This is a genomic window from Maridesulfovibrio ferrireducens (assembly GCF_016342405.1).
Classification (GTDB): Bacteria; Desulfobacterota; Desulfovibrionia; order Desulfovibrionales; family Desulfovibrionaceae; genus Maridesulfovibrio; species Maridesulfovibrio ferrireducens_A.
Window position 1 is genome coordinate 57,672 of the sequence record NZ_JAEINN010000017.1, and the last position, 42,720, is coordinate 100,391.

General features: G+C 43.5%; 44 protein-coding genes (1 of these 44 cut by a window edge). 33 read left to right on the forward strand and 11 right to left on the reverse strand.

Going from position 1 to position 42,720, the window contains the following annotated elements; all coding sequences use genetic code 11:
• The 6 genes in view from JEY82_RS16510 to JEY82_RS16535 are tightly spaced (at most 53 nt apart) and all read left to right on the forward strand, a layout consistent with a single transcriptional unit that may run on beyond the window.
• Positions 1-183: the 3' end of an S-layer homology domain-containing protein gene (locus tag JEY82_RS16510; RefSeq protein ID WP_304087637.1), read on the forward strand. It extends 1,023 nt beyond the left edge of the window; only the last 183 of its 1,206 coding nucleotides appear in the window; its start codon lies beyond the left edge, outside the window; it ends in the stop codon at positions 181-183.
• Between the two features lie 13 nt (positions 184-196).
• Positions 197-1,117, forward strand: a complete 921-nt coding sequence (locus tag JEY82_RS16515; RefSeq protein ID WP_304087639.1) for a hypothetical protein — start codon at positions 197-199, stop codon at positions 1,115-1,117.
• Between the two features lie 32 nt (positions 1,118-1,149).
• Positions 1,150-3,309 (forward strand): hypothetical protein, encoded by a 2,160-nt coding sequence (locus JEY82_RS16520; protein ID WP_304087641.1) that lies wholly within the window; start codon positions 1,150-1,152, stop codon positions 3,307-3,309.
• A gap of 11 nt (positions 3,310-3,320) precedes the next feature.
• Entirely contained in the window at positions 3,321-5,672 is a 2,352-nt protein-coding gene (locus JEY82_RS16525) for a hypothetical protein (RefSeq protein WP_304087643.1), read from the forward strand.
• Between the two features lie 53 nt (positions 5,673-5,725).
• Positions 5,726-7,330: a SpoIID/LytB domain-containing protein gene (locus JEY82_RS16530; RefSeq protein WP_304087645.1), complete on the forward strand. Its 1,605-nt coding sequence runs from the start codon at positions 5,726-5,728 to the stop codon at positions 7,328-7,330.
• A gap of 43 nt (positions 7,331-7,373) precedes the next feature.
• Positions 7,374-8,117, forward strand: a complete 744-nt coding sequence (locus tag JEY82_RS16535; RefSeq protein WP_304087646.1) for a tetratricopeptide repeat protein — start codon at positions 7,374-7,376, stop codon at positions 8,115-8,117.
• A 29-nt stretch (positions 8,118-8,146) separates the two neighbouring features.
• On the opposite strand, the gene JEY82_RS16540 is transcribed toward JEY82_RS16535, so the two are convergent.
• The 6 genes from JEY82_RS16540 to JEY82_RS16565 all read right to left on the reverse strand — a co-directional run bounded on the left by JEY82_RS16540 (position 8,147) and on the right by JEY82_RS16565 (position 15,897).
• Positions 8,147-10,099 (reverse strand): PEP/pyruvate-binding domain-containing protein, encoded by a 1,953-nt coding sequence (locus JEY82_RS16540; protein WP_304087648.1) that lies wholly within the window; start codon positions 10,097-10,099, stop codon positions 8,147-8,149.
• Positions 10,100-10,118: 19 nt separating this feature from the next.
• Complete coding sequence (locus tag JEY82_RS16545) at positions 10,119-12,053, reverse strand: ATP-binding protein (RefSeq protein ID WP_304087650.1); 1,935 nt, start codon at positions 12,051-12,053, stop codon at positions 10,119-10,121.
• Positions 12,050-13,012, reverse strand: coding sequence for a phosphate/phosphite/phosphonate ABC transporter substrate-binding protein (locus tag JEY82_RS16550; protein WP_304087652.1), 963 nt, complete (start codon positions 13,010-13,012; stop codon positions 12,050-12,052). Before JEY82_RS16550 ends, JEY82_RS16545 begins: the two co-directional genes overlap by 4 nt.
• 57 nt (positions 13,013-13,069) lie before the next feature.
• A complete protein-coding gene (locus tag JEY82_RS16555; protein WP_304087654.1) occupies positions 13,070-13,717 on the reverse strand; it encodes a hypothetical protein in 648 nt (215 codons plus the stop codon).
• Positions 13,718-13,815: 98 nt separating this feature from the next.
• Positions 13,816-14,976: a sulfite exporter TauE/SafE family protein gene (locus JEY82_RS16560; protein ID WP_304087656.1), complete on the reverse strand. Its 1,161-nt coding sequence runs from the start codon at positions 14,974-14,976 to the stop codon at positions 13,816-13,818.
• A 144-nt stretch (positions 14,977-15,120) separates the two neighbouring features.
• On the reverse strand, positions 15,121-15,897 hold the full coding sequence (locus tag JEY82_RS16565; RefSeq protein WP_304087657.1) for a DUF169 domain-containing protein: 777 nt from the start codon (positions 15,895-15,897) through the stop codon (positions 15,121-15,123).
• Positions 15,898-16,323: 426 nt separating this feature from the next.
• Between JEY82_RS16565 and JEY82_RS16570 the strand changes: the two genes are divergently transcribed.
• From JEY82_RS16570 to JEY82_RS16630, 14 genes are all read left to right on the forward strand, one after another.
• The gene (locus JEY82_RS16570; protein WP_304087658.1) at positions 16,324-17,076 is read left to right on the forward strand and encodes an N-acyl homoserine lactonase family protein; all 753 of its coding nucleotides are present in this window, start codon (positions 16,324-16,326) and stop codon (positions 17,074-17,076) included.
• 59 nt (positions 17,077-17,135) lie between these two features.
• On the forward strand, positions 17,136-18,116 hold the full coding sequence (locus JEY82_RS16575) for an alcohol dehydrogenase catalytic domain-containing protein (RefSeq protein WP_304087659.1): 981 nt from the start codon (positions 17,136-17,138) through the stop codon (positions 18,114-18,116).
• A gap of 182 nt (positions 18,117-18,298) precedes the next feature.
• The gene (locus JEY82_RS16580; RefSeq protein ID WP_304087661.1) at positions 18,299-18,508 is read left to right on the forward strand and encodes a hypothetical protein; all 210 of its coding nucleotides are present in this window, start codon (positions 18,299-18,301) and stop codon (positions 18,506-18,508) included.
• A complete protein-coding gene (locus JEY82_RS16585; RefSeq protein WP_304087663.1) occupies positions 18,505-18,894 on the forward strand; it encodes a holin family protein in 390 nt (129 codons plus the stop codon). The genes JEY82_RS16580 and JEY82_RS16585 overlap by 4 nt, the downstream gene beginning before the upstream one ends.
• On the forward strand, positions 18,884-19,096 hold the full coding sequence (locus JEY82_RS16590; protein WP_304087665.1) for a hypothetical protein: 213 nt from the start codon (positions 18,884-18,886) through the stop codon (positions 19,094-19,096). The genes JEY82_RS16585 and JEY82_RS16590 overlap by 11 nt, the downstream gene beginning before the upstream one ends.
• Positions 19,093-19,317: a hypothetical protein gene (locus JEY82_RS16595; protein WP_304087667.1), complete on the forward strand. Its 225-nt coding sequence runs from the start codon at positions 19,093-19,095 to the stop codon at positions 19,315-19,317. Before JEY82_RS16590 ends, JEY82_RS16595 begins: the two co-directional genes overlap by 4 nt.
• Positions 19,318-19,362: 45 nt before the next feature.
• Positions 19,363-19,641: a hypothetical protein gene (locus tag JEY82_RS16600; protein WP_304087669.1), complete on the forward strand. Its 279-nt coding sequence runs from the start codon at positions 19,363-19,365 to the stop codon at positions 19,639-19,641.
• On the forward strand, positions 19,613-21,154 hold the full coding sequence (locus JEY82_RS16605) for a hypothetical protein (RefSeq protein ID WP_304087671.1): 1,542 nt from the start codon (positions 19,613-19,615) through the stop codon (positions 21,152-21,154). The genes JEY82_RS16600 and JEY82_RS16605 overlap by 29 nt, the downstream gene beginning before the upstream one ends.
• Positions 21,154-21,702 (forward strand): GNAT family N-acetyltransferase, encoded by a 549-nt coding sequence (locus JEY82_RS16610; RefSeq protein WP_304087673.1) that lies wholly within the window; start codon positions 21,154-21,156, stop codon positions 21,700-21,702. The genes JEY82_RS16605 and JEY82_RS16610 overlap by 1 nt, the downstream gene beginning before the upstream one ends.
• A gap of 62 nt (positions 21,703-21,764) precedes the next feature.
• On the forward strand, positions 21,765-22,028 hold the full coding sequence (locus tag JEY82_RS16615) for a hypothetical protein (RefSeq protein ID WP_304087675.1): 264 nt from the start codon (positions 21,765-21,767) through the stop codon (positions 22,026-22,028).
• Positions 22,029-22,040: 12 nt separating this feature from the next.
• Entirely contained in the window at positions 22,041-22,520 is a 480-nt protein-coding gene (locus JEY82_RS16620; RefSeq protein ID WP_304087677.1) for an aminobutyrate aminotransferase, read from the forward strand.
• Entirely contained in the window at positions 22,517-22,636 is a 120-nt protein-coding gene (locus tag JEY82_RS19715; protein WP_369681174.1) for a Com family DNA-binding transcriptional regulator, read from the forward strand. Before JEY82_RS16620 ends, JEY82_RS19715 begins: the two co-directional genes overlap by 4 nt.
• Before the next feature lie 113 nt (positions 22,637-22,749).
• The gene (locus tag JEY82_RS16625) at positions 22,750-24,420 is read left to right on the forward strand and encodes a portal protein (protein WP_304087679.1); all 1,671 of its coding nucleotides are present in this window, start codon (positions 22,750-22,752) and stop codon (positions 24,418-24,420) included.
• 206 nt (positions 24,421-24,626) lie between these two features.
• Entirely contained in the window at positions 24,627-25,319 is a 693-nt protein-coding gene (locus tag JEY82_RS16630; RefSeq protein ID WP_304087681.1) for a hypothetical protein, read from the forward strand.
• Positions 25,320-25,324: 5 nt separating this feature from the next.
• On the opposite strand, the gene JEY82_RS16635 is transcribed toward JEY82_RS16630, so the two are convergent.
• From JEY82_RS16635 to JEY82_RS16655, 5 genes are all read right to left on the reverse strand, one after another.
• A complete protein-coding gene (locus JEY82_RS16635; RefSeq protein ID WP_304087683.1) occupies positions 25,325-26,467 on the reverse strand; it encodes an ABC transporter permease in 1,143 nt (380 codons plus the stop codon).
• Positions 26,464-27,378 carry an ABC transporter ATP-binding protein gene (locus JEY82_RS16640; RefSeq protein WP_304087685.1) on the reverse strand — a complete coding sequence of 305 codons (915 nt, stop codon included), beginning with the start codon at positions 27,376-27,378 and terminating at the stop codon, positions 26,464-26,466. Before JEY82_RS16640 ends, JEY82_RS16635 begins: the two co-directional genes overlap by 4 nt.
• Entirely contained in the window at positions 27,371-28,408 is a 1,038-nt protein-coding gene (locus JEY82_RS16645) for an HlyD family secretion protein (protein ID WP_304087687.1), read from the reverse strand. Before JEY82_RS16645 ends, JEY82_RS16640 begins: the two co-directional genes overlap by 8 nt.
• 1 nt (position 28,409) lies before the next feature.
• A complete protein-coding gene (locus JEY82_RS16650) occupies positions 28,410-29,021 on the reverse strand; it encodes a TetR/AcrR family transcriptional regulator (RefSeq protein WP_304087689.1) in 612 nt (203 codons plus the stop codon).
• Positions 29,022-29,169: 148 nt separating this feature from the next.
• Positions 29,170-30,876, reverse strand: a complete 1,707-nt coding sequence (locus tag JEY82_RS16655) for a Na+/H+ antiporter NhaC family protein (RefSeq protein ID WP_304087691.1) — start codon at positions 30,874-30,876, stop codon at positions 29,170-29,172.
• Positions 30,877-31,140: 264 nt separating this feature from the next.
• On the opposite strand from JEY82_RS16655, the gene JEY82_RS16660 reads away from it, so the two are divergent.
• The 13 genes from JEY82_RS16660 to JEY82_RS16720 all read left to right on the forward strand — a co-directional run.
• The gene (locus JEY82_RS16660; RefSeq protein WP_304087693.1) at positions 31,141-31,794 is read left to right on the forward strand and encodes a hemolysin III family protein; all 654 of its coding nucleotides are present in this window, start codon (positions 31,141-31,143) and stop codon (positions 31,792-31,794) included.
• Positions 31,795-32,014: 220 nt separating this feature from the next.
• Positions 32,015-32,353: a hypothetical protein gene (locus JEY82_RS16665; RefSeq protein WP_304087695.1), complete on the forward strand. Its 339-nt coding sequence runs from the start codon at positions 32,015-32,017 to the stop codon at positions 32,351-32,353.
• Positions 32,346-32,978, forward strand: coding sequence for an endoprotease (locus JEY82_RS16670; protein ID WP_304087697.1), 633 nt, complete (start codon positions 32,346-32,348; stop codon positions 32,976-32,978). The genes JEY82_RS16665 and JEY82_RS16670 overlap by 8 nt, the downstream gene beginning before the upstream one ends.
• 105 nt (positions 32,979-33,083) lie before the next feature.
• Positions 33,084-34,052 (forward strand): major capsid protein, encoded by a 969-nt coding sequence (locus JEY82_RS16675; RefSeq protein ID WP_092160667.1) that lies wholly within the window; start codon positions 33,084-33,086, stop codon positions 34,050-34,052.
• A 49-nt stretch (positions 34,053-34,101) separates the two neighbouring features.
• Positions 34,102-34,494: a Bbp16 family capsid cement protein gene (locus tag JEY82_RS16680; protein WP_304087699.1), complete on the forward strand. Its 393-nt coding sequence runs from the start codon at positions 34,102-34,104 to the stop codon at positions 34,492-34,494.
• 15 nt (positions 34,495-34,509) lie between these two features.
• Positions 34,510-34,782, forward strand: coding sequence for a hypothetical protein (locus JEY82_RS16685; RefSeq protein ID WP_304087700.1), 273 nt, complete (start codon positions 34,510-34,512; stop codon positions 34,780-34,782).
• A gap of 237 nt (positions 34,783-35,019) precedes the next feature.
• A complete protein-coding gene (locus JEY82_RS16690; protein ID WP_304087702.1) occupies positions 35,020-37,089 on the forward strand; it encodes an RHS repeat-associated core domain-containing protein in 2,070 nt (689 codons plus the stop codon).
• Between the two features lie 17 nt (positions 37,090-37,106).
• Positions 37,107-37,484, forward strand: coding sequence for a hypothetical protein (locus JEY82_RS16695; RefSeq protein ID WP_304087704.1), 378 nt, complete (start codon positions 37,107-37,109; stop codon positions 37,482-37,484).
• A gap of 157 nt (positions 37,485-37,641) precedes the next feature.
• The gene (locus JEY82_RS16700) at positions 37,642-38,235 is read left to right on the forward strand and encodes a hypothetical protein (RefSeq protein WP_304087706.1); all 594 of its coding nucleotides are present in this window, start codon (positions 37,642-37,644) and stop codon (positions 38,233-38,235) included.
• Between the two features lie 2 nt (positions 38,236-38,237).
• Complete coding sequence (locus JEY82_RS16705) at positions 38,238-40,331, forward strand: hypothetical protein (protein WP_304087708.1); 2,094 nt, start codon at positions 38,238-38,240, stop codon at positions 40,329-40,331.
• The gene (locus JEY82_RS16710) at positions 40,328-40,834 is read left to right on the forward strand and encodes a hypothetical protein (RefSeq protein WP_304087710.1); all 507 of its coding nucleotides are present in this window, start codon (positions 40,328-40,330) and stop codon (positions 40,832-40,834) included. Before JEY82_RS16705 ends, JEY82_RS16710 begins: the two co-directional genes overlap by 4 nt.
• Entirely contained in the window at positions 40,834-41,496 is a 663-nt protein-coding gene (locus JEY82_RS16715) for a hypothetical protein (protein WP_304087711.1), read from the forward strand. The genes JEY82_RS16710 and JEY82_RS16715 overlap by 1 nt, the downstream gene beginning before the upstream one ends.
• A gap of 172 nt (positions 41,497-41,668) precedes the next feature.
• A partial coding sequence (locus JEY82_RS16720) for a hypothetical protein (protein WP_304087713.1) occupies positions 41,669-42,720 on the forward strand: 1,052 nt, incomplete at its 3' end.

The window sequence follows — 42,720 nt, forward strand, 5'->3', positions numbered from 1 at the left end:
AGCAAGTCTCTTTATCCTGATGTTTCTCCCACTGGTGCTTGGTACAATGCGATCGTCACCGTGGTTAACAGAAATTTGATGGAGACTGAGCTTTCCGGTGAATTCCGTCCGGATGCCAATATGGATGGGGCAGATCTCATTCTCTCCCTGATGCGTCTTCGCAACGTTATGAATATTTATTAGAGTGGAGGACATTATGAAAAAAACAGTACTTGCCTTAATAGCGATCTGCATGGTCGCAAGCTCCGCTTTTGCACAAGATAAAATTGTGGAAGTAGTGAATCCTGATCATATTTTTGAGAAAGGTTATATTCAGGTTATCGGTGAGTCCGAAGCCGGACAGAGCCGCTATAGAGCTAAACGCGCCGCTGAAGTTGTAGCCCAGAAAAGGTTGCTTGAAATTTTTCAGGGGCTGACACTCAGCGGTAAAACGACTGTTCGCGACGGAATGCTTTCCAGCGAAACCATCAAAACAAAAGTTCAGGGAACTCTTCGCGGCGCAACTCCTTGCGGCGAAGCTTTTGACCGTACCGAAGGCTATGCCCGTGTTTGTCTTAGATTGAATCTGCACGGAAATGATTCCGTTTACAGTTCTTTCCAAGATATTATTCTTAAAAGTCCGAAAGAGTTGAACCTTCGCGAAATGCCGACGTTTGCTCCGACTAAGATTCCTGCGGTTCTTCCGGTTCCGACTCCTGCTCCGGCTGAAAAGGTTGACGTTCCTGCTATGCAGACCACTCCTCCTGTTGCCGCAGAGATTCAGACTGCTATTGTCGTACCTGTTGACGGAATAATTGTGGATGTCCGCAACTTCGATTTCAAACCAGCTTTGGTTAACCGCATTCTTACTGAAAAAAATGAAGTGCTTTTCGATCCTTCCAAGGTTTTGAATCAGGTGCTTATCGAAAGAGGATGCGGCGGATACACTACTGATTTGCAGAAAGCCAAGGCTTTGCTTGAATCATGGGGAAGTAAGTCTCCGCTGATTCTTAATGGCAAAACTGTTCAAAACGTTACTGACGCAGTTGTCAGTTCTGATGATGCCACAGCTGTTTTCGCTTATGATCAGAAGTACAATATACTAGCACAGGCTCGCGTGGTTTTTGTTCTTAAATAGAATCTGCGAACCTTATTGAAGGCGGTGATGCCGTGTTACGGAAAAAAGGATTACTTATTGCCGGATTGGTTGCGGCTATTATCTTAGCTGGCTCCATCGTGCTTGTTAGAGTCTATTTCGTTGACGCTGCGCAGAATTTGCTTTCAGAAATGACCGAAATGGGGGTTGTAATGGAGGATATCGAAATCCATTACAGCCCTTTGCCTTATCTTCTGGTTCATAATCTGGAAATTAACAGCGGTACTGATTCAGTCCGTATTCCCATGCTTGAGATTTATCCGGATATTCCGAGTTTGTTAGTTGGTAATATCAAGCTTCGTCATGTTATTTTGCAGGACCCAGACATTCAGACGGCGGCTCATCGCAGTGGTTCTGATTCTACCGGATTTGAAATGCCGGAAATTTTTCCAGCCCGGTTGGATGTTGTTTCCGGTAAGTTGCTTTTGACTAATGGATATCAAGGTACCCCTCTTACTGTTTCTGCCAGCATGGAGAAGGAAACCGGCGGTTTCTCTTTTAATGTAAGAAGCGCTTCTATCTCTGAACTTGGGTTTAAGTTTTCCGGCAAGATGGATATGCAGTCCGCATCGCCTTTGAAGCTTGGTTTACAGGCAACAGAATGTTCAATTGATCCTGCGGCTTTTTTAGGATTCCTCACAGGATTCGGATATCTTGGTAACAGTACCATTCCTGAGCTTGCCGATGCTGGAAAGTTTGAAACACGTAATCTTGATTTCAACGTGGACAGTGCAATGGGCACCATGTCGTTTCAGGCTGGCGAACTGGTGCTTGATCAGAGCAACGGGAAAAATCTTTCAGTAAATATCGGACAGGGTGGTTCATATCAAATTTCAATTGAAGAAATTCATATTGATGCCGGAGAATTATATTCTATGGCTCAAAAAAGTGAACGGGGACGTAATGCAACTCAGGCTCTGTGTGATTCTGCAAAGCTCAAATCAATAAAGCCTAAAGGGCAATTGATTTTAAAATCCGTTTCACTTTCGTCTCCGGCTTCATCTGTAAATACTTCCCGTTCAGCAGGTCTTTCCGGTAAAATGACTGTTTCTGCTAAAGATTTGGCGTTAATTCTGGAATCCAGTGAAGGAAAGAAGCAGGAACTTAATATTTCCGACATTGATGCTGATATCGAGATAAAGGACGGAAAGCCTGTTGTTTCTGTGCGGACATTTAATGTGGCCTCAGTTGCTGGTGGTGATTGTAATCTGCAAGCTTCATTTTCTTTTCCGTTCGAAATGAGGCAAGTCCGGTTTAAAGCCGAGGCCCGTGATTTCTCTCTTTTTGACTACATGATTACAGGCGATGCTGAAAAAAAAAGTCCTTTAAAAACGCTGTTTGACACTCAGCTGGTAAATAAAGGAACAAAAATTTCAGCTTCCGGATATTTCAATTCTCCTTACGATAAACGAGCCGGTCTTGAGGCTGTTTTATATTCTTTAAGCATTCGCAGTCCTGAACAGAGCGACACTGATTCTGTCGATAAAAACTTTGATTTCAGCGTTCTGTTGGGTGGCACGCTGAACGGAAAAGCATCAATCCGCAGATTCTATTATAATGACTGGCCCTTTAGTGATGTTGCTGTTTATTTGCAAAGCGGAGCAACGAGAGCTGTTTTAAAAGCGAGTGGTAAACTTTTCCATCTAAATTTAAATGCCGATGCGGTCTTTTCAAAGGAAGAGTTGGCAGCGCAATGCAGTGTTAAGGGTAGAGGCGACAGTCTTCCGAGTCTCATAGCCTGCTTTGCCGAGGACCTTTCTGTCTCGCTTCGCGGAAAAGTGTATCTTAACGCAAATATTTTTGTGCAGGGAAAGAAGTCAAAAGAATTAGCCGAATCCGCGCAGGGAGGCGGAACTATTCTGGTTGATAGTCTCCAAATTTTAAATTTAGCAAATATTGATCCGCGATTAGGTTTTTTTATTGATATACTTGATGCTGTTTCTAAAAAATCGGAAACGGGTGAAGGGTTGAATTTCAGCTCCGCACGTGTTCGCGCTGCAATTTCAGGAAAGAAAGTAATTATTGATTCCTTTTCACTTGAGGGCAATCTGTTGCAGGCCTGGGGTGAAGGAACTTATTTTTTGAATGATAACCGTTTGAAGTTAGACGGAAAAGTTCGTTCACTGCTTGGAACCATTAATACTGTTAATATCGACAGAAGGCTTAAGTCATAGAAGATATGAGTATGAAAAAGATTATTTTTATTTTGGTTCCGGTTTTGGTTGTAATGATGATGGCCGGATGTATTCCAACAAAAACTAAACATCAGTCCGTTCAATACACTGAAGAGGACGCAATTCCGTATAGAATTGCAATTCTGCCTGCCCAGTATATGACGCATTCTGAAAATTCTACAGTCCACAAATCTATATTGATTGTAGATGATGATAGAACCTTTGTGGCTGATATTGCTAGAAGTGCAATTTATAATCAGTTGGCAGGTAAGGGGTATTTACCTTTACAGAAAAGCGTTGTTGATAACGGTCTTTCCGGTCTCGGCAAAGACAGCGACTGGAAAACCATGAGCAGTGAGGAGCTGTGCAAAATTCTGAACGCTGACGGCATTGTAAGAATAAATATTTCAAGTGCGGATATGATTACAGCCGTGGCTTTTGATCTTTTTCAGTTGGACGCAGAGGTTGAAATAGTTAATTCGGCTGACAAACTTGTCGGTAAGTGGAGCGAGAGTGCTTCCAAGCGCAGAGTATCTGTTCCAACGGGACTTTTTTCGCTTGCCGGAACGATTTTGGAAGAGGTTTTCTCTGATCCTGCCAGAAGGCAGATGCGCATGGTTATTTATGACTGGGCTTGGAATTTGGCTCAGATGCTTCCTGATTGCCCTAAGGGGCCGAAACTTCCACAAGTTGTTTCTGTTGATACTAATGTAGATAATAAACTTTTCGGCGTCGGCAAAAGAATTGCCGTGCGGGTTGATGCTGAGCCGGGCTTAAAGTGTTCTTTTGATATCGGTGAATTTAAGAAAAATATTCCGTTGTCTCAGACATCCGAAGGCATTTATGAAGGTTTTTATGTGGTTCATGAAGGCGATAAAGGGGTAGATGAGACTCTTTTGATCAGGATGCGGAAATCGAATGGTATAGAAAGGTTGTGGGTTGAAGCGGGGTCGCTTGTTACTGTTGATGGACAGCTGCCTCCTGTTCCTGAATTTGTTACAGGACGTGCCGGTAAAGAGGGTGTTGAACTAACTTGGGAAGTTCCGACGGCCTTAGATCTTGAAGATTTCGTGATTGAAAAGGGAATTGATCCGGTTGGCTTATTTGAAGTGGTCGGCAGAACACAGGGTGTTTCTTTTCTCGATAGTGAAGTTTTGCAAGGGGGGACCGTTTATTACCGAGTTCGTACTATGGACCGGGCCGGTAATCTGTCCGCGTCTGACGGTTTATTAAAAGTAGTCGTTCCGCAATTTGATGAGCGCGAACTTTTCGGGGAACTGAGAGGTGTTTTAGTTAAAGGTAATTATTTAATAAAATTTCCTGTTTCTGTGCCGCAGGGTGCAAGTTTTACCATACTTCCCGGTACAAAAATTAAATTTAGTGATGGATCACGGATGGATGTTGCGGGTGAGCTTAAGTCGCTCGGTGAAATTCGTTCTCCTGTAAAATTTGAATCAGCAAACACAGAAGGCATAAAAGTGCTTTCAGGCGGTAGTGCCGTCCTTTCGCTTTGTGATTTTTCCGGTTTTTCGCGGGCCGTTACAAACGGTGGAGGATATTCCGAAATCAGATCTTCAAGTTTTAGCGGTGGCGGCGGCAGTGAGTTCGCGGTGAAAGTTTCAAAGATGGGAAGATATGATTTTACGGGATTGCGTGTTTCCGGTGTGAAAATCGGGATTATATTAAGTTCCGGCAACGGTTCGGTTGTCCGCTCAAGCATTAGTAATTGTACCACAGGGCTTGAATTTAACGGTGGCAACAGTAATATTCGGGAAAATAATATTTTTGATAATGATATCAATATACTTTCGCGTTCGAAGCTTGTGGTCGAAGAGAATTATTTCGGAACGGCTTCATCTGATAAAATGAAAGTGAAAGGAGATGTGCTTGTTAAGTCCATACTTGATGCACCATATCCTCACGGGCGCAAAATTGTATTGATTGACGATAAAACCATCACTCCGAAGTTGCTGGAAGAAAGATTCAGCAAGCTCAAAGCAGAGGGCGTGCTCTCTTTTCATAATCAGCAATACGGTGATGCTTATCAGAAGCTCGAACAGGCTTTAAAACTCAAAGATGATCGAGATATTTTTCTCTATCTTTCTTATACATTGCTGGCCCTTGGTGATGATGTCCGGCTGACAGAAGTTCTGAGCGAAGGACTTTCAAAGTTCCCGTATGATGTGCGATTGCATCAGCTTTATGTGCGGAGATTACTTAATAAAGGCGAAATTGGGCAGGCCAGACAAGTTCTTGAAAGAGCTTTGACTCTCAGCCCGACAGACAGCAGCCTGCTTTATATGAAAGATTATCTGGATCATATTGGTGGCAAGAAAGGGGCTGAAAAATCTGATGAAAAATGATGCAAACAGACGCAAGCCGCTTTTTAATCTGTATTAGAAGAAGAGATATTATTATGAAAAAGTATAATTCAGTTTTATTTATATCTTTGCTTGCAGCAATTCTTTTTTGCGGTCCGGCAATGTCGGAATCAGCATCTGCCGCGTCGCGTATTCCGATGACGGTTCAGCAATATTCGGCCTCGGATTTGGAAGATCAGGTTCAGGCGCAGTGGCATATTAATTATGCCAGCTATCTTATTGATATAGGTAAATATTTTGAAGCTATTGAGCAGTATGACACGGCTATTGATTATTCTCCGTTAGCTAAAACCCGCGCGCATGCCATGTTCGGCAAAGCAATGGTGCTTTCCACTTTTCTAGATGCTCCTGAAAAAGCGGCTGAAATATATAAAGAGGTTGGTAAAAAGTATCCGGAGCAAGCCGAAACCTCTCTTTATCGGCTCGGTTTTCTTTATTATCAGATGAGTAAATACGAGCAGTCTCGCTCTGTATTCAAAGAGTACATAAAAAAATTCCCGGTGGGACGATTCAGGTATCAGGCGGAAGCTATAATTTCTACAATGAAGGAACCTGTTAAGCCTGAGCCTGAAGTGAAACCCACTCCGGTCGGCGAAGAACCTGGTCTCAGAGTTTGTCTCAGCCGCAGGGTTAATTCGATGACTGTATCGGTCGGGACAAAAAACGATGAGATTTGCGCTGGGGAGCTGGGGTGCGGTACTGAATATAAGGTTGCAATATCCGGTAATAAACTGGCTTTAAACGGTAGAAAAGTTACTGCTACACGAATCAAGTTTACTTCAAAAGTGCCGCTTAAGGTTGCTTATGGTAAAGAATCAAAAAAAGTTCGCGGAGTGGTCGATGTGAGTATACGACGTGGAAAATTGCTGATTTTAAATATTGTTTCGATTGAAGAATATTTGAAGTCTGTGGTCCCTGCTGAATCTTATGCCTCTTGGCCGGAAGAGACTCTCAAAGCTCAAGCCGTAGCGGCAAGAACTTATGCTTATTACCAGAAGCTTCATCGTACCCATCTTTTTTATGATGTTTATGCAGATACTTATGATCAGATGTATGCCGGTGTGGATCGTGAAGATAAGCGGACAAATAAGGCTGTTAAGGACACTCGCGGTCAGGTCGTTCTATATAAAAAGAAGCCTATCCTTTCACAGTATACTGCTAACAGTGGCGGTTTCACCGCGGATTCTAAGGCTATTTTCGGTGCCGGTAAAAAATATCTTATTGCCCAGAAAGATCCGGCAAGTCTTAAAGGAAAGATGGCTTCGTGGAATCGTAAGTTCAGATCCGGCGATATTGAAGCTAAGCTTAAAAAGATAGGTATTTCTGTTCCGGGGATACAGTCTATTGAAGCTCTGGAAAAAGGGCCGTCAGGAAGAATTATTAAAGTCAGGATTAAGTATAAAGGTGGTCAGAAAGATGTTCGCACACGCACGACCTTGGGAAGTTCCAGAGTTTTGTCATTGCCGGACATTCTTTTAAAGATCGAAAAGAAAAAAGATTACTATGTCTTTACAGGTCATGGATGGGGACACGGTGTAGGGTATTCCCAGTGGGGAGCCGCCGAAATGGGTAAGAAAAATAAGTATAGTACTATTCTGGATTTTTATTATCCCGACACAGATCTTAAGCAGTTATGGTAAGTGTCTTGATATTTTAGCTATTGAAAGGGTGCAAAGGTTATAAATGAATAAAGTTGAAAGAATTGTGTGGATTATCTGTTTTGTTGTTACGCTGACGATTCTTGTAGGCATTATTGAAGGCCGTGCCGCTGTGCAGGATGTGAATGCAGATGTTGTTACGGAGTTATCCTGCGGAAGGGCCGCTCAGGAATATATGGATTGTGAGGAGTATGAACTCGCGATATCAAATCTGGAGGCTTGTCTGCGGGTATATCCGCGTTCAGATTGGCTCTTCAGTCTGCTCGGCAGGGCGTATTATAAAATGGGAGATCTTGAGGCCGCGGAAACTCAGTTCAGACACGCCCTTGAAATTAATACCAATAATCTGGTCGCAAAACGGCTTATTCTGGAGATGCGTAAAACTCAGGATCTGCTTAAAGATAGAGAACTTTCCGAATGGGTGGGCATTGCCAAAGAAAGGGCCGCGGATCTCATCACGCTTGTTGTAGGTGTCTGGCTGGGTATGTTACTTTCGGGGATTTCCGGCAGAGTTTATTCTCATTTTATGCGCACAAGTTTTCGAAAGGCTCTGAGTAAAAAAGATTATGACTACGCCACGGATATTTTGGAAGATCTTATTGTAAATAGAAAAAAGGCTGAATTAAGAAAACGGTTGCGTGAGCTTTTACAGGAATACAGTCTGGATGAAGCCAAAGAATTGATTATCGAATATGTTGATGATCGGGAAATTGAGGATAAATTAGTGCATTTTCTCGTTCAGATTCATAAGAAATCAAAGATCAGTTAGCGTTATTTCAGGTCGTCACGATTAGAGCTTTATCCTAGTCCTGCGCTGAATATCACAGCCTCTTTTATTGCTTGCTGCGAATTTTGTGCAACAGGATTGCTTATCGCTATATGGGCTACTATATGTCCGATTGTCGCCAGTTTTTTTTGTATCTCCGGTTCGGTTGCGGCTTTATGCACCGCTTCTATTAAATCACCCTGATTGGTTATTTCGAAACCAAGAGGAGCGAGAATGTTTTTAATAAATTCGATTCTGGCTATGCGTTCATCCGGGGTTCCTTCGCCGCCTTTAAATCTAAAGTGAATATGATTCTTTTCGATTTCCGGATCACATACAGCATCTATTTCTGATAAATCTTTTTCTGATTTAAGTTTAATATTTAGATATGTTTTTGAGAGAATAGCATATCCGTCAACGGAGTTTTCCGCAGACCAGCCCGGTCTTTTAGAGCCTAGTCCGAACCAGAGTGCCCACATTGGAGATGATTTTATGTCATCGGGGGTTATTTCCATTTTTCCCGCAGCGGTGGTGAAAAGTCCGTCTTCGAGGTTCAGCACTGTCAGTGATATAGGCTGGCGCGCTGTGAGATGTTTTGCCCCGTCTAATCCAAGTCCTTCTTTACTAACCAGAGAAAACATTTCCGAAACGGCTTTTTCGTTGGCAAAGCGAACAAGATCATACATTGATTTACTTTTTTCAGGCAAAAACATTTCTGTGTTTTTGGCAGAAATATTCAAGTTTGCAATATATTGTAAAGTCCGCTTCATGCGGTCAACAGCCCTTGTTCCTTTGTTTGGATAAGGTTCCGTTGATGTTATTAAGACTTGGTTGCGAAGGTCTGTAATCCACTCACATTTTTGAGGTTCACCGAGCACTTCTTCTATTTGATATCCACTTGCAGCAATTGTTTTGGCAGAGTGGAGAGATAGAGATTGTTGTTCGGGATGTGAAAGCATGCGCTGTTTTTCTCGTCTCGAAAAGATAAACGGGGCGGAGTCTTTTTTACTTAAAATTATGGAGCATCCTAATTCTTGATCTGCCGGAGGAAGCGAGATTTCTGCGTTGTGCATCGTTTCGATTAAACCGGAATCCTGTGTGTTGATCTCTGGCTGAATAATTACCGCTACAGGAGTTTCTCTATTTGAATAGCCAAGCTTAATGCGTGCGTTTATGGATTCTGGTGAGAATTTACAGAGCACGGCTTTTTTCCAAGCGCTGACTATATCCTGCGGTTTTATATTTTGAACTTTGATACTGTTTTCAGGAAGTACGCAGGTTTTATCTTCGGGGGTAACACTGGCTGATAGAGTAAGTAAGTTGCCGCCTTTTGACGTTTCAAGCGCAGCAATTTCAAGTTCATTGGTTATTACGTCTGGCATTTGACCTTTCATAAAAAGTGAGATCAGAGCCTCGGATGTGCTTTGTAATTGATCAGTTTCTGTGGTGGTTACCGACTCTAAAATATGGTCAATATGTATTCTTAAGTCATTGGCTTCAATGAAGTAATTGTAAACACCCGAGCCTATAACTATTCCATCCAGAACCGGAATATCTGTCTCTGTTATTATGCGGGCAAGGTTTACGGCGTTTGCTCCAGCATGTGTGGCATGGGTTGTTGATTCTGAGAGGGGGATGGTAAACGGAACTGGAATTTCAGGGTCGGGCACGGTTACCGCCATGCGCACATAAAAATTTATTTTGTTATAATAATCCATCAGATCCATAAAGCGTACTGGATTCATTGACTGTAATTGTTCAAGCATTAACTGAACTTTATTTCCAAGATCAATGGAAAGTTTTTCTATATTTGCCCAGTCTACTTCGCTCAGTCCGAATCCTATGTCTTCAATACGCGAGATTATGAAAAGACATTCTTCTTCAAGATCCATCAACATTTTAAAAGAATTATATCTTCGCCTGAGCAGTCTGCCCGGAGGGAAGGTTTCGTATGTCCAGTGATTAAAAAGTTGGCGAAATTTCATAATTATATACCGTTATGGATTAAACTGAACCTGTGTTCATGACTTGTTCTACTGCTGATATTGCATCCAGAGGCAGGACCACTTTGAAAAGAGTTCCGGGACCTGTATCATCCGGGGCATTCATTCCCGCAAGAATTGATTTTGGAAGAGGACTGATTGCCTCAATGCTACCTCCGTGATCTTTTATTATCCCGAAAGAGACGGAAAGGCCAAGCCCTGTTCCTTTGCCGACAGGTTTTGTCGAATAGAATGGGTCAAAAATTGAGCCTATTTTTTGAGGCTCTACACCATGTCCCGTGTCAGCAAACAAGGCTGTGATGGTCATGGTTGATATATCTAAAATTGTTGTAATCTGGATAGAGCCCTGATCATCAATAGCTTCCATCGCGTTTGAAAGCAGATTCAGCCAAACCTGTTTAAGTTTTTCAGGGTCTCCGTGAATGATTGGGAAGCGATCATCAAGTTTTGTGCTTATTTCAATATGCTCAAGTTTAAAGGTGTGACTGACTAGCTGGACAACTTCAAGAATAGAGTTGTTAAAACACATTTCGGTTTTTTCGCTTTCGGTCTGTCTGGAAAAACCGAGCAAGTCGGAAACAATTTTACGACAGACGCGGGCTTGTTTTTCGATGATTTTAAGATCTTTAGAAATCTGATCGTCTGGAGAGATATCATCTTGCAGAAGTTGAGCATATCCAAGAATAATTCCGAGCGGTGTGTTTATTTCATGGGCAACACCTCCAGCCAGTTTACCAACTGATTCCATCTTTTGGGACTGAATAAGCTGTGCCTGATAACTTTTAAGTTCGGTAATTTCGCGAGACGTCGAGAGAACTCCGATAATTTTGCTGCTTTCAGAATAGACAGGAACTCTAATTGTATGGAACCAGCGGACCGTGGAATAATTATCATCTTGTTCGCGGGTTTCTTTGTTAATTATTTTTCCGGTATTCAGAACTTTCCTAATTTCTTCAGTTCTTACTAGAGCTTCATGTGTGGAAAAAAGATCTTCGTCTTTTAGTCCGATAATTTCTTCTTCTGTTTTGCCTATGTGTTTGGCAAGAGGCTTGTTAACTGCCAGATAGGTATAAGCCGGGCCTATCAAAGAAATGTAGTCCGGTGAGACATTGATAATAGTTTTGAGAAGTTCCTTTTGTCTGGTCAGGTTTGTTTCGGTTATCTCAAGGTCTTCGATATGGCTTTCTAGATTCATTGCCATTGCATCAAAGGTTTCGGTTAATTCTTGAATCTCATCACCTTTTAAATTTTTTCTAGAAGAATTGTGATTATTCTCATGAGTAGATTCATTACTTATTTCCGGGCCGAGGTGAGTGCGGACAATATCAACGGCATGTTTTTGAAGAGTACCTAATCTGAATGTCATGCGCCTTGCGAAATGTGTGGAGGCTAAGACTGCAACAAGCAGAACTGCACCCGTGAGAGCTGAAATAGCAAAGATTAAATTTTGGACAACGCTTTGAATGCCGGCTCTTGATAGTCCTATGCGGACTGTTCCGAGGTTCTTTTCACTAATAAAGATAGGTGCGGCAAAATCATAAATTTTCTGCGAACCAGTATCGATCATTATCGCATTAATTTGTTTACCCGAAGAGTTTGCCTCTCGGAGTTGTACGGGGAATCCTTCTCTGAAGGTGCTGGCAAGAACCCTTTCTTTATCATCCAGAATAAAAGCATAGATGATTTCGTCATCAGCTTCTTTAACTTCGTTAACCATTGATTCAAGTTGCAGAAGGTCTGTTGAAAGCAGTGGGTCTTCCGCTCTGAGAGCTAGATTACCGGCAAGAACTTTACCGCGTTTGCGAGTCTGATCGACGAGCGCTTCTGATGCCATACTGGTAACAAAAAGAGCAATAATCAGAGCTGTAAAAACGACAATTAAGGTTAATCCCAGATTAATTTTTGTGCGAAAGCGCAGACGTGAGAGAAAGATCATTCTTTAACCCTCCGTTCTTTTTTCTGATAATTATTAAGTCCAAGTTCTTCTGCGAGAGTCCGGATTGAATTATAATCGTCGTCTTGTGCTGGGATAATTCCACGTATTCCCGCCTGCTTAAGAATTTCCGCCTGTTCGGGATCGTTCATGGAAAGCTTGAACATTGCGTTTGCGATAAGTTCTTTTATATTAGGATCAAGATCTTTGCGGGCTGCGTAGACCCAGCTTGGGTAAGGCTTTGTTTCGGCTATAACTTTAATTTTTGAAATATTTACTTTGTCTTTGACTATATCAAGGGTGCCTTCACGGATTGACGCGAAATCGTATTTTCCTGCGTATACAGCGAGAACTGCTTTTTCCTGTTTTCCGCCCGGTCCGGCAGCGAAGGCTATTTCTTTAAAATCTGCGGCGGTTATTCCGTTATCCAGGAAAAGACCTAGAACGAAAAGGTAACCTCCGGCAGAAAGAGGATCAACAGCAATCCAGCTTTTGCCGATACAATCTTTTGTTTTGTGGATAAAGCGGTTGTCTCGTCTTGCAATGATCTGTCCTCTGAAAGTGGGACTACCTGACGGCTCTATTATACGAGCGAAAGCCGCAGCTCCGCCGTTTGCTATCCGTATGTAAGTCATGGGGTTTGAAAAGGAGATATCAATATCGCCTTTTTCAACCATGCGGCGGTGTTCCTCAAACGTGTTAGGAAAAACCTGACGGATAGAAAGACCTGTTTCTTGGGAAAGGTATTCGATCAGTTTATTATGTCTCTGGTATGAAACTTTATGAGAATATTGGGGGAGATAGGCGTATGTTATGGCTGGCTCAGGTTCAGGAACTCTTATTTCTTCCCGTACAGACATATCGACTTTAACTATGTTTTCATCCAGCCCCTGTCCGCGAAGATATAGTGCTATGCCAAGCAGTAACAGAACTGTAGGGATTAAAAACTTTAGTTTCAGCATGTTATTTCCTGTAAGAGAAAAAACCTTTTCCCTTGGTATGCCGAGTAAGGGAAAGATCTAAGAGTTGTTTTCAGCCGGGCATTGTGAAATTTTGCAATCTTTTTTGGGTGAAGTCTTTTTTTTAAACTCCGGCGCAAGTTCGGTCCATGAGGTCATTTCTCCGGCGCTAAGAGCATCTTCTTCTCTTAGTTCGTCAACTTTACAAAGGAACGGAATAAATTTTCTAATTTTCGAGAAAGAATATCTTACTACTATATAAGATAGAATGAAAACAAAAGGATAACCCAATCCAAAATCAAAATATGGGATGTTATGAACCGAAATTCCACCGAATCTTTCCTGCAACCATCCGAGAGCGAAGGCTACCGGCCAGAGTGATACCGCAAAAAGAGCTGCGTGTGAGAAAAATACTTTTCCGAAATATTCATTAGCCCAGTCATTTGCCGATTTAAAAACTTTCTTATTCTGACGACGGATGGCTTCAACAGAAATGTTGTGCATGCGGGTCATTTTTTGATTGAGATCGGTATAATATTTTCTGTTCCATAAATATACCAGTGCCATACTGATTTCGCCCGCGACTGTGCACCATAATGCAAATACCGCTGTTCCGAACCAGAACGCCGCAACTGAGGGGACTGGAATACGGTAGGGGGTAATCAGTATAGTATCTAAAATTGCGAAAATTGTATTTGTATCAATCACTTAATGACTCCGTTTGTGAAGCCGCCCCCTGCAAAGAGTGGGGGAGCAGGGGACGGCTTATGGGTAGTGGTGCTTATAATCTTATAAAAGTACCGGCTTTAGAACGGAGGCACGATGCTGTAACCGAGGAAGCCCTTGGTTGTGTAACGAATACCAACATAAAGAGCTAGAACGATAAACAGTCTTTTGAGCCATACGTCAGGGATGTACTTGGAAGTGCGTGGTCCAATAAAGGAACCGACGAGAATTCCGAGAAGTTCAACTCCGATCAGGGGCCAGAATACAGGTGTATCTTTAACAACCATGTAAGTGAAGATAGAAGTTGTCATACCAACCAGAACGGCAAGAGCAGATGTTCCTGCAACAAGGTACATAGGAAGGCCGGCAACACTGGTAAGGAAAGGAACCAGCAAGAATCCGCCACCAACTCCGAGGAAGGAAGCAAGTGATGCGATAACAAAACCACCGACAACTGGTACCAGAGGATTAAAGGAGAATTCTACTCCGTAGAAAGTGAAGATGCACTTGGTGAGAGAAAAGCTGAGAACTTTAACGCCAAGACACTCAGTGTCAACTGCACAACCTTCTTTTTCTTTTTTGATTGATGCTTCAAAAGCTTTAGCAGCTTCTTTAGCCTGTTTTTTATTTGCCTGTCCTTTAGGAGAGGTTTCATAAAAGAGGTAACAACCAAGGAAAAGAACGAAAAGACCGAAGAATCCGATGTAGTCTTTAAGAGAAATTTTACCGGCTGTGAGCCAAGGAACAAGGTAAGAACCTGCGATGGAACCTGCGGCAAGTGAGAGTCCTAAAGGTAGAACAAGGCGTCCCATTTTGAAGTAGTTGTAAGAAGACATCGCTGCGGATGTACCTACAAGCCACTGGTTGGATACGCGGATGGAGTCTGTAACGAGTTTGTTCATTACAGGTGATGTTTTTTTGAAAGTAGAAGCAAAATCACCGAATCCGTAAATGGTGATGTGACCGACACCAGCCATGATTCCACCGAATGCGCCGACAGTTGAGAAAATCCAACCTACCCAGATTGCCCATGCAAAACCGATAATAAGGCTGGGGGATGGAGCTCCGCTGATTCCCAGGAATCCGGTTGCTAGTTCTGAGTTGATTTCGCCTGGGCCGGTCCCTTTAGGGGTGGCGTCAATTGCGGCCTGAAGTTTGTCTGCGAAGGCTGGCTCAAAAAAAGCTACCACAGCCAGCGCCGCCAGAGCCATAATCATAAGGCTTTTGCGGGATTTAAACATAATGTATCTCCTTAAGTGAAAGTTGGTTTGCCGGATTTTCCATTGATATTTTCGTTGCAGCGAAAATATTTTGAAAAGTCCAGCGTCTTCATATTGTTTAACCGGAGCGACCCCCAAGGTTTACGCTCCGGTCTGATATGCTTTTTATTTTTCTTTTTTGAAAACGATCAGCGGACAGTTTTTGCAAACGTCAGCGCCGGGGAATCCATCGCCTGGACGTGTGATGGCTCCGCTTCCTTTTTCTTCAATGCGTTCAACTAATCTTTCAACAACAGCTTTAAATTTTTCACCGGGGATCATGACGTTGATTTCGCCGCGTTCGGTTTTACCTGCGTTATAGCTGCCGGAACAAGCTGGGCACATGTTGAATTCTTTTTCAACGTAAGTGTAAACGCTACCACCGCATGCAGATGAATTCATGGTGACATTCGGGCGTAGAGGATGAGTATCTGTTGCTGCCATGTAGTCAACTGCAAGGTGGTATGCCTGCATGTTGTCAACATAGAAGTGAACGGTATCAGGCTCAAAAAGGCCGTCGATTGAACCAAGAGGGGCTACAGCGATTCCGATAAGGCCTTCGGGGAGCTGTGTTTTTGTTTTAATAAATTTTTCAGCCTGCTCAGGGGTGCGGGTATATTTAGCGTGTCCTTTGATTTCGGCAGCATCAAGTCCCTTCCAGCCGAAGCTGTAGTGAGCGTTTCCGCATCCAAGGCCTTCTTTTTCAGAATAGACAATCTGTCCTTTCATGCGGGCTGCAATTTCCCACTGACAAAAAGTCATTGCTTTAACGGGAACGTGAAAATCTGCTTTTTCTTTGAAATGATCAACTTCAGCCTGATCGTAGAAATATTTTATTGCAACAGGGTAATGGTAAAGTCTCATTTCCTTCATAAGTAATTCTTGCATTTCTTTGTAAGTCATGGTTCCTCCTCGTCCGTTTATTAATTTATACCCGACCGGATTGGTCGATAACTTCTATGACTGAAGATTAATTATAAGTCCGGGTCTTAATTTTCAAGAAAAAATGAAATAGAGAAAAAAATAACTTTTTCACATGGCAACCGTGTTTGAAAGGTGTGATAATATGTTTTTATTGTGAAATAGATAACAAAGTATTATTTTAATAAATAAAATCGAAGTCTTAATAGCAATTTTAAAATAGATTGTTTTTTATGTAACTTGCTTTTTGTTTTTTAAAAAGTATAAATTGGTCGTGTTGTGTTAATTTTCACGTTGTTTTCGAATTATGTATAATTTAGATCATTTACCTTTCGGAGGGCTCTAGCGTATTGTTAGCATATTATAAATAATCAGTCATTGGCGGATGACATCCGGGTAGGAGGAAAAATGAGTAAATATAGAATTCATCCCATCGTAATGGGAACAAAGAGATTTGATAAAGGTATGATGACATACCAGCAGGGCTATGGAACTCCATATATTATACCTATTTATTGTTGGTATTTGGAAGGCGGTGATAAAAATATTCTGGTTGATACGGGCGAAATGCAGCCTATCATTTCGGAAGAACGTGAACGTGATCTCGGAGGTAAAATTTATACCTTTGAGGACGGGTTAGCTAAATACGGTTTAAAACCTGAAGATATAGATATAGTCGTTCACACTCATTTGCATAACGATCATTGCGAAAATGATTATAAATGTGTGAATGCTAAAATTTATGCACATCGCAAAGAGCTTGAACATGTTCATGATCCTCATCCTCTGGATTTCAGGTATCTTGAAGATTACATTGAAGATGTTGAAGAAAATGGACAGGTTAAGGTTGTAGATGCTGATTGTGAAATTGTTCCCGGTATCAGAGTAATGCATACGCCTGTGCACACTGAAGGCGGGCTTACTGTGCTTGTTGATACCGAAGGCGGTTTAGCGGCAATCACAGGTTTTTGTGTGATTATGGAAAATTTTTACCCGCCGCTCGAAGTTACGGGTATGGAGATGGAAGTAATTCCTCCGGGTACCAGCGTTAACACTTACAAAGCATATGATATTATGCTTCAAGTGAAATCGCAGGCAGATATTCTTATTCCACTTCATGAGCCGTTGTTTGCCAAAGTTGATACTGTTGAAGGAACTTGATTGTAGCTTTGGAGCAGACGGTCCTAATTAATGTAATTTATTTGATGAGGAAATAATTTGTGCGAGCAGCATATTTTAAAGATAAGAATATAGAATTAATTGAAAAAAAACGTCCTGAACTATCAAAAGGTGATGCTCTTTTGAAGGTCATCATTGCCGGGATTTGCAATACTGATATTGAGCTTCATAAAGGTTATTACGGTTTTGAAGGTATTCCGGGTCATGAATTTGTGGCGATAGTTGAAGAGTGTCCTGATTGTCCTGAACTTGTCGGGAAAAGGGTCGTTGCTGATATTAACGTTCTTGATGCTAATCGTTCGGTTGGATCATATTCCGGTGACCGGAGGCATGCACCAAATCGAACTGTGATCGGAATAGTGAACCATGACGGCGCATTTGCGGAATATCTTAAGGTTCCGGTTGAGAATCTTTATGTGGTTGGGGACAATGTCGCTGATGAAGCGGCTGTTTTTGCCGAGCCGCTTGCCGCAGGTCTTGAAGTCAGCCAGCAGATCCATATAACAGGTAATATGCGGGTGATGGTTCTTGGTGACGGAAAGCTGGGGATACTTACGGCATTAGCTTTGAAGCTGTATAATCCTGATGTGCTTTTGATTGGAAAGCATGCAGATAAGCTTGCCATTGCATCTTCGCAGGGAGTTGCGACCTATTGTATTGAAAGTGCGGATGAATTGACCGGGTTGGCCTCTAAGCTGGGGAAATATGATCTGGTTGTTGAGGCTACCGGAAGCGAAGACGGTCTTTCTTATGCTATTGATTTTGTACGTCCGGAAGGCACTGTGGTCGCAAAAACAACATCTCATAAACCTACTTCATTAAATCTTGCTAAAGTTGTTGTTGATGAAATTTCGATTGTAGGTTCCCGCTGCGGAGATATCGGGCTTGCTCTTTCTACTCTTGAGCAGCGGCTGATTGACGTATCCGGTCTGATCGAAGCTGAGTATAATTTTGATGAATTTGTTTCAGCTTTTGCGCATGCGTGCAGGAAAGGATCAAAAAAGGTGCTCGTTAGAATGTAGACTGTTTTATTAAGTTATTCGTTAACGGGTTTCGTATGTATTTTATACCCCCTCAGATTTATTTGAGGGGGTTTTCTTTTGTCTGCTGAATAATTTTTTTTATAAATATTAGCCCCCCGGACCTGAGTCGGCTGTTTCATGTCCGCTCTCCCCGATATTCTTTATTCAAAAGGGAGGAAGAAATGAAAGAAAGTTCAACTGACACACTTGTCGCTTTGTATCCACTTGAAAATAGAGGGCTTCTAAAAAGCTATGCAAAGTTTGTTGAAGGTAATCCGGACTGGCTTGAATTCGGATTTTCACTGTCGGATTACAAGAGGAACAAATCTGTTCCTGAACTGAAGGGCTGGGAGCATCCCGATTTTGTTGAAGTCACGGAGGTTCGCATATGATCGGTTCAATTCTGGATCTTGGGTCGACCATTATCGATAAACTTTGGCCGGATGCAGGTGAAAGGGAGAAAGCTAAATTTAGACTGGTTGAGCTTCAGAGTAAGGGGGAGCTTGTTGAAATTGAGTCCCGGTTGAAAGTTATGTTGGCGGAAATGTCCGGCAACTGGTTGCAGCGTTCATGGCGGCCGATTTTGATGCTGACGATTATTGCAATCGTGGCGAATAATTATCTTTTGTATCCGTACATGGCTTTGTTCTGGGCGGAGGCTCCGCGGCTGGAACTTCCGCCGCAACTCTGGTCGCTGATGGAGCTTGGTCTCGGTGGCTATGTTGTGGGCCGAAGCACTGAAAAAGTTATCAAAACATGGAGGCAAAATGGTGGCTGATGAAAGAAGCGAATTGCACGATTTGCTGATTCGCGTTGATGAGCGGGTCAAGTCTATTCAGGAGGATATTTCTGAAATTAACGGGGCTAGGCGGTGTCATACACATGCGGAAAAGTTTCGCAACCTTGAACGGACAGTTTGGGGCACAGCAACAATTGTAGCCGGAGTTACGGCCCGGGCTGTTTATGAGGCTCTTAAATGATTGTTTCAGCTTTATTGGCAGATACGGCGTCATGGCTGGGTGGGTCTTTTGAAGGGAACAGATGTGATTGTTGCGGGCGGGTCGACCGGCTTGAATCTTTCAGGATGGAGACACGTTATGCCGGGAAAATTGTTTTTCGCGAAGCTCGGCTATGCACTCAGTGCATGAAAAAGGCAGAAGCAACAGTTTACGAAACCCTGAGTGAAAAAAGTGTTCATTAAGCTAATCGGTTTAGTGTTGTGAGGTAAACTTTGGAGAACGAAAAAGTGAATAAATCAGAAGTTGTTAAACGCCAGAAGGAGGAGCTCGAAAGATTTCGGGAAGTCTTTGCACTTGCCGTTGAAGGAAGTGATTCCGACATGGTTAAGGATTTGAAAGCGAAGCTCGACATCATGCAAAAACGACATGACATGGAGCGAAAAGCATGGTGCATCGGTGAGGCTAAAAAAGAAGTTTCCGCCGTAAAAAAAACTAAAACCAGTTCTGCAATAAGTCCTGAACTAAGGGAGAAGCTTGATGAAATTTACGGATCTGAGCAGCGCTAATCAGTGGTATGCTGCCTTGCTTCGTAAGGCCGAGCTGAAAAAGGAAGCCTTGCAGGTTCTTGCGGAACTGGGACGAAAAGATTTGTTTTTTTTACTGACTCGTCTGCTTGGTCGCGCTGATGCAAATAATGAATGGGTTTTTGCGAGGTGTCAGGATGTGCAGCGTAATCCGGACGGGCATCTCGATTTGTGGAGCCGTGAGCATTACAAATCTACCATCATAACTTTTGCGCTGACAGTTCAGGATATTTTGCGAGATCCCGAGGTCACTATTGGAATTTTCAGCCACACCCGTCCAATTGCAAAGGGTTTTTTACGTCAGATCAAAATGGAATTTGAACGCAATGAACTACTCAAGCAATGCTACCGTGATGTGTTGTTTGCGAATCCTAAAAAAGATTCTCCTAAATGGTCCGAAGAAGACGGAATAATCGTGAAAAGGAAGTCCAATCCCAAAGAAGCAACCGTGGAAGCTTGGGGACTTGTTGACGGACAGCCTACGGGTAAGCATTTTTCCCGATTAATTTATGATGATGTTGTTACGCGTGAATCCGTTTCATCGCCGGATATGATTTTCAAGACGACTGAGGCGTGGGCTTTGTCCATCAACCTTGGAACTCGCGAAGGGATCAAAAGATATATCGGAACCCGCTATCATTATAATGATACCTATCGTGATATTTTGAAAAGACAGGCCGCCGTTCCGAGAATTTTTCCGGCAACAGCTGACGGAACGCTTGAGGGTGATCCGGTTTTGCTCACCAGAGAGCAGCTTGCAACCAAACGGCGCGAAATGGGGCCGTATGTTTTTGGTTGTCAGATGATGCAGGACCCTAGAGCGGATGATGTGCAGGGGTTTAAAGAAGATTGGATTAACAGATGGGATCAACATGGTCAGGGTGGCAAACCAAGGTGGCGTGATTTTAATCGTTATCTGCTTGTGGACCCTGCGAGTGAGAAAAAGGTCGGCAGCGATTATACGGTAATGCTGGTTATAGGTCTCGGCCCGGACAGGAATTATTACCTGATTGACGGTATTCGCGACCGCCTCAATTTGACGGAACGTGCCCGTGCTCTTTTCAGATTACACAGGGCTTATGGTCCACAGGTTGTGGGGTATGAAAAGTACGGTCAGCAGGCGGATGTTGAGCACATGCAGTATGTGATGGGGGAACAGAATTATCGTTTCTCCATAGAACCGCTGGGTGGAAATATACCGAAAACTGATCGCATCAGGAAGCTTGTACCTATTTTTGAGCAGGGCCGTTTTTGGCTGCCGTGGCGCGGGCGGTTCATGGATCATCAGGGACGGGAGCGGGACCTTGTGCGTGAATTTATTGATGATGAATATCTGGCTTTTCCGGTTGCGCCTCATGACGACATGCTCGACTGCATGGCGAGGGTTTTAGATCCGGCACTTGGGGCTGTTTTTCCGAGGCCCGAGAATTCACCTCAGCAGCAGGAGTCTGTGCAGGGAATTATGGATTACGATATTTTTACAGGAGGTCAATAATGTACGGCTTTGAAGCGGCGGAGGGGTTTGTATTCTACAAGTATCGCGATTTTGATGGAACAGTCAGTCTTACAGAGGGACATTTGAAATGGTTCTGGGACGTGATGCAGTGCGCCGGCCAAATTCCGGTTATTTTTTATGATGGCTCTGTAGAATGTTTTGAGGATTTTAAAAATCTTGTGGAGAAGAAAGAACAACATTTCTTTTTAGGGTTCAAAGACGACAAACCATCAGGATTGTTCTGGTTGAATGGTTTTGCTCAGCGTTCTTGTTTTGTCCATCTTGCCATCATGCCGGATTTTTTCGGGAAAGAAACATTATTGATGGGAAAAGGTGTTTTGCGTCATTTGCTGACAGTGTGTGACGTGTCAGGAGGTTATATTCTGGACTGCGTTAAGGGTCTTATTCCTGTAATGAATCCCCTTGCTTGCCGTATGGCAGAAAGGTCTGGATTTTCAAAAGTGGGAATACTTCCACAGGCTGCATATTGGGCAGCAGAAGACAAAAGTGTGGATGCCGCAATTTTTTGTGCGGTTAGAAATAGTTGATTTATAGCTCTTTTGTTTGAGGGAGTTTGCTAGTTAAAATTTTAAAAGAAAGGAGAATGATCATGGGAGGATCTGGATCTAAATCACCATCAGCACCTGTAGCGCCGTCTCCGCCACCACCTGTAACCGCAGCACCTGCACCTCCGGTGCTGGATACAGAGTTGCAAAAAAGTGAGGAGGCGTTGAATGCGAAAAAGATGCGAAGCTTGAATCGTCTTAAAAAAGGTAGAAGCGCGACAGTTCTTACAAGCGGGCAGGGAGTTCTCGGACAAACTGAAACTGATAATGCAACACTTCTGGGGCAGAAGACGAAACTTGGTCAGTAAGGGGGAATAGTTGTGAGCAGTTATTACAGGCCGGAGCTGCCTGGACCTAAGTCTGGAAAATCCGATGTCTGGTTCGACCGAGATTCACCGGGATTTAATGGTTATTTTAAATGGCATAAAACAACTTACGGAACTAATCCCTCATTTAATAGCAAGGGTTTGAATGCTCCGGCAGATTGGGGAATGCCTAAGGATTGGACGTATTCGGATTCAACCGGGCATTGGTACACCCCGGCTGAAATGACGAATGCGGGCTTTAATCAGATTGATGGTCAGTGGCTTCATCCTAATGACATTCGGAAACAGGAAATAGATACGGCAAATGCTGAACTTGATGCGAAAATAGCATCTCGAAAAGCTACAGAAGGAAGGATGCGGAAGGTTCATGCTTTTGGCAGAAAGAAGACGATACTTACCGGTCCTGTAGGCGCTACCGGAGTTGTTAAAGTCGAGAAGCATTTTTTGCAAAATTCAAAAGGAGTAATGCAGTGATTGATCATCGGTGTCCCGTATGCGGGAGGTTGTTGATGAAGGGGAAGGTTATTGAAGTTCAAGTAAAGTGTCCCAAGTGTAAGAAACTGGTAAAACTTTCCTGCAACAAACGGTAGCTGAGTTTTAAAAAATAAAGGGATTTTCTATGACTTTCGTTTGCAGGCTGAAGGTCTGTCTTTTCAAGGTTGTAGAAAATCCTTTTTAATTTATAGATAAAAATGGATTAAATATGAATGGAAATAATAAAAACAGATATGAATCCCGATTGAAAATGCTTCGACAGGAGCGCAGTTCATGGGAGGGACATTGGCGGGAGATAAGTGACTATATTCTGCCGCGAAAAGGCGTATACGATGGAACTAAGCCTAATGACGGGAGCAGAAAAGGTAATCGTATTATTGATTCCACTGCGACAAGGTCATTAAGAATTTTAGCGGCGGGGCTTCAAGGCGGGCTTACTTCTCCTGCGCGTCCATGGTTCCGGCTGGGTATTGCAGACCGTGATATGTCCAAGCATAAATCTGTGCGTGATTGGATTTCTAAAGTCGAAACAGTCATGTATCGAGCTTTGGCGCGAAGCAATTTTTATTCGTGCATACATTCGCTTTATACTGAACTTGCGGGATTCGGAACAGGGATTCTTTATTGTGAGCCGGATGTTGACCGGGGCATAAGGTTTCGTACTTTGACGGCGGGGGAGTATTGTCTTGCGACCGATGCACAGGGGCGTGTGGATACTGTTTATCGCGAATTCAAAATGACAGCCCGTCAGCTTGAAAAAAGGTTCGGCATTGATGCGCTTCCTGCAACTGCCCGAACAAGTTTGACCAGCAATCGTGATCACTGGTTTGATGTGCTCCATGCTGTTCAGCCGCGTGATGAGTTCAATCCTAATAAAATTGATAAACAGAACATGCCTTTCGAGTCGGTGTTTATTCTGAGTGGCAGAGGTAATGAAATTCTTTCGGAAAGCGGGTTTATGGAAAATCCTTACATGGCTCCACGCTGGGATACTTCAGCAATGGATGTGTATGGACGTTCACCTGCTATGGATGTTCTCGCGGATGTTAAAATGCTGATGGAGATGAGCAAAAGCCAGATTCAGGCGGTGCATTTGACTCTTCGTCCACCCATGAAAGTTCCTTCTATGTATTCGAGACGGCTTAATCTGCTCCCCGGTGGGCAGAATCCGGTTGAGCAGAATCAGCAGGATTCAATTGCTCCTTTGTATCAGGTGCGGCCTGATCTCGCGGGGGTGAGTTCTAAAATTCAGGATGTCAGATCTGCAATTCGCGAAGGGTTTTATAATGATGTTTTCATGATGATGGCGGGATCTAATCGAAAGCTGATTACAGCTGCGGAAGTTGCCGAACGGCATGAAGAAAAGCTGATTCAGTTAGGTCCGGTTATTGAGCGTCAACATACCGAACTTCTGGACCCTCTTATCGATAGAGTTTTCGGTATTCTGACTCGTGCCGGGCAGTTGCCGGATCCTCCGGCCTGCCTTGACGGGGCTGATATCCGAATCGATTATATTTCAATTCTTGCTCAGGCTCAGAAGATGGTCGGAACCCAGTCCATTCAGTCCCTGTCTGAATTTGTGGGAAGGCTTGCGGGAGCAAATCCGGAAATTCTGGATAAGGTTGATATGGATCGTGCGGTTGATGAATATGCTGACTTGATCGGGGTGCCGACAGGGATAGTGCGTTCCGATGGTGAAGTTGAAAAGTTTAGAACTCAAAGGAGGGATATGCAGATTCAGCAGCAACGAATGCAACAGGGAATGGCGGCGGCATCTGCCAGCACCGATATGATTAAAGATTTGTCGCAGGCAGGGTTCAATCGTAATGAAGTGATGGGTATTGCCGGACAAGCGGAACAGATTATGAGTTCCATATAAAATTTCAGTAGAAGTGTTTTTTTAACGGAGTCCTTAAAAAAGGCTCCGTTTTTTTATGTATATTTTAGTTTTTAGCCAAACATTTATATGATATATTAAATTTTCGAATTTTGCAGGTTGATATATTAAGCTTGAAAAGATATGTTATAAAAGTTATTTTATTATAAATGTTATGAAGTTTTTAACTGGGGAGTAAAGAGGGTTTTATGAAGTTGATTGTAACAGACTTAACTCGTTTTAAAGATAACGACAATGTTTGTATGGCTTTGCTGGATGCTGAATCTTGTATCTGTCATAGACCGTTGCCGTATGTGACCAAAGCTATAGTTGAGCAGAAAGGGATTTATCCGGGGATGACTGTTGAAGCAACTGTTATTCCGAACGAAAAAGCCGCACGGCCCCATGTTGAAGATTGTATTTTTGTAAATGATTTGTGGCTTGGAATGATGGATGAAATTTCGTTTAAAGATTTACTAGAGCGTAGTGCTGTTGACTCTGTGAATGAAGCTTTTTGCGGTACGATCAGTTCTAAGAAAAGATGCGTCCCTTTGGATTCACCGCCTGATTCATCTATTAGAACAATAAGGGTTGATCCTTTGTCTCTGTCGCTTTCTGTGGTCGGGACTGTTGAGCAGAAGCTTCGACTCAGTTTTAAGGATAAGTCCGGAGAAATATTCCGGCATACTCCTATTGCGGATTTGAATTTCCATTCATCTGCTTTGAAATATATCCAACAGGATAGGGTTGATGAGTTTAATACTGCCCTTGCCGGAGGCGAAGAAGTTTATATCCGCTTAGGATTAAGCAGAGTTTACAAAGGCAAAAACGGCAAGCAGGGATACTGGATGCAGGCTAACGGGATTTATTGTTTTCCCGGTTGTTTTTGTGCCGAGATGTGATCCTTTTAATCCAGCGTCTCCCTATATCTCTTAAGTCCCACCACAAGAACTATCAGCCAGAAAATAATGATGGGCCACAGGTGGTGAGTTGATTCCACCCATCCACTGCCTTTAAGCAATACCCCGCGCACTAGCCTTAGATAGTGCGTGAGCGGTAGCAATGATCCCAGTGTTTGCGCCCATTGCGGCATTCCTCTGAATGGGAACATAAATCCCGACAGCAATAGAGACGGCAGAAAAAAGAATATGGACATCTGCACGGCTTGAAGCTGGTTTTTGGCAACGGTAGAGATTGTGACACCTACAGTCAGATTCGCGGCAATGAAAATTGACGAGTACAAAAAAATAATCACAGGGTTGCCGTTAATCGGTACGTTGAACAGAAAGATTGAAGCAATCATGATCAGCATAACTTGAATATAGCCGACCATGACGTAGGGAATGATCTTTCCAAGCATAACTTCGAGTGGGCGAACCGGAGTTGTTAGCAGATTTTCCATTGTTCCGCGTTCGCGCTCCCTTGTTATTGCCAGAGAAGTGATCATGGAAAGAGTCAGGGTGAGGATTACTCCCATGAGACCCGGCACAATGTTATACTGGCTTATGGCTTCAGGGTTGTAATTTGCGTGAATTCGTAAATCGACCGGAGATTTATCCGGCAGCAGGTAACTTAAAGAGCCTTTCAGCTCTCGTTCCATGGCTCGATTCACGATTTCTTTCATGGAGTTTACAGCATTGCCCGTTGCCATAGGGTCGGTTGCATCTGCTTCAAGCAGCAGCGTAGGGCGTTCGCCTCGCTCAATTTTTTGTCCGAACTGTTCAGGAATGGTTAGCACGAATTGAATCTCGCCAAGTTCCAGTAACCGATTCGCCTCGGCTCTTGAATTTATGAATCTATCCACGTCAAAATAGGTACTTGTTTGCATGCCTGAGACAATGGCGCGCGAATATTGACTGTTATCACCGGAAAGTATGGCCAGCGGTAGATGGCGCGGATCGGAATTTATAGCATAGCCGAAAAGAATCAGCTGGATGAGCGGAATGCCGATCATCATTGCGAAGGTGAGTCTGTCACGGCGCATCTGAATGAATTCTTTACCAGCTATCGCCCTGAATCGTTTGAAGGAGAAAAGTTTTAGAGCTTTCATGGCGTTTTCCCTTGCATGAGGTCTATGAAAACTTCTTCCAAGCTGGTTTCTGACGGTCCGAAATTGTTTTCAGGTTCAGTTACCGCACGGATACCTTTTTCAATTATGGATTCATCCCGACCACTGATATGCAGGGTGTTTCCGAAGGCTACAACTTGATCAATCCCATCTGTGGCTCGCAGAAGCGGAGTCATTTCGTTAAGACGCGGTCCCTTTAAAGTCCATGTATGCAAGCCGGATTGTGTGATTAATTCTTCAAGTGTCCCTTTAGCTAAAAGATGGCCGTAGGCAATGTATGCCAGTCTGTGACAGCGTTCGGCTTCATCCATATAATGAGTACTTATGAGGGCTGTTATTCCCTGCGCGGCAAGGTTATGCACTTCATCCCAGAAATCCCGGCGCGCGGAAGGATCAACTCCCGCAGTCGGTTCATCAAGAAGCAGTAGTTTAGGGCCGTGCAATGTACATCCCGTTAAAGCTAACCGCTGTTTCCATCCGCCTGAAAGACTGTCCGCAAGCTGGTTGCTGAATTTGCCGAGGCCCATGCGATCTATGGCCTCATTAATGAGCTTGTTGCGGTTCGGAAGCTGGTAGGCTCTTGCTAGAAAATCAAGATTTTCACGGACTGTCAGATCTCCGTATAAGCTGAATTTTTGAGCCATGTAGCCCACATTGGGTTTGATCAAATCGGGCTCGGTTAAAATGTCATACCCAAGGCATGTGCCGGAACCTGCGTCCGGGCGTAACAGACCGCAGAGCATACGGATAAAGGTCGTCTTGCCGGAACCGTTAGGGCCGAGAAAACCGAATATCTCGCCTTTTTTGACATTCATATCCAGCGCGTCAACCACAGTGCGTTTCCCGAAAATTTTGGTTACGCCCTTTACGTCTATGACAGTCTGATCATCCATTGCTGCCTCTGAAAAAAGACTTGATGGTGTCGATAAGTCCAATTTTATGATCAAAATATTTTATGTCACGGCTGACATCTACAGGCTGGCCCGGTTTAAGAAGCAGCGCATCCTTTAGCGAAGGGTAAGCTTCCAGCATGAATACAAGTTTTGCTCTGCTCTGGCTGGAGTAAATAACAGGCGGCGTATACTCTGACTGAGGAGAAATGTAGGTCAATTTTATTCGCACAGGTTCTTTTAGCCCGTCGTAGTTAAGGAATAATTCTTCGCCAACAGTGAATCCTCCGACGATCGGTTCAGGTACATAGAATCTTACTTTGCGGTTTTCCGGTGGCAGAATGGAAAGAACAGGTTTACCTGCCGGAATCCATTCGCCTTTGTATCTTATGGTGTCAAAAATCAAACCAGTGCGCGGGGCTATTTGCTCTTTTTGGTCATAATTCCAGTGGGCTTGAACAAGCCTGGCTTTTGCGGCTTCAACAGCGGATTCAGCCGCTTTTATTTCATCAGAGCGCGAGCCGAGCGTTGCCGTGGTTAGTTGTGAAGTTATTTCGTGAACCTGCTGGGTCGCCTGTTGATAGTCCGACCGTGATTTGTCCCGTTCTTCTTCGGAAATGGTTCGTGATCTATAAAGATCGGCTCTGCGCTTATATTCGGTTGCCGCCAGAGATTCTGCTGCTTTTGCCTTTTTAAGTCTCGCTTTGATAGAGGCTATTTCAGACGGTCTGCGTCCTTTGCGTTTATCGGCAAGATCATTGAGAGCTTTGTCCAGATTTTCGGAAGCTTCATCTACTCCGGCTTTTTCGAAATTTCTTTCAAGTATAAACAAGGTTTGATTTGCCGTTATCTGTTGCCCTTTTTCAACGTTAATTTCATCAAGCTGTCCGCCGAGGGGAGATGAAACATAGACAAAGTCGCCCTCAATATAACCCTGCCAAAGAAAATTTTCTTCATTTGTACAGGCGGAAAGCATCAGGCTTGTTATTAGGGTCAGGATTATCAGTGGGGCGGAAGTAAAGGTTGATTTCATTTCAGGATTCCTCCGAAATGTTTCTGTTTTTAACAGCGTCTTCAAATAAAAGAAGATTTTTCCGTATTTGAGGTCTGGGATCATAATCACCATCTGAAAGATGAAATAGGAAGGATGGAGGAACAACGGTTCCTAATAACATAAACACTACATCTTGCGGTTCGATGTCTGATCTTATTTCACCAGTTTTTTGTCCTTTTTCAGCGATTGATGCTGCGGCCTCGCGATATTCTGTCATAACAGTGAGAAAGGCTTTTCGCCTCAGTGATTTCTTGCCTGTGATTTTATCGGAGAACATTAGCCTTGGAATTCCGGGATATTTATAAAGAAGGTCTGCATGTCTAAGCGCAAGATTTTTTAGAATAGCGATAGGGCTGGTTTCTTCTTTGGCAGCAATAGTCGCATTTTGGATTAATTTGTTACGTACAAGTTCCCGCAATCCATCAAATATTTCATCTTTATTCCGGTAATGTCTGTATAATGCGGATGGAACTATTTTGCACGCTTTCGCAACATTTTCTACTGTGATGGCTGAAATGCTTTTAGCGGCAAGTTCGAGTGCTGCTTCGGCAATTTGTTCGCGACGTGTGTTTCTGTCCATTCTTTTGCTCAAAATATGCTCCTGTTATGTGAAAGTGAATTCACTTTAACATTAGCAAATGAAAATCGTCAATTGATATGTTTTTAATTTATTTAAAATAAAAAAACGCCCCTTGATCATAAGACCAAGGGGCGTTTCGGGAGTTATTTGTGGCTGATGATTAGTTTGATACAGGCTTGCCCAGAAAGCGTACGGTTGCAAATACTGCCAGAATGGACATCGGTAGTATTATAAACAACGGCATTCCAAGTCCGGCAGGAATGTAGCCGAATACAATAGATATAAGTGCAACAGGAATTGCGTAGAATATCTGGGTTTTGGTGTGATCGATATGGTCACATGCCGACCCCATTGATGACAGAATTGTTGTGTCTGAAATCGGGGAGCAATGGTCACCGAAGATTGCTCCGGTAAGTACCGAACCGATATTTAGGATGACGTATGATTGATCAGGTGAGAGAGCATATGCCAGCGGAATACACAGCGGCATCAGGATTCCCATGGTTCCGTAAGAAGTACCGGTTGCAAAGGATATTATGGACCCCATTACAAAGATGATGGAAGGCAGCAGGAATATCGGGATGGTGTCAGATAGGATGCTTACCAGATATGCAGCTGTACCAAGCTCTTTAATGATGCCGGAAAGTGACCATGCCAGCAGAAGAATGACTGCTGTGATATTGAGAGATTTAACACCCTGAACCCATGTGGAAATGGCATCATCTACTTTTAAGATCTTTTTACCGATAGCTAGTGCAAGCGCGACAATTCCGGCTACAAGTGCAGCTTGGAATAAAACAACGGAGGCGTCAGAGGCACCGAATGCTTCGCGGATTGCAACAAAGCTGGTCGGAGTGTCTTTAAGTATTGAGATAAGTTTTGCATTATCTCCGTCCATGATTGAATTATATCCGTTAAAATAGAAACCTAAGAAAGCTGCTACAATGAGGGTTCCGATAGGAATAATTGCATCCCATATGCTGGGAATAATATTTGGATCAGGCTTTAATTCTGTTGCTTCATCGGCAACCATGGGCTTGGCGGTATCAGATAGCACTTTTCCGGTAGTACGTGCGCGGTGCTCAGCTTTATACATAGGGCCGAATTCTCTCATGAACCAGATGGTGGCGAGAATGAAGACCAGAATTAAAATGTTATAAAATCTGTAAGGAACAGTTTCAACGAATACACCGTAAGCATTCAGGTCGTAGCCTATTCCCTGAAGGCCGTCGCGAATAAGGCCGACTTCATATGCAACCCATGTGGAAATAAGAGCGATACCTGCGATTGGAGCGGCTGTTGCATCAATAATAAAGGCAAGTTTTTCTCTGGAGACTTTCATTTTGTCTGTGACAGGACGCATTATCGGACCTACTGTCAGTGAGTTTGCGTAGTCATCAAAGAAAATAAGAAGACCGAGCAGCCACGTAACAAACTGTGAGCTTCTTGGGCTTTTTGCCTTTTTAGCGAGAGCATCAGCAATCGCTTTTGCTCCGCCCATTTTAGAAACGAGCGCGATAAGTCCGCCGATGGCAAGACACTGCAGGATGATACCCGCATTCCACGGGTCAGCGAGGGACATAAGAATTTCGTTGGAAAGTCTGAGAAAACCGTCAACAAATCCGTTGTAGATGTTGAATCCTTTGGATTCGAGCATGAATGCTCCTGAGAAAACACCCAGCAGTAATGAAAGAATAACGTTTTTGGTGATAAAAGCTAGAACGATGGCAACGAAAGGCGGAATGAGTGTGAGCATCCCGAATCTAGCAGCATTGACAGGACCTAAGCTGGAGTCCGCAGCAAGCGCGGGCTGACAAAATAGCAGGACTAAAGTAAACAGTAAAAAAATCCCTCGTAAATATCGCATACAAGATTTCCCCTATGAAATTTATTGCCATTTGGTAAAAACGGCGCTGTAGCAATTACAAGATATTTGTTGCAAAAGCAAACTTGCAGGGATTTAGCTTTGTTTTTAGAGCTAAAATTATGGAATAATGAAAATATCAATGATCGCTTGTCATATAGAAGGAATGCTTTCAATCTTCTAATATTGATTGCGTCGTTTTTTTTTAATAGATATTAACAATATAAAGTTTGTTCCAAATTCTTAAAATTCAGGAATAGGTAAGTTATGCTTCGGTATATTCGTGATCCAATGAACGGTTTGACTCATTTTATAGGCTTTTGTCTTGCAATAGTTGGATTGAAGGTGCTTCTTGATATTTCAATTGATCCTATCAATGTAATGCACGTGGTTACTTTTTCAGTTTTCGGCGTGGGAATGATTTTGTTGTATCTGGCAAGTACGCTTTATCATTGGCTCCCTCTTTCCGAAACGGGAATACGGTATTTGCGGAAAATAGATCATAGCATGATCTTTATTTATATCGCTGCCACTTACACACCTATTTGTCTTATTGGGCTGAAAGGTGTGTGGGGCTGGTCTATATTCGGCTGTGTGTGGGCTATGGCTGTAGGTGGAATAGTTACTAAACTTTTTTGGCTACATGCTCCACGCTGGCTTTCAACCGGATTTTATCTTGCTATGGGATGGGCGGCTATTATTGGCATCTGGCCTCTTATACAGGCTTTGCAGACCGGAGCGTTATTCTGGCTTTTGGCCGGCGGAATTTTATATTCCATAGGTGCTGTCATTTATGCACTTAAACGTCCTGACCCTTGGCCCGGTATTCTGGGATTCCATGAAATATTTCACCTTTTTGTTATGGCAGGAAGTTTTTGTCATTTCTGGGTTATGTATGAATATCTTTCTCGTATGAGTTAATAATAGTTTGTTTTATTAGCGATTTATTGGTTTCTATCCTGCCCTATAGTCTTGTCTTGTGTTCTTTTTCTTAGCTACATTTCCCAAAAGTTCAAATTAATTTAAAAAAAGTTGCCCCCCGGACCTGAGTCGGCTGTTTCATGTCCGGGCTATTGCATATTCTATGTCTTGTAGGGGGGAGGAACAATACAAGTTTCCCCTCACAGGAGGAATAGAACGAATGACAATGGAAGCTGAATTTTTGGAAGATGAACATCTGGAAGCGGAAAGTATTAAAAAAGAGCATCGCAGATTAACTGAACAGTTTCTGGCGGATGTTAAAGCTACTTTCGGTTCACCGCACGGCAAGCGTATTTTTACTTTTATGCTTGAGCAGGGCGGAGTCAACGCAATTCTTTATTCCAAAGAAGCAGACATTTATCGGAATGTGGCTGTTCATGATTTTGTAGTTGAAAATGTACTTGCTCCTGTTGTTACGGCAGATGAGGAAATCTATCTTTCAATTATTCGTGACCGTGCAGAAAAACTGAGGAACGAGGAGGATAAGAAAAATGAGTGATGACGTTGCACCTGAAGAATCGCAGGCGGGAACAACCCCTGTAGATGGTAACGAACAGGCAAAGGAATTGCCATCAATTCTTGGCGGTGATGACGCGGAAGATGAAAATCAGCGAAACCGTGAAGGTGAAATTAAGGAAGGTGAGCCGACTCTTCGTTCTGCCCCGCAAGTTGACCCGGCTGATTATGAAATAAATTATGGGGAAGGAGTAGAAATACCGTCCCATATTGATAAGCATTTTAGAGATTTTGCCCGTGAAAACGGTGTGACTGGCGAAATGGCACAAAAGCTGGTTGATTTTAATAACAAGCTTGAAGTGGCAAGAAGGCAGGATCACGAACAGCAGATTTATAAGTGGGCTGAGCAGATAAATTCACTTCCCGGCTGGCAGGGTAATGCTTTCAGACAGAATGTGAGTGTTGCAAACAAAGCAATGAAGGCTTTTGCCTCACCTGAGCTTGTAAACATGATCAAAAATTCAGGTTACAATAATCATCCAGAGGTTGTTAAAGCGTTTCACGGAATCGGGATGCGCATGTCTGAAGATTCTTATGTGGACAGCCCGAAGCCGACAGGAAGGAAGAAAACAATCGGAGAAATTCTTTATCCTAATCAGCCTGTTTAATTTTTATTGATAATTGTTCGCTGTCAGCGATTAATTATATATTCTGAACGCTTAAAGCGCCTTTAAATTAGAGCCTCCAGAAGGCCGATTTCAAGGAGATTTTTTATGGGAACTATTGGTAACAACGCACTTACTCTTGCAGAATGGTCTACACGTGTTGATCCAAGCGGCGATGTCGCTGCTGTCGTGGAAACACTTTCACAGACTAACGAAATTCTCGAAGATGCCGCATGGGTTGAAGGCAATCTGCCGACCGGTCACAGAACGACCGTTCGTACTGATCTGCCGACTGTAAGCTGGCGTAAGCTTAACTACGGTATTAAACCCAGCAAATCCCGCACAAAACAGGTTGATGATACCTGCGGTATGCTGGAATCTTATGCGGAAATGGACAAGGCGTTGTCTGAACTCAATGGTAATACTTCCACCTTCCGTATTTCAGAAGAGCGAGCGTTCCTCGAAGCAATGAATCAGGAATTTGCAGATACTTTTGTCTACGGTGACACCGCGCTTGAGCCTGAAAAATATCTGGGACTTTCTCCCCGTTTCAGCAATCTCGAACACGATAATGTAGTCAATTTCGGTGGAACAGGCGATAACTGCACTTCAATATGGATTGTGTGCTGGTCCGATCAGACTGTTCATTTCACCTTCCCTAAAGGCAGCACCGGCGGCTTGACTCATAAGGATCTTGGCGAGGTTACTCTCGAAGATGCAAACGGCGGTAAATATCAGGGACTCCGTACCCATTTCAAGTGGACTCCGGGCCTTGTTGTCCGCGACTGGCGCTATGTAATGCGTGTCGCTTCCATTGATACCACTAATTTCGGCACCGAATCTTTACGCCATGCGCTGATTCAGGCTTTGAACAAAATACCCAACACAAACATGGGTAAAACTGTAATTTATTGCAACCAGACCATCAAAACTCAGCTTGATATTGAAGCCTCCGACAAAAATAATGTCATGCTTAAAACAGAGAACTGGGAAGGTAAGCCTGTGACAACCTTCTGGGGCTGTCCGATTCGCAGAGTTGATTCTATTCTCAATACTGAGTCTGCAATCATTGCTTAGCTACTGAGCCGTTCGGGTTTTAAACTGATAAAATTTTAAGGAGATTCATATGTATTTGGATAATGAACTTTGTTTTGGCGAAGAACAGGCAATAACCGGAAATACCATTTCTGAAAATGTTATTTATGTCGGTGAAGATTGCGGTAGCGGTAACAATGTTAAAATTAAAGTCTTCGTGGATGGTGAAGATTTTGCGGGGCTCACAGATTTGAGAATCGCATTGCAGGGATCTGAAAATGACACCTTCGGACTTTATGATACCGTTTTTGAATCCGGTCCTATTCCGGTTGCAAGCCTGATTAAAGGCTACAGTTTTCCGCTTCCGTCTCTCCCTGTGAAGCATAAAGCTTATGTAAGGCTTTCTTTCACCGTTGGCGGAAGTGATGCAACTTCCGGTAAAATCAGCGGCTATGTGATTCTGGATGATCAGACCAACGTATAGCTCAAAGAGATTATTTTGAAATATATTTGTAAAGAGAATTGTTACGCAAGGAATCCGCAGGGCGTATTCCAGCGCTTCAACAGCGGAGATGAGGCTGATTTCGGTGACGCTGCGATCGTTCCTGCTCATTTCAAAAAAGTAGACGGCGGTTCCGGTAACTTTGCTGACAGCGGCATTAAAAGTGAAAGAGATGAGCTTATAGATAAGCTTAAAGATTTCGGAATCGCTTTTTCCCCGAAAGATAGTTTACCTAAATTGCGCAAACTGATGAAAGAGGCAGATTTATAGGGAAATAAATATATAACTACTTTTGCTAGTAGCCTTAAGTTATTCAGGTAAACCTTTCGCCCCCGGAATTTATTCCGGGGGTTTTTTATTTATAAAATTATCAAGCCGGACCTGACTCGGCTTATTCATGTCCGGCTTGTTCGTTATCCTCTGCTTATTAAGGCAAACGATTGTCGCCAAAATTCAGAATAGGTCTGTATTTTGCGAGGCAATCACAAAAGCAAATGGAGATGAAATATGATTTACCCCGGTGGTTACAAATTAAGAGAGAAAGAAGGAAAGGATATTCCAATCAATGTTCGTCTGTACAAAAACTCGCTACCTCCCGAAGACATTCTGGAAATGATGTACGATGTTGTTCCGAATTCTATTCTTGAGGGGCCGGAAGAAATGGACAGCCCCTATTATTGCCTAAAAGAATTTCCAGCCCATGAACGCATGTATCCAAGCATGATGTCCCCTGAACGCAAAGCTTTGTGGGAAAGTAAGCTTAGAGAGATGGAATACGAAAAAGAATATCTTAAGAAAACCAAGCGTAATCTCTACGCTAAGTTTATTTCTGAAAATCCAGAACTGCCGCTTGTTAAAGATTTGAGAAACACTCAATACGGGCAGGAACTACTCGCAGAAGTCGCAAGAAATCAGCCCCGTCAACCTGAAACAGGTACGGGCGAACATATTTATGATGAACATAAAAGGGATTCCGTGGATGTTGAAGCTGTCGAATCATATCAAACAAAATGGTTCATGATTCCGAATTCGGAAGAAGAATTTTCACTACTCGCCACTGAACGAGATGAGAACGGCAGAATCATATACACGGGCATAGTTCTTGATCCAGAGCCGATTGAACGTGAATATGAATACGACAACGGTGGCAGACTCAGCAAAGTTCTCTGCGATAACGTTGTCATCGAACATTATCAGTACGGAAAAAACGGAGAACGTTTATTCGCGGAAACTCGGCAGACAAAACCAAGATTATTTAAGTACGGCCAGAATATGCAACTCCTGCAAGCTGGCGAAGTAAAATATATGTACGACAACCAAGGCCGCATGATCATGAAAACTGATCTTGGACAAGTAACTCGTTACTCGTATTTAGAGTCCGGCCCGCTTCACGAAGTTCGTTTACCGGACGGACGAAGAATCGAATATACCTCTGATCCTCTGGGGCGGAGAATTGCGAAATCTATCAACGGCAAGGTTGTAGAAAAATATCTCTGGCAGGATTTGACTACGCTGGTTGCCGTGACAGACTGGGAGGGATTACACCCAAAAGTATTTACCTATAACGAAGAAGGCGATCCTGTCAGCATGACTTTTGAAGGAAGCTCCTTTCTTTTTGCTACAAATCAAGTCGGGACAATCTTCATGGTTGCGGACGAAAGAGGTTATGATGTAAAGCGGATTATATATGATTCGTTTGGGAATGCATTGCTCGATAGCGGAGCCGGTCTGGATGTATGTTTAGGATTCGCCGCGGGACTGATAGACAAAGATACCGGACTCGTACATTTGGGATATCGTGAATACGACCCTACCATCGGAAGGTTCATAACTCCCGACCCAATAGGTTTAGCTGGCGGGGATGTGGATGTTTATGGTTACTGCCTCGACGATCCTATTAATTTTCATGATCGGACGGGGTTGGCTGGGGAGAGTGAAGAAAAGAAAGAAGGAGCTTTTTCAAAAATAATCGCAGGATTACGTAAAGCTTCAACTGCAATCCCGAAAGGACTTGAAGGGGCAGCGGAAAAAAGCATTAAGGGTATCAAAAAAGCTACTACCGAAGGTGGAAAGGCTGCGGTAGAAGCTCTTGATAAGGGGGCAGATGCAGCGGGTGAGGCTGTTGGGAAAACTGTAGATGAATTTAAAAATAATAAGGAATTGCGAAATACGACTTTAGGCTTAGTCGCAATTCCTGCTGCAATTGCAGGCGCTGGACTTATAGGGACCACTGCTACAGGGGCAGCTCTTGGAAAAATGGCTTTTTCCACGGGAAAAATGGCATTAAAGCAATCAAAAACAATTGCTCGAAGAGCAGACAAGGCTGGGAAGAAAGTTCTCGAAAAAGTTAAGGATAAGTCGCTGAAAACAGCAATTAGGGTAGACAGGAAAATTGATAAAACAATTGCTTCTAACAAAAAACTTACAAAAATCGGGCGGAAAAACTTAACAGATTATGTTACAAGTCTGAATCCCTCGACTCCTCCGACTCCGTCTCTTGGAGGTCTTGCCGCGTCTGGAACGGTAATGGCTGTTGAATATATAGAAAAGTTACATCGCGCAATAAAAAATGACTAAATTAAACGGGCAGTTATATGACAATTAAAGTAATATGCATCGCCATTGGACTACTATGCATATCGGTAGCAACGCCTCAGCCTTATGGAATAATTCCTTCATTTAGAGGTTTTCCACTAAATGAGCCTGCGCGATGGGTAATTGCTTTTGGAGGTGTCATAATTATTTTATACAACTTATTTTACAAACAATCGAAAGATCCCTCGAAGATTATTTTTTATGAAAATACTATTTGCCCCAAGTGTGAAACAACTTTCATAAAAGGTAGCCCTGTTCCCGACTCAATATGCCCTAAATGCAAAATTCAGCTAGAGCCTTTGGATGGTTTTTATGAACGGCATCCCAGCTTAAAAAACGTAGCGGAAAAACGTTCAGAAAAAAAGGAAGACAACTAACCATATCAGCCCCGACTTCGGTCGGGGCATTTTTTTATCAAAAAAAAACACCCCCCGGACCTGACTCGGCTTATTCATGTCCGCCCTATCTTTTATCCTGACTTTGTAGGGGATTCATTAATTGAATTGTAACCATAACAAAGACAGGAGAATTTACGTGGCAATTTCAGAAGTTAAAATTTGTAATCTTGCGCTTAGAAAACTTGGAGCAAGGCTTATTGAATCGCTCAGCGACAGTTCACAGGAGGCCGTGACTTGTAATCTATTTTATGAGCAGGTTCGTGACGCGGTTTTGCGGGATCATCCTTGGAATTTTGCAACATGCCGTTGCAGACTGGCTAAGCTTGCACAGGGACCGGCCTTCGGTTTTTCTTTTCAGTATCAGGTACCGGTGGATTGTCTTCATCTGCGCCAACTAAGCCGGGCCGATGATGAATTCGTTGTTGAAGGTGATAAAATCCTTACAAATATAGATGGAGCTTCCGCCATTTACACCAGCAAAGTCAGCAATCCGGTACTTTTTGACTCTTCGTTTGTGATGGCTTTTTCCGCACGTCTTGCCGCAGAAATGGCGGACGATATCACTGGGTCATCTTCCAAAGCCAGAGAGATGTGGACGCTTTATTTGAATGCAATGCAGTCCGCCAGACTGGCGGATTCCTCTGAAGGGCGTGAGGATGAGATTTTGAATGATCCGTGGCTTGAAGCTCGCGGAATACATGGTCTTGATTCACCCGTGTGGAGGGCGTAGCCGTGTCAGTATCATTAATAATGACCAATTTCAGCGCCGGGGAACTTTCACCTCGTCTCGGGGGGAGGGTTGATCTCGCAAAATATTCAAACGGGCTGGCTGTACTTGAAAATATGTACACTCACCCGCATGGCGGAGCATCACGCAGAACCGGTTTCCGTTTCATCCGCGAAGTTATCGGGCGGGATTTAATGGTGCAAGGATGTTTTGATTCTGCGGACGGTTGGACAATCGGCGCAGGGTGGGCTGTTTCAGATTCAGCAGCATCCTGTGATGGAACGCAAAGCGTTTCTACGATTCTCAGTCGTGATATCGGTCTGATTGCGGGGCGTACGTATGAGTTCGGATTTAAAATCTCAAATTGTACTGGTGGTTCAGTTCAGATTATTTCCGCAGCGGGAGGAGTCAGTGATTCAGCCTCTGCTGACGGTCTGTTTGTGTCGCGCCTTGAAGCTGGAGAATCCGGTTTAATCTCCATTCGTGCGGATGTGGATTTCATTGGTAAAGTTGAGTCGGTTTATGTGCGGGAAATAGGTCCGAAGGCGCGGCTTATTCCTTTTGAATTTTCCACGGAGCAGGCTTATGTCCTTGAATTTACCGACAACAATGTCAGAATTTATAAGGATAGCGGCATTGTTGTGGACGCAGATGGCGAACCCGTCGAGGTTCCCACCCCGTATACTGAGAGTGATTTGGAAAAAATTCGGTTTACTCAATCCGCAGACGTTATGTATCTCGTGCATCCTGAGGTTCAGCCTTATAAACTTTCCAGAACATCTCATGTCGATTGGACGGTGAAACTTGTGCCTTTTTTATCGCCGCCTGCCGAGTGGAACAGCGAGAAAGGATTTCCTTCGTGCGTGACGTTTTTTGAGGAGCGTTTATGTTTTGCCGCAAGCCCTGCAAATCCGCAAACGGTCTGGATGAGCAAAAGCGGGGCTTATGAGAATTTTGGAGTTTCGGCTCCTGTGGTGGACGACGATGCCTGCACTTATACGTTATCCGCTGATCAGGTGAATGCTATTCGTTGGATGGTCAGTTCCAAGAAACTTATAATGGGAACATCCGGCGGAGAATGGTGGCTTTCCGGTGGTGGCAGTGCTGATTCTGTAACTCCTAATTCCGTGATGGTCCGACGTGAGACAACTCACGGATCAGCAGCTATTCCACCTGTTGTTGTCGGCGGCATCATGATTTTTCTGCAACGCGAAGGAAAAACGATTCGCGAACTTTCATATTCATTTGAAGCTGACGGTTACGTTGCTCCCGACCTTACCATTTTGGCTGAACATTTGACCCGGTCCAATACCATTACCGAGTGGGCATATCAACAGTCCCCTGATTCCATCGTCTGGATGATTCGGGATGATGGCGCTCTTTTGGGACTTACTTATCAACGCGAGCACGAAGTTGTCGGTTACCACAGGCATGTTACAGATGGTAAATTCCGTTCTGTGTGCGTGATTCCGGGAGTCTCGCAGGAAGAGTTGTGGTGCGTGGTGGAACGGGAGGTTGAAGGTGTAAATCGTAGTTATATCGAGCGAATGGAAGAACAGTTTAACGGTGAAGATTCCGTTAGCGCTTTTTTTGTGGATTCCGGGCTTAGTTATGATCAGGACGTTGCTGATACTGTGTTTACGGGGCTTGATCATCTTGAAGGTAAGAAAGTCTCTATTCTTGCGGACGGTGCTGTACGTCCTGATGTTGTGATTGAAAAAGGGCGCATCACACTGGCTTCCCCTGCGAAGGTTGTGCATGCGGGGCTTCCTTATACTTCAAATCTCAAAACTTTGCGCATAGAGGGCGGATCAATGACCGGTACTGCGCAGGGAAGCATGAAAAGGATATCTCATGTGACGGTGCGTCTGTTTCAGTCGCTCGGCTTGCAGGTGGGGTACGATAAAGACAATTTGGAGCGCACGCCTTTCCGTACTTCCGCAGATAAAATTGGAGGGCCGCCATCGCTTTTTGATGGAGATTATGAAGTTAAATTCAATCGCGGTTATGACCGTGACGGTCAGATTTATATTCGGCAGGATCAACCCTTACCGTTGACCGTACTGGCTCTTATTCCTCAAGTTTCGGTATATTCATGAGTAGGCTGCCTAAGGGATGTAATCTTACTCTTGGTGTTCCTACAGTTTCGCATATTGAATTCATAGCAGAAGAAATTCGGCAGAGTGATCGACAGGATATTGAGGGATTAAGTGCCGACAGTTCAGTGTTTGAGGTCATCATGAGGGACGTTGAAAAGTCTAAACTCGTGTATGCTCTTTATCTGGGCGAAAATCCTTATGCCGTTTTCGGAGTAATTCCCGGAGCTGTTTCAGGAACTGGAACTCCTTGGGTAGTTGGAACAAAAAATGTTGATAAAAAAACGATGCCGTTCGCAAGAGCTTCGTTGTCACTTTTGGAAATGTTGCAAAAGGAATTTCCTGTTTTTGAAACATTTGTATGCACTCAAAATAGGAAAAGTATCCTTTGGCATCGTTGGTGTGGTTTTAAATTTTATGGTGAAAAAATAAAACTCGGCCGTGACCTTTATTACCGGGCAACGCGAACAGCCGGAACAAAATTAAATAAAAATGGAGATAGATAATGGCAACAGGAACAATGCTGGCAGTTGGCTCTATGGCGGCAAGCGTCGTTGGCGGTGCTTTAAGCAGTGGTGGCGGAGGCGGCGGTGGGGCGGCAGTCGGTCAAGCCGCAAGTTCTGCGGTACAGGTTGCGGGAGGTGGTTTTAATGCACAAGCCGGAATTGGTATGATGACCGATTTCGGAAAGTCTGTTTTTGATAGTGGAAACTCTCAGAGAGAGGCTGCATACAACTCACAAATGGCAGAACTGCAAAATATTAACAATATGCAACGCGGAGTATACAGTCGCGACAGCAGTTATAAAGAAGCACAGCTTATCCGGAAAGATGCTGAAATCAAGTTGGCAACTTTGCGCCGCGAATTATATCGCAGAGAGCATTCTCTTGGAGGTTATAAAGGGGTGCGTCTTGATTCCGGTTCGGTTGTTGATGTTAAAGAAGATACAATCAGGCAGGCCCGTTATGATGCGGAAATTGTAAAATATCAGGCAGGTATTTCGGCAAGCAGATATCTATCACAAGGGGATATGGCTGTATGGTCGGGAACCAGCAGTGCCATTCTTGATAAAAAGCAATCTGACCATGTTTATGGGAAAAAGGTAGACGGCCTTGGTTCTTCTCTTGTTGATAAGGCTGGACAAAATCTTACGAGCTTGCTTGGCTAATCTTTTTTAAGTTTTTAAATAGATGACAAAAGTCGGACGAGTTCAAAATGAATTCGTTCGACTTTTTTTGTTGCCCGGACCTGAGTCGGCTGTTTCATGTCCGGCCTTCAAATTAAACTGAAAGTATAAGGCAATGGTTTTATATTTCAGTAACTTTTTGAGGAGAAAACTTATGACAGTGGTTTCAAGTAGCAACAACATCACTTTTGCGGGTGATGGCATTCAAAATTTATTCGATTTTAATTTCAGGATTTTCAAGGAAGAAGATCTTGCGGCAGTTGTCCGAGATAGTTCCGGCATAGAAAGAGAGCTGGTCGCAGGAAGTGATTTTAAGCTTGTTTCTGAAGCTGGAAATGATTCGGGTGGCAGAGCGATGTATCCAGTTTCCGGAACCCCTTTGCAAGCTGGTTGCAGTATAACTTTTTACAGGGAAATTTCTTATTCTCAGGAACTTGAACTTGTTGATAACGATCCTTTTTCCGCAGAATTGCTTAATGAAGCTTTCGACCGTGGAGTTATGCGTGATCAGCAATTGCAGGAGCAGATCGCAAGGGCGTTGAAATATGACATTTCTACTCCGGCGGAAGAACAGCTTATGCCGCAGGAATTTATGAGTAATGTGGTCTCGTTTCGTGATGCTGCCACAGTTGCGCGAACAGGAGCTGAAACAGCTCGCAGTGAATCAGAAACCGCACGGGGTGCCGCCGAATCCGCCAGAATAGGAGCTGAGACAGCGCAGACCGCAGCGGAAACTGCGAAAGATGAAGCCGAGGCTATAGCATGGGGGGAGATTGCTAATCTCAGGAGCAAAACACCGATTTTAACAGGTCCGGTCAGCGCTACTGAATGTTCAACTGTTGAAATAAGTATTGCTGATTATGTAGCAGATTCTTTAACGAGCTATGAGATTGATGTGGAGGGTTTCGGTTCTGCCTATCTTGTCGGTTCCGTAGTGATCTGGACTCTTGGAATAGTGGATGTTGATACCGCTCATTCTGTTAAAGTCGTCAGACGCAGGCGCGGAGAAATCTATTCCGAGTCAGCGATTCATCAGCTTTTGGTCAAAGATGTTTTGGTTAATGACGGCCCGACTGTTGTTTTTGCAGATGATTCCTCCGGATGGCCCGGTGCGGTTATAGATGCAGATGGAATTCAGCCTCCGGCTTATTCTGTTGGAGCAACTAACGCAAAACAGATTGTCAGTGGTAAAATGGAAGTTGAGGT

Excerpts from the sequence above, each read along its gene's own strand:
- JEY82_RS16515 (WP_304087639.1), top strand. The coding sequence starts at position 197 with ATGAAAAAAACAGTACTTGCCTTAATAGCGATCTGCATGGTCGCAAGC.
- JEY82_RS16675 (WP_092160667.1), top strand. The coding sequence starts at position 33,084 with ATGGGAACTATTGGTAACAACGCACTTACTCTTGCAGAATGGTCTACA.
- JEY82_RS16540 (WP_304087648.1), bottom strand. The coding sequence starts at position 10,099 with ATGAAATTTCGCCAACTTTTTAATCACTGGACATACGAAACCTTCCCT.
- JEY82_RS16665 (WP_304087695.1), top strand. The coding sequence starts at position 32,015 with ATGACAATGGAAGCTGAATTTTTGGAAGATGAACATCTGGAAGCGGAA.
- JEY82_RS16680 (WP_304087699.1), top strand. The coding sequence starts at position 34,102 with ATGTATTTGGATAATGAACTTTGTTTTGGCGAAGAACAGGCAATAACC.
- JEY82_RS16580 (WP_304087661.1), top strand. The coding sequence starts at position 18,299 with ATGAAAGAAAGTTCAACTGACACACTTGTCGCTTTGTATCCACTTGAA.
- JEY82_RS16630 (WP_304087681.1), top strand. The coding sequence starts at position 24,627 with ATGAAGTTGATTGTAACAGACTTAACTCGTTTTAAAGATAACGACAAT.
- JEY82_RS16610 (WP_304087673.1), top strand. The coding sequence starts at position 21,154 with ATGTACGGCTTTGAAGCGGCGGAGGGGTTTGTATTCTACAAGTATCGC.
- JEY82_RS16715 (WP_304087711.1), top strand. The coding sequence starts at position 40,834 with ATGGCAACAGGAACAATGCTGGCAGTTGGCTCTATGGCGGCAAGCGTC.
- JEY82_RS16660 (WP_304087693.1), top strand. The coding sequence starts at position 31,141 with ATGCTTCGGTATATTCGTGATCCAATGAACGGTTTGACTCATTTTATA.
- JEY82_RS16645 (WP_304087687.1), bottom strand. The coding sequence starts at position 28,408 with ATGAAATCAACCTTTACTTCCGCCCCACTGATAATCCTGACCCTAATA.
- JEY82_RS16590 (WP_304087665.1), top strand. The coding sequence starts at position 18,884 with ATGGTGGCTGATGAAAGAAGCGAATTGCACGATTTGCTGATTCGCGTT.
- JEY82_RS16560 (WP_304087656.1), bottom strand. The coding sequence starts at position 14,976 with ATGTTTAAATCCCGCAAAAGCCTTATGATTATGGCTCTGGCGGCGCTG.
- JEY82_RS16640 (WP_304087685.1), bottom strand. The coding sequence starts at position 27,378 with ATGGATGATCAGACTGTCATAGACGTAAAGGGCGTAACCAAAATTTTC.
- JEY82_RS16615 (WP_304087675.1), top strand. The coding sequence starts at position 21,765 with ATGGGAGGATCTGGATCTAAATCACCATCAGCACCTGTAGCGCCGTCT.
- JEY82_RS16710 (WP_304087710.1), top strand. The coding sequence starts at position 40,328 with ATGAGTAGGCTGCCTAAGGGATGTAATCTTACTCTTGGTGTTCCTACA.
- JEY82_RS16570 (WP_304087658.1), top strand. The coding sequence starts at position 16,324 with ATGAGTAAATATAGAATTCATCCCATCGTAATGGGAACAAAGAGATTT.
- JEY82_RS16690 (WP_304087702.1), top strand. The coding sequence starts at position 35,020 with ATGATTTACCCCGGTGGTTACAAATTAAGAGAGAAAGAAGGAAAGGAT.
- JEY82_RS16670 (WP_304087697.1), top strand. The coding sequence starts at position 32,346 with ATGAGTGATGACGTTGCACCTGAAGAATCGCAGGCGGGAACAACCCCT.
- JEY82_RS16535 (WP_304087646.1), top strand. The coding sequence starts at position 7,374 with ATGAATAAAGTTGAAAGAATTGTGTGGATTATCTGTTTTGTTGTTACG.
- JEY82_RS16565 (WP_304087657.1), bottom strand. The coding sequence starts at position 15,897 with ATGACTTACAAAGAAATGCAAGAATTACTTATGAAGGAAATGAGACTT.
- JEY82_RS16655 (WP_304087691.1), bottom strand. The coding sequence starts at position 30,876 with ATGCGATATTTACGAGGGATTTTTTTACTGTTTACTTTAGTCCTGCTA.
- JEY82_RS16585 (WP_304087663.1), top strand. The coding sequence starts at position 18,505 with ATGATCGGTTCAATTCTGGATCTTGGGTCGACCATTATCGATAAACTT.
- JEY82_RS16635 (WP_304087683.1), bottom strand. The coding sequence starts at position 26,467 with ATGAAAGCTCTAAAACTTTTCTCCTTCAAACGATTCAGGGCGATAGCT.
- JEY82_RS16530 (WP_304087645.1), top strand. The coding sequence starts at position 5,726 with ATGAAAAAGTATAATTCAGTTTTATTTATATCTTTGCTTGCAGCAATT.
- JEY82_RS16525 (WP_304087643.1), top strand. The coding sequence starts at position 3,321 with ATGAAAAAGATTATTTTTATTTTGGTTCCGGTTTTGGTTGTAATGATG.
- JEY82_RS16595 (WP_304087667.1), top strand. The coding sequence starts at position 19,093 with ATGATTGTTTCAGCTTTATTGGCAGATACGGCGTCATGGCTGGGTGGG.
- JEY82_RS16550 (WP_304087652.1), bottom strand. The coding sequence starts at position 13,012 with ATGCTGAAACTAAAGTTTTTAATCCCTACAGTTCTGTTACTGCTTGGC.
- JEY82_RS16545 (WP_304087650.1), bottom strand. The coding sequence starts at position 12,053 with ATGATCTTTCTCTCACGTCTGCGCTTTCGCACAAAAATTAATCTGGGA.
- JEY82_RS16625 (WP_304087679.1), top strand. The coding sequence starts at position 22,750 with ATGAATGGAAATAATAAAAACAGATATGAATCCCGATTGAAAATGCTT.
- JEY82_RS16695 (WP_304087704.1), top strand. The coding sequence starts at position 37,107 with ATGACAATTAAAGTAATATGCATCGCCATTGGACTACTATGCATATCG.
- JEY82_RS16605 (WP_304087671.1), top strand. The coding sequence starts at position 19,613 with ATGAAATTTACGGATCTGAGCAGCGCTAATCAGTGGTATGCTGCCTTG.